The following is a 57286-nucleotide window of genomic DNA, read 5'->3' as shown; positions in this document are numbered from 1 at the left end:
TTTTATTCAAGAATCGAGCCAGCTTTCGTTTTATTCGGAGGTTATCTTACATTCGTTTCAGTTGGGGCTTACAGACAAAGCTTAAACAGCTTCTATACTCGTTGCTCTTCTTCAAAATAATGTGTTTTTATGCGCGGTTACTCTCTTATGGAATTGGTCGTGGCAATGGCTGTCAGTGCGGTGCTTGGTGCTTCTGCCCTGCCAATATTTACTCAGCAGACAGAGTCTTTGTTGCTTCAAAAAGAGGCTGGCCGCTGGCTGTCTTATTTGCAGCAGGTAAAAGCCAGGTCCATAGCAAATAAGGAATCTATCGAAGTTGACTTAGTTACATTTAGCCGTGACTCGCAAACCTCAGGTATTCAAACCGAATACACTTACAGTTCTTCCGCGTCGCTTACTTTTTATGGAGAGTCATCTGCCGCGACACCCGGACATATCAAACTAATAGGTAAAAGCCGACAGATAAAAGTCATCATCAGCAGTGTCGCTCGTATTCGTTTGTGCTTAAGTGAAGGTGACTCACTTCCGGGAATCCCCCCATGTTAATAGTTTCTGAGCGCGGCAGTAGTTTAGTAGAAGTTCTTATAGCTTCGGCTATTGGCGCGATAGTTGTTCTGGCAGCACAGCAGCAAATGCAATGGCAAACAGGAGTGCAACACCGTAAGCTAATGCAGGTCAATTTACTATTAAGTGCTCAGTCAGTCGCAAATCAGTTTTTTGAAACCTTAAAAAATACCGCCGCAACGCAAATTTCAAACCCTCAGAGCAATTGCTATTTGTTTCCTCAGCAAAATGGAGGCTCGCCCGGCTTCAGGGTCAGGAATGAACAGCTACAGCATAACTCAATGACTCTCGATTGCGCCGGGTATGGCTGGCAATCCCTAACCGATAAGTCTCAATTCAAAGTCACGCAATTTACTGCTGACTCTTACGCTCCGGAATCTGGTAGTGGGCTATCAAAACTCGTTGTAACTTTTACCGTTACTCACAATGCTCAGGCACATGTTTTCAAACGAACAATCACTCCTCTGGTTAACTAAATGGAGCTTACTATGAACGCGAAAGGATTCGCTCTGATACTCACCTTAGTAACACTTATAAGTTTGAGCTCGGCCAGTTTAGCTGCACTGCTTTTCTACGCGCAAATGACAGAGGCTCAGCAACATCATCAATGGCTACAACTTTCTCAACAACTTCAGCAAGATTTCGAAGCAGAGCGCAGGGCTTATGAACTGTCACAAGAATAAAGGCTTTTCTCTGGTTGAAGTGTTGGTCGGAGCTGCACTAGTAGCTCTTTGGTCCGTCAGTAGCCTGCGGCTTTTACAGGTTGGATTATCGGCGATTGACCATGCCCACACAAAAGCGAAGGCTGTGGAGGTTTTGATGACTTATTTAAGTGAGGCTCAACAAACGTGGACTCAAGGCAATAATCCAAAACTATCAAAGGAAACAGGGCAGCTTCATTTAACAGCAGAGTTAACCCCTATAGATCAGTTCAACGCGACCATCGAGGTAACCGTTTACTGGGGAAATGATAACGAGCTCGCCCAGACATTCTGGCTTTCCCGATAACCAGTTTAACCTACCGGGTGCGGCCTTAGCTCTGGTGGAATTGAAAAGGTAATATTCTCTTCGCGCCCGCTTAGTTCTACTGCGGTTTTACCGCCCCATTCCTGTAGCTTAGCAATCACTTCTTTGACCAGAACTTCAGGTGCAGAAGCGCCAGCGGTGACTGCGACCTTCTCATGCCCCTCTAACCAGGCTTTATCAATACAGCTGGCGTCATCAATTAGGTATGCCGGGGTTCCCATTTTCTCGGAAAGCTCGCGTAAGCGGTTTGAGTTTGAGCTGTTGCGCGCGCCCACCACCAACATGACATCAGCGTCGCTGGCTAATTCGCGTACCGCATCCTGACGGTTTTGAGTGGCATAGCATATATCGTCTTTGCGTGGCCCGTTTATCTCTGGGAACTTTTGACGCAAGGCATCTATTACGTCGGCCGTGTCATCAACCGATAAGGTGGTCTGGCTCATGTAATGCAGGTTACCGGGATCTTTCACTTCCAGCTTGGCAACATCTTCCGGCGACTCCACCAAATAAATGCCACCCTCAGAATTATTATATTGGCCCATAGTCCCTTCAACCTCAGGGTGTCCTGCGTGACCAATTAAAATGCATTCATGCCCTTTACGGCTAGCACGGGTAACTTCCATATGGACTTTCGTCACTAATGGACAGGTAGCATCAAATACTCGTAAACCGCGGTCCTTAGCTTCCTGCCGGACCGCTTGAGAAACGCCATGGGCGCTGAAAATCACAATTTGATCGTCCGGTACTTCATGCAACTCTTCAACAAAGACCGCACCGGCTTCGCGCAGTTTACTGACAACGTATTTGTTGTGAACCACTTCGTGACGCACGTAAATTGGCGGCTCAAATATCTCTAAAGCCCGCTCAACAATAGTTATAGCGCGATCAACTCCGGCACAAAAACCCCGAGGGTTCGCTAACAAAATTTGCATCAGTTCCTCCTGCGTTCAGCCCGGTTTATTAACCAATCATGGCTCAACGCTAATAATCTCTACTTCAAAAATCACCGTTTGTCCGGCCAACGGGTGATTAAAATCGATGGTGACTGTTGGACCTTCAACTTTACGAACAATTCCCGGTAAATCGGTACCATCCGGTTGCGTAAAAGCCAAAATGGCTCCAACTTCCGGTTTGGTTTCATCGTTAAATTTTGCCGAATCAACATAATAATAGTTGTCCGGGTTCGGTTCACCAAAGGCGTCTTTAGGCTCTAACGTGAACTCACGTTCCGCCCCTTCGCGCAGCCCCACCAGGCACGCTTCAAAGTTTTCGGTCAGATTACCATCGCCCATTCGAAATCTGGCAGGTTTACCTGACATTTTTGTGCTGTCTGCAACCGAGCCATCGGTCAGCTTAATGGTGAAGTGCATAACCACTTCCCGTCCGTGCTCTATAGGTAAACGACTCAAATGAAACTCCTTACTACCCTTGACCGTTCTCGACTTTGTCCCGACGGTTATCAAAAAAAGCTTCCAACAACATGAGTGCGGCACCAATAGTGATAGCCATATCGGCTACGTTAAAGGCAGGCCAATGCCAGCCCTGATAATGAACATCAAAAAAGTCGATGACATAACCATACATTAAACGGTCAGCTACGTTGCCAATAGCCCCAGCCATAATCAGAGAAAAGGCTAAATTTTGGCGCCATAAACCCACCGGGTTGCGGCGCATCCAAATCAGTAGCACTATACTAATAGCAATGGCAATGGCCGTGAAGAACCATCGTTGCCAACCACCGCCGTCGCTTAAAAAGCTAAAGGCAGCGCCGAAATTGTGCACATAAGTTAAGTTGAATAGCCCATCAATTAAAACTCGGCTTTCATAAAGCTCAAACTCACCCGCCACCCAAATTTTAGTCATTTGATCAATAACCACCAGCAACAACGTCAGCCACAAAAAACGCAGCCCAGTCGCACGGTTAGTCTGGTTAGAAAAATCAGGCAAAACGACGCTCCTCACCTTCACCTTCAATATTGGTTACGCAGCGCTGGCATAAATCGGAGTGGTTCTCTAAAGTTCCCACCTCTTCGCGATGATGCCAGCAACGCTCGCACTTCTTATATTCAGATTTTGTCACACTAACGGCCAAAGCCATTTTCTCCGCTTTAACGGCGTCAGCAGGTGCGTCATTAATAGATGCCACTTGCGCTTCCGATGTCAGCAGTGCAAAGCGTAACTCTTCGCCTAAACGATTCAGGGCTGTCGCCAGTTTATCATCAGCGTACAAGGTTACTTCTGCCTGTAACGAACCTCCGATAACATCATCGCGGCGTGACTGCTCCAGCGCCTGGTTAACGACATCACGAATTTCCAATAACTGCATCCAGAACTCGTTCTCAGCGTCTTTAACACCAGAAAATTCATCAAAGCCCTGATACCAGCTTTCAGTAAAGACATACTGGCTGCGTTCGTTCGGTAACAAGTCCCAAATTTCCTGAGCGGTAAAGCTGCAAATTGGAGCCATCCAGCGCACTAACGCCTCGGCAATATGATACAGCGCCGTCTGACATGAACGCCGCGCTAAACCTTCAGATTTCGCGGTGTACTGTCGGTCTTTAATAATATCCAGGTAAAAGCTGCCCAGTTCAATGGAACAGAAATGCATGAGTTTTTGCACCACACTGTGGAACTGGTAGTTATTGTAGGCTTCCAGCAACTCTTGTTGTAAATCCGCCGCACGCCCGACAATCCAGCGATCCAGTTCAACCATATCTTCTTTGGCAACCAAATCCTGTTTAGGGTCAAAACCGCTTAAGTTCGCCAGCAAAAAGCGCGAGGTATTACGAATACGACGATACGCATCCGCTGAACGCTTGAGGATTTCATCAGAAACCGTCATTTCGCCAGAGTAGTCTGCTGACGCGACCCATAAACGCAGAATGTCTCCGCCCAGCTTATTCATCACGTCCTGCGGAGCTACCACGTTACCAATAGACTTCGACATCTTTCGGCCCTGAGCATCCACAGTAAAACCATGGGTTAATACCTGGTGATACGGCGCTTCGTCATACATGGCGACACCGGTCACTAACGAGCTCTGGAACCAGCCGCGATGCTGATCTGAACCTTCCAGATACAAATCGGCAGGCCAGCGCAAGCCGTCGAACTCACGCAATACGCAATGGTGCGTAACACCAGAGTCAAACCAAACGTCTAAAGTGTCAGTGACTTTGCGATATTTGTCAGCTTCGTCGCCCAACAAAGTTTCCGGCTCTAAGTCGAACCAGGCTTGCACGCCGTCTTTTTCAATTAGTTGAGCTACTTTTTCCATCAGCTCAAGAGTGTCCGGGTGCAGCTCTTCCGTTTCACGGTTTACGAAAATGGCAATAGGGTTACCCCAAGTGCGCTGACGTGAAATACACCAGTCAGGGCGCCCTTCAACCATAGACTCAATACGACTTTGTCCCCACTCAGGGAACCAGTCGACTTTTTTAATTTGCTCTAAAGCTCCTGCGCGCAAACCTTTCTTGTCCATGCTAATAAACCACTGCGGCGTCGCACGGAAAATAATGGGCGTTTTATGGCGCCAGCAATGCGGGTACGAGTGACGGTAGCTCTCGGCATGCATCAAGTTGCCCACTTCGCGTAACTTATCAACAATAGGTTCGTTCGCTTTAAATACATGCTGTCCGGCGAAAAGCGGCGTGTCGTCTTTGTAGACACCGTTGTCACCTACCGGGTTGTAAACTTCAATGCCGTATTTCTGACCCACTAAGAAGTCATCAACACCATGACCCGGTGCCGTATGCACACAACCGGTACCGCTCTCGGTAGTCACGTGATCCCCCAAAATAACCGGAACCTGCAGTTCAAACAACGGATGCTGTAATTGCAGACCTTCTAAGTCTCTGCCTTTACAGAAACCCAGCTTGTGGTAATGCGCAATGTTCCAGCGCTCCATGCAATCGGTCACCAAGTCATCGGCTAAAATCACACGTTCTGCGGGCTGGTCGTCGCTGGCTTCAACCTGCACTAAGGTATATTCAAGCCCGTCGGCCAGAGTCACCGCACGGTTAGCCGGAATGGTCCACGGTGTGGTGGTCCAGATAACCATGCTGACATTGCCTTCACCCACATGCCCTTCCGGCGTGCTGAAGCGCTCAACCGTTTCAGCCGTAGCCGCAACCGGCATACGCACATCAATAGCCGGCGAGTTTTTATCTTGGTATTCTACTTCCGCTTCCGCCAGCGCGGAGCCACAGTCTGTACACCAGTGCACCGGCTTGAAGCCCTGGTGCAAATGGCCTTTATCAATAATTCTTGCCAGAGCACGAACACTGTCGGCTTCCTGCTTAAAGTTCATAGTCAGGTAGGGGTTATCCCAGTCGCCAAGCACGCCCAGACGTTTAAAGTCGGTACGTTGCTGGTCAATTTGGGTCATGGCGTATTCGCGGCACTTCTCGCGGAATTCGGCCAGATTCAATTTTTTACCCGGCTTGCCGTGTTTCTTCTCTACCTGCAGTTCAATTGGCAGACCATGACAGTCCCAGCCCGGTACGTAAGGCGCATCGAAGTCGCTTAAGGTTTTAGCCTTAACAATAACGTCCTTTAAAATTTTATTTACGGCGTGACCAATGTGAATTTGCCCATTCGCGTACGGAGGGCCGTCGTGCAGAATAAATTTTGGCTTGCCCGCTTTAGCTTTACGAATTTGACCGTACAGGTCAGTTTCATACCACTGCTCCAGCATCTTTGGCTCGCGCTGAGCCAGGTTACCGCGCATTGGAAATGCTGTTTCTGGCAAGTTTAAGGTGTGTTTGTAATCACTCATGGGTCACTGTTTCCATTTCCGCATAGTTACTGACTCCGGCACGCTAATGCTTCACGTGCGCGGGCGGCATCTTTTTCAATTTGTTCTTGTAAGTGCTGTAACGACGCAAAACGTTGCTCGTTACGCAATTTGGCCACCGGTGTGACCGTCATCTGCTGACCGTACAGATTGCCTGAAAACTCAAACAAATGCACCTCCAGCTGTACTTCGTCACCATTTAATGTTGGCCGGGTTCCCAGGTTGGCAACGCCGGAATGTATTTCTTCGTCTTTACCAAACTGAGCTGTTACTGCAAACACCCCATGTAACGGGCTTTTTAAACGTTTTAACGGCACATTTGCGGTAGGAAAACCAATAGTCCGGCCATTTTTGCGTCCGTGTACGACTTTTCCGCATATTCGATAAGGTCGCCCGAGCATTTGTTCCGCCAGATCAAAGTCGCCTTGCTCTAATGCCTGGCGTATGGCAGTACTGCTTACGCGCTGTTGCTGTTGGCGATAACTGCGGGTATCGACCACCTCAAACCCCAGTTCTTTACCGGCCTTTTGCAGCAACTCGAAGTCACCTTCTCGCTTGTAGCCAAAACGAAAGTCATCGCCCACGACCAAAAACTTAACGCCCAACTTACCCACCAGAGTCTGTTCAATAAACTCGCGGGCTGGCTGGCTGGCAAACTTCTTATTAAATTCAATAACAATATGCCGGTCGACATTTTGTGCCTGTAACGCGAGGTATTTCTCACGCCAGTTGGTTAACCGTGCAGGCGCTTTTTCAGGCTGGAAAAGCTCTTGCGGTTGCGGCTCAAAGGTCATAACCGCGGAAGGCACACCCAACTGCTGAGCTTTTTCTCGAACCTGACTAAGCACCGCCTGATGCCCCAGGTGAACACCATCGAAGTTACCTATGGTCAATACGCAACCACAATGTTCAGCTCTGAGATTATGAGTACCGCGAATCAGTTCCATGCCCGCACAATCTTAATGTTTTCCGGAAAAGACGCGATTATAACTGATACCGAGGCGATAATCAGTACTCGCGCGCACGGAAATGTCTCGGTCTCATGCCAGTGATAACCAACACGCCAATATAAATGGCAGCGCCGAATCCTATCACCTGAGCCAAAAGCCAGGGCCGCTCAACCAACGAGCTGGTACGCCAAGCGTCAATGTCCGGGCTTAACCACAGCACACCCGCTATCATCGCAGTTGTTGCGAGAAGTACCTGTAGAATAAAACGCCCGGTGCCGGGTTGTTTCTTCAGAACCCCTTCTCGCCATAAAGTAACACCCAATAACCCGGCGTTAATAGCCGCAGACGCCGCCGTTGCCAGTGCCAACCCGACATAGCTGAATGGAATAGCCAAAGCAATGTTAAATACCATATTGGCTGCCATAGCAATAATGCCGTACTTAACCGGGCGCTTAGTGTCCTGGCGGGAGTAAAAGCCCGTTGCCAGAACTTTTACCATCATAAAACTTAGCAACCCGGTGGAATAGGCCATAAGACTGTACGATGCCATACGCGCATCGTCCGGGCTGAAGGCGCCGTGCATAAACAACACCATAAGCATCGGCTCTGCTAATACAAAAAGCCCCGCCATGGCCGGTACACCCAGTAATAGCACCATGCGAATACCCCAATCCAGCGTAGCACTAAAGTTTTCAGTCGATTTATCCACATGACGTGATGAAAGCGCGGGCAAAATAACCGTAGCAATGGCAATGCCAAACAGGCCCAGCGGAAACTCCAGCAATCGGTCGGAGTAGTACAGCCAACTTATGGAACCGGTCATTAAAAAGCTGGCAATGAGGGTATCCAGCAGTAAGTTGATTTGGCTAACCGACACACCAAAAATAGCCGGCAGCATTAGTTTGCGAATTTTGGTAACGCCCGGGTCTTTCCAGCCCCACAGTGGTTTAACTAATAACCCCGCTTTTTTCAGAAACGGTAGCTGAAATAACAGCTGGATAAAACCACCGAAAAAGACGCCCCAGGCCAGTGCATATTCCGGTTGCTCAAGCTGCGGAGCCAACCAGATAGCCGCCGCAATAACGGCGACATTCAAAAATACCGGTGTAAAAGCGGCTACGGCAAACTTGCCCAGCGTATTGAGTATAGCTCCGGCCATAGCGGCAAAACTGATAAACCATAAATAAGGAAAAGTAATGCGGAGTAAGTCGCTGGCAAGGACAAACTTTTGTCCCTGCGGGCCGTCATTCCACCAGTCTAAAAACCACCCCATACCAAAAAGCGCAGCCACAACCGGGGAAGCTACCACACCGAAAATGGTGACCACCGTCACAATGGTGCCTAAGGTGCCCGAGACCCGGGCAATAAGTAATTGCTGATCGGGCAGTTCTTTGCCCTGCTTGTACTCCGTGAGCACCGGCACAAAAGCCTGGGCAAAAGCGCCCTCAGCAAATAGCCGACGTAAAAAGTTGGGAATTTTATTAGCAAAAAAGAACACATCTGCCGCAGCGCCGGCTCCCATCAGGTTAGCAATGACCACATCGCGCACTAAACCCAATACGCGCGAGATCAGGGTCATCGCGCTGACGATAAAACCTGAGCGGAGTAAAGCTTTTGACACGAGAGATCCTTTCGGCTGACAGCTAAGTTTCTGTTTTTGATTGTAACTGAGACCAATGACGGATGCTATTTTATCAAAACGTCAGTTAAAGCACTGAGTTTTTCCCTTTTCACTGTTGACTTTTACAGCAGAAAAGGCATAATCTGCGGCCTTTATAAGAGAAGCGTTCTGTTAATGAATTTAGGAGTTCACCTTGGCTAACATTAAGTCTGCTAAAAAGCGTGCGATCCAGGCCGAGAAAAATCGCCGCCACAATGCAAGCCGTCGTTCAATGATGCGTACTTACCTTAAACGTGTAAACGCAGCTATTGAGACAAAAGACAAAGAAGCAGCAAACACTGCAATGAAAGACGTAGCTCCAATGCTGGATCGCTACGCGACTAAAGGTCTTATCAGCAAAAACAAAGCGGCACGCCATAAGAGCCGTTTGAATGCTAAGATCAAAGCACTGTAAGAAGAATTACTCACCTGGGCTTAGGCGCAGGGAACGAAAAAACCGGCTCATATGCCGGTTTTTTTATATCTGTAATAACAGTAAAGTTGCGCTATTTAGCTTAATTTTACTTCGTGTAAGCCTTAACGCCCTTTTTACTTTTGGTGATTTTGCTCATAGCTGCTCGGGCTTTTTCCTGTTCAGCTTCCAGTGTTGGCTGAATGTCCGTAAGGTATTTATCTGCTTCAGCAACGACAGTTACCCACTGCTCGGATTTTTGCCAATTGTCAGGAAGATGGTTGAGGCTTTTAATCAGTTCAGCCAGCGTTACATTAGCAGATTCAAATTCTGAATCTGCTATCTCTTGCTTCAGCTGGTCGCTTAGCTCTGTTAACTTTTCAGGCTGCATCATCTCTTTCGCACTTACGCGCCTGAAGCCTGTTGCATCTGGCTCATAGCAACATCACGTTGCTCCATGGGTATTTGATCCCAGGCACCTTTTATATCAATCATTAACCGTGCTACTTCATCAATAATCTCAATATCCAGTTCAATCGATGCGTCAGCAATACGCGTGCTCATATACATATAAAGCTCACGTAAATTACCGGCAGCATCAGAGCCTGCGGTGTCATCCAGGCTATAGCGCAAAGAGTCGACAATAGCCTGAGCCTTACTTAGATAATGACTTTTCTTTTCCAAGTCTTTTCGCTGAATAGCACCTTTGGCGTAATTCAGATTCTCTAACACACCCGCCATCAACATCTGTACCAGTTGATAAGGGTCTGCCCCTGCTACGCGAGTTTGCAGAGAACCTTTAGTGTAGCCTTTCAATTTGGCATTCATACGATATTACCTCTAATTAATCATTGTCTCTAGTGAAGCCTGGAAGGTTAGCAAGTTGAGCACTCACCGAGTTTCCGCGGCTTTGTAACTGGCCTACTAAAGAATCCAGTGCCTGATATTTCGCGCGCAACGTTTCTTCCATGGATTCCATACGAAGCTTGAGATCTTCACGGCTTTCAGCTACGCGATCCAGGCTTTGGTTAATAGTATCCTTGCGCAGTTCTAACGAACCACCACCACCAACGTAACCATCTAAAAAGCTATCCATACGGGAAGCCAAACCATTTTCACCGCCAAATACAGACTCTAAAGCTGCCGGATTGTTTTTCAACACTTCGCTAAAGCTCGTGACTGGATTTTCCGCTTCTAGCTTTCCTTCTTTATCCAGACCAAAACCCAAATCAAACAACGTTTGGCCTCCCTCGCCAAATGTTGAGGTCAACACATTGTTTAACTGGCCCTTTAAATTACGAACCGTTGCATCGCCCTGAAGCATGCTATTCTCGCCACCAATCTCATTTAAAGAGGCAACAGCACCGTTATAAGCTTTAACAAACGCATCAATTGATTTTTTAACGCCATCTTCGTCACGTGCAATAGAAAGTTTAGCCGTTTCTGCATCTTCGCTTTCTTTAACCGCGGTTATGGTTGAGCCCTGAATAACATCTTCAAATATATTGGTATCGTTTTTTGCCTGTATACCATCAATTTCAATAATCGCATCCGTTGCTTTATCTGCTGCAGCGATACTCATACCGCCGGCGCCACCGCCATTAGCCTGCGTAGAAATCGCATCGAACTCAGCGTTATCATTCGTAACAGTTAAGTCGTTGCCTTCGCCACTCACATTTGAGCGAAAAATCAATTTAGCTTCGGTTCCGGTATTAATAATATCAGCCGTTACACCAAAGTTATCCTGAGAAGAATTGACAGCCTTACGAATATCTTCCAGGCTTGAACCTGCTTCTATATTAAGCGTGAAGCTTTCGTCACCAGCACCAAAAGTCAATGAGCCTGCGTTGGTGTTTACTTCATCTTCCGAATTTGCAAACGCGCCATCCGCAGATACTGCTCGGCTTCCCTTTGCTAACTGAGTCACAGAAATATCAAAATTACCTACACCGGCATCTTCTGTACTCTCAACGGTTATAACATCGCCTGACTCAGGTTGTTTAACGGAAGCTTTCATGGCGCTGAATAATTCGCCACTCGACAATTTCTCTGCGGCTTCCTGAAGCTTTGATAATACCGATTTCATTTCACCAACTGCAGACAATTCTACCTGCAACCGTCCTTCTTGTTGGTCAAGCCGGTTTTGTTTTGGAACTCGTTCTGCGTTAAGTGTCGCACTAACGATACCTTCCAGGTCTAAACCTGAACGAGCACCTAATGATGAAACTAATGGCATATCGTCACCTCTTTAAATTTCGTTATCGAACAATAATCCTGCCCGACTTTCTTGGTTATCGGCCATATCTTCTATAGCTTTAGCTAACTTAACCGCAAGCTCGGAAGGTATTTGCCGAATTTTCTCACCGCTTTCGGTGTCCATAACCTCGACAACCGGCGGATCGCCTTTTTCGTCAAAGACAAACTGCAGACTGGTGTTACGAATCGTCGGAGATTTATTTATCTCTGCAACCATCTCTCCAACATTCGGTTCTTCCGACTGCGGGTTTAACTGAGCTTTATCTGTACGTTCAGCTACCTTGTCCTGTACCTCACTGACGGCATCGATCACATCTTGCTTTTGAGGCTGTTGTGTCTGAACCGATCCTTTCCCTGTTGAGAGGAGGCTGAAATCGCGGGTATCCATTGATATATCCGCCATAATAATCACCTGTTCCCTATCAAAACATCAATTAAGTTGTTAACGGACCATGAAAACATCTGTCCTTGTATGTTATCGGTATAGACTACTATAAACTTTAGTTTTTATTTGAAGTTTTTTTAACCAATACTTTTTTCGGGCAAAAATTTTCTTTCACGCATAAAAAAACGGAGCCGAAGCTCCGTTTTTATACACTATTGAGTTAACTCGGGGATTAGCCCAGTAACTGCAGTGCTGCCTGTGGACGCTGGTTTGCCTGCGCCAGGATAGTCTGTGATGCCTGCTGTAGAATCTGAGCCTGAGTCAGTTTAGCTGTTTCAGCAGCAAAGTCCGCGTCTTTGATTCGAGACTTCGCGCCTTCCAGGTTTTCAGCAATGTTCGATTGGTTACGAATCGTTGACTGGAAACGGTTCTGAACCGCACCTAAATCTGCACGTTGCGCATCAATCTGAGCAATCGCCGCATCAATCGTACCTAAAGCGTCTTGAGAGCCGTCATAAGTACTGATGTCGATTTGGCCAACTTGACTTAAAGTTGAAGCACTAGCACCAAATATCTCAGCTTCATCAGCTGTTCCATCGTTAGTGATAGAAAACGCGTCACGTGACTCTAGTTGTAACTCAGCATCTACAACTACACTTGTGTTAGTACCATCGACCGCAACTCCAGCGCCAGTAGCTCCAGCTAAAGTAACTGTGTTACCGGCTACGCCACCCGTAATTTGAACACCGTTAACATCTTCGGCATTGATGGTTAACTCACCATTGTCAACGGTTGCGTCAATACCGGCTTTACCCAGATCTTCTGACAACTTAGTCAGTGAGCCGTTGTATTTAGCCAGATCAAAGCTCTCATCACCAATGCTTAATGTACCAACGTCGGTGCTCTGGAAGTTAGTGATTTTAGCTTCAACTTCTGTCGAAGCAGTAACACCTGTGCCTGCACCATTAACTTTACTAACAATATCCATTGCTTTGTCAGTAGCAGTTACGCCGATAACTGCGTTACCGTCTGGGCCACCTAAAGTGATATCACCGGCAGTCAAACCCACGGTGAAGTCAGCTTGAGCTGCTGCTGTTTGTGTTCCCAAAGTAGTACCCGCACCAGTAACTTTGTTGTTACCGATAGCGTTTGACGCAACGTCACGAAGGCTAACAGAGATAGTTTCGTTTGCATTCGCGCCTACTTGGTATTTTTCAGTACCGAAGCTACCGTCAAGCAAGTTTTTACCACCAAAGCTGGTTGTTTCTGCAATACGAGTTAACTCTTGTTGCAGGTTACCAATTTCTTTTTGCAGTGCGCCGCGGTCAACATCAGAGTTAGAACCGTTAGCTGACTGAATAGACAGTGTACGCATACGTTGCAGGATAGTCGTTGACTCATCCAGTGCACCTTCTGCAGTTTGCGCCATAGAGATAGCGTCGTTTGCGTTACGGTTACCCTGGTTCAAGCCGTTAACTTGTGAGCTCAAACGGTTTGAAATCTGTAAGCCCGCAGCATCATCTGCAGCGCTGTTGATACGGAAGCCTGACGACAAACGTTGAAATGCTTGGTCAAGCGAGTTACCTGAGCTGATCAGCTGACGCTGTGCGTTCAATGAGCTGACGTTAGTGTTTACATATAAAGGCATAATAATGCTCCTCAGTTTCTGGCCTAAGCTTGGATTCAATCGTTGTTGCCAAGCTGGAGGAAGTGTTCGGCTTCGTGTTTCGCCTGGTTAAAGTTTCCTCTCACAAAGGGTATCGGCCGGGGTTTGGGGAGCTTTAGGATTTTTTTGAAAAATTTTGAATTTTTTATGTGGGCTAGATATTTGTTGTGTAGCCTGACATGAATGTCAGGCTACACAACATTGGTCAGATATAATCGAACAGGCTCAAGCGGCTGATACGAGTAAACACCTGTTGAGCGGCTGAGTAGATCGTTTCATTTTTCACTAAGTCGGTCATCGCTTCGGAGTAATCTACGTCAGAAATATCCGACCGCGCCTTTTTATTCACTATTTCGATATCAGCGTTACTGAGTTTAGCATTGTCCATAACATTCAAACGTGCGCCCACCGATGCTTGCGTATCGGTCAGGTCACCAATGACTGTATTAAAGTCATCAAGGGCAAAGGCTATTTCGCTTTCATGGAAACCTTTACTTTCAGGCCCTGACTCTTCCAGAACGTCGGCTAAATCACCCAACTGAGTCAATAAATTACGGGAAACCGGCTCGCCTATACTGTAACTAAAAGAGTCTCCGGCTGCTGGCATATTATCTTTATCCAGCTCCAGACTCATACCGTTATATTCAACTTTACCATCAGTAATCGTTCCCGCTACCACTGGATTCACACCGTCATCAATCTCATAGGTATCCGGACCCGTAAAATTAACAGTAAAGTTCGTGGGATCACCGGCTGCAATACGCGCTTCAGTATCGGCAATTAACGTATTACGATCGGTTACCTCTACTTTTTCAATATAGTCATTGCCACCTGTCAGTTCAAAATCGACTCGCTTAGACACATTTGAAAACGCCTTATTCCCTGGGTCATTAGCTGGCAGATAAAGGGTTGGAGACAATTGAATAGTGCGCTGCCCCTGGTCACCAACATATTGGTACGACTGCGTCGCATCATCAAACTCCATCGGCTTGGTTCGGTTCTGGTAACCCGCAAAAATATATTCACCCGATTCATCCTGCGCATTAGTTAAGTCGAAAATTGAGCTCTCAATATCGCGCAATTCAGCAGCTATGGCTTTTCGGTTCGTCTGGTCGTAGCTACCATTACCCGCTTGTACCGCCAGCGTACGGGCTTTCTGAATAGCATCCGTAATGCTGTTTAATACACTTTCTTCACGGCGCAAATTGTTTTCCAAAGTTACGGAGTTACGTTCAAACTGTTCGTTCTGACCAATTTTTTCATTCAGCGCCAACACTTGCGAGTTACCAATAGGGTCGTCTGCAGGACTTAATATCTTAGTCTGCTTAGTCAGCATCAGTTGAATTCTATCTAGCTGACTTTGTGAGGTTTGTAAGCTGTCCAGACCGCGCTGAAAAAATAAATTTGTACTTAATCGCATAGTAATTACCTCAAGGACGTCAGCAACGTCTCAAAAATAGCCTGTGACGTTGTAATGATTCGGGCAGACGCAGTATAAGCTTGCTGATACTGAATAAGATTAGCCGCTTCTTCTTCTAAATTCACACCCGCTTGCGATTCATAAAGCGCCTCAGTTTGTGACCTAATTGCTTCGGCTGAATCACGCAACACTCGATTTTGGCTGACTCGACTTCCCACATCCGATACCAAACGACCGTAACTTTCATTGAAAGTCATAGTGGGCTCGGCTTCTTCACCACCAGAACGACGAACCAGCTGCTGACGCTGCAAGTCGGCCATAGACTGCCCGTTGCTGTTGTCATCAAAGCCGTTGGTGTTGTACTCAATGATGTACTCATCACCTACCGCTGGCTCGCCATTAATATCGACTTCATAGTCAGGGTCGGCTAAACCGGCTTGACTTAAAATACCGTTAAGATCGGTCGTTCCAGTAACAGTACCTATACTATTACCATCTTTATCGAAAACTTCCAGGTCATAAGCATTACCTGTCTGGCCGGTTATTTCTATACGAGCCGGAGCACTGCCAAGTAAGGTGTTATTAGCGGTATCGTAATAATCGTCCGGGGTGTTAATTGAGTTAATTTCAATACTCGCAGCACCTTGATTATCCAGCCCGTCTTTCACCCGAATAGGGTTAGCCAGAGCAATGTCTTCGGGTCTTCTTATTGCCAGGCTAATTTCAGACGCCGCACCTTCAGCCGGCTTTGCCAGGAACTGGTCGCCAGCGTTCGCAGCCCCGGAAAGATCTAAAGAAACTCCCAGCTCAACAATATCCACTGTGCCGGGCGATGCCTGAGTGACAGTAATCGTATCGGCACCACTGACGACGGTGCCGTCGCTGTTCACCGGAACTATTTCATATTCGTCCGGGTTACCTGTTTTGGTAATACGTAAATTTTCTGACGGAAAAGATTTGCTGTTTCCTTCCAACACGCTGACGCTAATTTCGCCAGTACCGCCATTATCAGAATAAGGCAGCGCTTGTGACTCCGTTTTAGCTAGATCAAAAATTTTACTGCCTAACTGATTATCCAGGTCCATGCCTTTCTGGTTTTGAGTATTCATTGAGTCGGCAATACGAATTGCCAACTGCCCCAAACGTTTTTGGGTGGGCATTAACACTTCATCGCGATATTCCAGATAACCACCGACAGAGCCACCGACTTCATCGGTTGGCACGTAAAACTCACTGATACTGCCGCCGCTGTGCTCTTTTCTTAGCACCATCTCTAAGCGTTCAGTATCTGGGTTACTTTTCACTGCAACGGCATTAAAGCGACCATCTTCTAAAACCAGTGGCTGTCCATTTTTTAAATTAACAGCAATAGCACCGTTCTTTTGCTCAACCGTGCTGAACTGCACTAACTCGGCAAGCTCTCGCAATTGCTCGTCACGCTTGTTCAACAGGGCGTTGATATTGCCATTAGCGGAGTTTTCGCCACCTGACGACTGAATTTTCGAGTTTAGCTCGGCTAAGTTTTCTGATATCGAGTTAATACGGTCAGTCGATAGCTTTAGTCTGTCGTTGATAATGCTTTTTTGATCATTTAGATAGCTGGAAAAGTCATTAAACTTAGTTACCATAGCGTCAGCTTCGGCAAGAACTAACTGCCGGGCAGTAACTGAGCCAGGGTCATTATTTGCGTCCTGTAAAGTGTTAAAAAAGCTCTCTACAGAAGATGCTACGTTAGTGGTACTGTCACCCAGTAAGGTGTCCAGCTGCTCAGCCTGTTGAAGGTTAGCTTCGTAGTAACTGACCCTGGAGATATCGGTGCGTAACTGGCGATTAGCAAACTGATCAATCATCCGCTCCACGCGCACACGCTCAAGTCCACCGTATGAAGACTCGAAGTATTCAGTGCGCTCGCGAACATAACTGTCCGTGTTCGTATTATTAATGTTTTTACCGGTGGTTTGCAGGCTTTGCTGATGCGCTAATATGCCGTTCTTACCGATATTTAATAAGTCAAAACTCATTAATGACTCTCCAGTTACTCTGTGACCGTTATCGGCACCTAGCAAATATTATTTAGTATAGGCGGCAATTTTTTGCCGCCTGCGGCACCACTAAATTTCTTTATCTACAAAAGCCGGGTTGTTTAACACCGACTGAATCTTCTGTGCATATTGAGGGTCGGTTGCGTAACCCGCACTTTGTAAAGCCTCCGCATACTGAGCCGGATCATCAGCTACTTGTAGGGCCTGCTGGTAACGCGGATGCTCCTTTATAAAGTCAACGTAGTCCTGCAAGCTCTGTTCCACATTAGCGTATGAACGAAACGCTGCGCGCTCTTTGCGGGCGACTTCACCATCGAACTCCAGGGTGCTGACATGAGACTTGTCACCGTCCCAGCGCGTATCCGCTTTAATGTTGAACAGGTTGTTACTGGAACCGCCGTGACGCCCTGGTACCAAACGCTTGCCCCAGCCGGTTTCCAGTGCCGCCTGTGCCATCAGAACATCCGGATTTAAACCGGCTTCTTTGGCGATTTTCTCGGCATGAGGCTTTAGCGCAGCAATAAAGCTTTGCGGGGAATTAAAAGTCGCATCGCCATCGCTCAGCTTGGCGGTATTCACTCGCTGATTCCCGTAATACAGACCCGCATCAATGCCGCCCTGGTCACTGACTTTCTGCGAGGCGCTGTTCATGTCGGCGCGGTTTTTCATGCGCGGGTCGTCGAGGTTCGCGCCATTGCGATTCATTGACGCCGGAACATAACTGTCGTCACCGCCTAACTGCTTTACCATCAACTCAGCCAAGCCCAGGGTTCCCTGGCTGGACAGTTCTGAAGTCAGCTGCTGGTCATACATATCGCGGTACATATTGGTGTAACGACTGTCCAATAAATTGTCTTTCTCAAACACCGCATTGGCCTTACGCATACTGCCCATGACCATGTTCAGAAATATGGCTTCAAACTGCTGCGCGGCTTCCATCAGCGCTTCTTTATCACCTGGTTTAAACGCACGCTGACGCAGCCCGTCCAGGCTGTGCGTATCCATAGCGTGTTGCGCTTGTTTTAGATGAGAATCTGAAACCGTCATAATATTAACTGCCGTTAAATAACGATGAGTTCACCGGATAATGCACCGGCCTGCTTTAATGCTTCCAGCACGGCAATCATGTCGCCCGGGGCGGCACCAATTTGATTCACCGCTCGCACTAAATCATTCAATGTTGTACCCGGCTGGAATACAAACATGCGTGCATCTTCCTGATTTACGTCAATAATGCTCTGAGGAGTAATCGCTGTTTCGCCATCGGCGAATGGATTCGGCTGATCGACGTTCACATTCTCAGCAATGGTAACCTGCATGTTACCGTGAGCCACGGCTGCCGGTCTCAACTCGACGTTCTGACCCACGACAATGGTGCCGGTACGCGCGTTCACAATGATTTTCGCTGACGCAGATGCCTGCTGAACTTCCAGATTTTCAAGCGTCGACATATAGCTTACGCGTTGGCTTAAATCTCGGGGAGCTCGCACCCGAACCGAAGTCGCATCAACGGCCTGGGCTGTACCATCGCCAACTAAATTGTTAATGGTTTCAGCCATGCGCTTCGCGGTCGTGAAATCGGACTGATGCAAATTAAAGGTAAGATAATCGGAAGAGCCAAAGCCAGAGCGCACTTCACGCTCAACAACGCCACCATTAGGAATACGACCGACAGTCGGCGTATTAATAACTATACGAGAGCCGTCGTTACCTTCAGCCCCCAGGCCACCTACAATAAGACTGCCCTGCGCTACCGCATAAACTTCCCCATTGGCGCCTTTTAAAAAAGTCTGCATCAAAGTGCCGCCGGTCAGACCATCGGCGCTGCCGACAGAAGACACCGTCACATCAATTTTTTGTCCGGGTTTAGCAAAGGCCGGTAACTCCGCATGCACGGCAACTGCCGCGACATTATCAATTTTTGGACGTTCATTTGCCGGAATATTAATACCGAAGTTGCCCAGCATGGTACGGAAAGTCTGATCGGTGAAAGGCGTTTGTTCTCCGGTACCAGGCAGACCGACTACTAAACCATAACCAATTAGTTGGTTAGAACGAACTCCCTGAACCGAAGCAATGTCTTTTATACGCGAAGCCTGTACCGGTGCCGCAAGCATTGACAATAAACTTACCGCCAGCGCAAAAATTTTAAGCGTTCTCATACCTTACTCCTTAGAATGGCCATATCGGGCTGTTAAAGAAGCGAGTTAACCACCCCTGCTCCTGAACCTGAGCCAGACTACCGGTACCCGAGTATTCAATGCGCGCATTGGCGACACGGGTTGACGGGATTTGGTTTGCTGCTGTTATATCCTGGGGACGGATCATGCCGGTTAAACGAATGTACTCGTCACCCGTATTAATGCGCATCCACTTTTCACCACGAACAATTAAGTTACCGTTTGGCAGCACTTTTATAACTGTTACGGTAATTTCACCATTCAACTGATTACTTTGGTCTGAGCTGCCGTCACCACTGAATTCTCGAGTGCCATTAATACCGGCAGACAGCGGATTACCGCCGACGGTAATATTACGTCCAAACGCCGTGGGTGCAGCTAATTCAGCTGTACTCTCTTTTGATGTTTCCGTTGTAGCCGTTTTGCTGGCTGTCGTTTGTTCCCGCAAAGTGACCGTAATAATGTCACCTAACCGGCGAGCTTTAATATCGGAATACAAATTATCCGCGTAAGCATCCTGAAACAGAGAACCCGTTGGCACCACAGGCTGAGCACGCTCTTCCGGCAATACGGGTGCGTAATATGGGTCATCCGGCATGGGTTTATGCGGCGTTTGCACACAACCGGCTAAAACCAATGCGGTTAAAGAGAAAAGTAAAGAACGCATAAAGTCACCCGCTATTATTTAATGACGACAACAATTAAAGCTGCTGGTTAATGTAACTCAGCATCTGATCCACAGACGAAATCACTTTAGAATTCATCTCGTAGCCGCGCTGGCTCTCAATTAAGTTCACCAACTCTTCAGTCACATTCACATTCGAAGTTTCCAGCGCGCCCTGAATGGTGTTACCCATTCCGTCAACACCCGGAACCGCCTCTAAAGGAGCACCACTTACTGCGGTTTCTTTATAAAGGTTCTGTCCCATAGGTTGTAAACCGGCCGGGTTAATAAAGTTAACCAGGTTAATCTGACCAACCACTACGTTATCCGGGTTACCAGGCTGCGTAACAGTAACCTCACCTTCTTGTGAAATACTGACCGACATAGCGTCTTCCGGTATCTGAATAGCAGGCTCAATGGTATAACCATTACCCGAAGTCACAATTTCCCCTTCTTCATTTAAAGAAAATTGACCATTACGGGTATAGGAAATATTGCCATCCGGCATTAGCACCTGAAAGAAACCTTTTCCGTCAATCATCACATCAAGCGAATTGTCGGTGGTCTGCACGTTGCCCTGGGTATGAGACTTTTGCGTTGCAACAACTTTGGTACCGGCGCCCAGCATTAAACCATTAGGTAATTCGGTGTCCTGTGCAGACTGACCGCCCGGCTGGTTAATATTCTGGTACAGCAAGTCTTCAAACACTGCCCGACTCTTTTTAAAGCCAATAGTGCTGGAGTTCGCCAGGTTGTTGGAAATAACTGAAATATCGCGCTGCTGCGCGTCCAATCCGGTTTTACTTATCCATAATGCTGGGTTCATGGTCTTTCTCCTGGGCTAAACTTAGCTCATTCTCATCAGCGACTCAGAACGCTGAGCATTCTCGTCGGCCGTTTTCATTAATTTGACGTTCATTTCATACTGGCGCTGCAAGGCAATCATGTGCGTCATTTCTTCGACACTATTTACATTACTGCCTTCCAGAGCGCCAATTTGCAGTTTTACGTTGGCATCGGCGAAAGCTTGTTGGTCGTCTTTTAACTTAAACAGGCCATCGTTGCCTTTTTCCATATTACCGTTCGGCGGGTTTACTAATTTAATGCGGTCAATCACTTCCATCGCGTTCGCCGGAGCTCCCATCGGACGTATAGAGACATTCCCGTTCGCTCCAATAACCAGATTATCTATCGGCATAGGAACAAATATGGGGCCGTTATTGCCGAGCACTGTCTGCCCTGTTGAGTTTTTCAACAAGCCATCAGTGCCGACTTCAAGGCTACCATTGCGGGTATAACGTTCATTACCGCTGCCATCGTCGACTGCAATCCAGCCCTGATCTTTAATGGCAACATCCATGTTCCGGCCGGTTGTTTGTATTGCTCCACTGGCAAAATTTTGCCCGGGGCTTTCCGTCATAGAAAATACCCGAGTTGGCAAACCTTCACCAAAGGCCTGCATGGCCCGCGCCTGTTGCAAGTCGCCTTTAAACGCCGTGGTATTGGCGTTAGCTAAGTTGTTGGCACGAACAGCGACGGCGTTCATATTTTCCTTCGCGCCGCTCATTGCTACCCATAGCATCTTGTCCATAGCTGACCTCCAGCCAAAATTTTGTCATCTGCGGTTTATTATTAAGACAATGCAGATTTCGTGCCAAAAACAAAAAAGACGCCCGAAGGCGTCTTTTTAAGCTAATAACCGAGAAGTTATTATCGAATCTGAAGAATCGTCTGGTTAATGGTGTTGTTAACTTCTAACGAACGCGAGTTCGCCTGGAAGTTACGCTGGGCGGTAATCAAATCAACCAGTTCTTTGGTCAGATTAACGTTAGAGTTTTCCAGCGCTGAAGCTTCAATACCACCGAAAGTTCCGGTATTTGCTTCACCAGAAAGCGGCTCGCCAGAGTCAATACTTTCACGCCACTTGGTACCGCCAATTTGCGTTAAGCCCTGCTCATTGGCAAAGCGAACAATAGCAACCTGGCCTAAGTATTGAACATCACCATTTGAGTAGGTTGCCGCAATAAGACCTGACTTGTCGATATCAACGTTAGTCAGACGGCCTACGGTGCTACCGTCCTGATCCAAAGCAGTTACTTCAAAATCTGACGCAAACTGAGTCGGCGTTGTGGTTCCTGTTAAATCCTGAAAGTTAAACTGGATAGTTTGCGCATCAGCACCATTATTCAGGTACGGGTCGCCATCAACGTTGTTGCCTGACAAGTCGATTGAGCCTGGGTCAAAAGTATTCTGGCCTGCCGCGACATCCGGATCACCACTGCCTAAAAACTCTACTCGTAAACCGGCATAACCATTGACCGACGCATCCGGCGAGGCTGTTGCTGTGCCTGTAGGAGTCATGTCAATTTCGTCACCATCAAAAGTCGCGTAGACATCCCACTGGTTATTATCGCGCTTCACATAATAAGTAGACAACGTATGCGATTCACCTAATGAATCATAAACGGTAGCCGATGTAGAACTTTGGTAAGTACTTGGTGTTTCCGGATCAAACGGATTCGCTGCGCCATCAATTGGCGAACGACGCGCATCGACGTTAAATGCGGTAAATACATTATCAGTGCTTTGCGGCGCACCGGCGACATCAGGAATACGAATTGGCTGAGTGGTTGCCAAAGCAACTGAGGAGTTAGTGCCGCTATTACGGTCAACCTGATACCCTTGCAAATAGTTACCCTGGTTATCCACAATAAACTTATCGTCGTTCAGTTTGAACGCTCCTGAGCGCGTGTAAGTCATATCGCGAGAGCCTAAACCGTCTGTAGTGGCAAAAAAGCCGTTGCCTGAAATCGCCATATCCAGCGAGTTTTCCGTGAACTCTAATGTGCCCTGACTAAACTGCTGAGCCACTGATGACGTCAAAACACCGTCACCCACTTTCGTATTACCGGCGTTGAAAATACTGGTCGCATAAACGTCAGCGAATTCCGCACGCGACTGTTTAAAGCCGGACGTTTTTACGTTTGAAATATTATTAGCGGTTACATCTAGATCTTTCTGAGATGCGTTGATACCGCTGAGTGCAATTTTAAATGACATAAGTCACCTCTCTTGTTAGCTAATTTCAGTTACATCAGAAAGCTTGATGCCACCTAATCCTTTAAGATTCAAAACCACACCGCGGTCACCGCCGGTGCTGACACTTTGTACACGAGCGTGCATCTGTATAGGCAATTCTTCAGTTTTGCCACCAACTTGAGCATTCACCGAGAACGAATAATTACCAGCAGGCGCTTCGTCGCCGTTAGCCATTTTTCCATCCCACTCAAACTCTTTCGTGCCCTGGGGCATATCGCCAATCTCAATGGTCTTGACCGTAGCACCGGTTGAGTCCTTGATATTAATCTTCACGTTTTGTGCAGACTGGGGGGTTGCAATCATGCCTGTTACGCCGGCTCCGGTTTCCAGGTTAGCCTGGTCAGTCGGTACCAACACTTTACGCCCGACCATAGTTGACGCTTGCAACGCCTGATTTGACGTCATATCACTGGCGAACTGGTCAAAACGCTCTGAAAGCCCGGTTATTCCCTCTGCCATAGTAAAGTTGGTCATCTGAGCAATCATCTGGTCATTTTCGACCGGCTTAGACGGGTCCTGCATGCTAAGCTGCTCGGTTAACAGCCTGAAAAAATCTTCCTGCTCAAGCTTGCTCCGCTCATCTGGATCAGCATATCTGGCATCGTCTTCCTTCTTCCATTTCATATCATCTATATAGGAATTACTGCTTACGCCTTCCATTTGTTATCTCCTGCTTATCCTTGACCCAGACGTAATAAACGCTGTGTCATTGTTTTGGCAGTGTCCGCTACCTGCACGTTGGTCTGGTAGGAACGCGAAGCCGAAATCATATTGGCCATCTCTTCCATGGTGTTGACGTTGGGGCGGTAGATATAACCGCTTTCGTCCGCCATGGGATGGTTTGGTGCATATTCAATTTGCAGTGGGTCCTGGCTTTCCACTATTCCCATAACTTTAACACCCGCTTCCTGACCCGCCTGAGTCTGGTTCGTCAGGCTGTTGCCCTTGTAATTGCCGCTGGCATCGGCTAACGCGGTCGCAAAAACTGGGTTTCTGGCTCTGTAAGTTTCATCAATACTGCTGCTAATTGAGTTAGCGTTTGCCAGGTTACTGGCCGTTGTATTCAGCCGTACAGACTGCGCACTCATGGCAGAACCGGTCACATTAAAAATATTAAACAGACTCATGACTTATTATCTCCCTTGTCCGCCCAGGGCTTTCTTCACACCGCTGATGCGGCCGTCAAGAAAGTTCATGGTCATTTCATACTCCAATGCATTTTGGGCATACAAGTTTTGTTCCAACTGCACATCAACGGTGTTGCCGTCGCCGGTATCCGGTTGAGATGGAGTGCGGAACTTCTCGGTTCCCTGGGGTTTTACTTCAACGCTGAAATGCTGTTCGTGAGTACGCGCCATTTTGTGGTTTTCCATACCGCGTTGCGCTTGCTGCAACGCTTGCTGGAAGTCCAGGCCTTTGGCTTTATAGCCGGGGGTATCGGCATTGGCAATATTGTTGGCAATAAGCTCCGCCCGCTGAGTGCGTACACCCAGCGTGTGTTGCTGTATTCCCATAAGCTTGTCCATGGAAAGTGCCATATTTTTGTCTCCACAGTGTTCGATAGTGAAGACAATGCAGGAAGTGTGCCAATTTAAAGAGGGGTTATTACTTTTTCAGGCGGATATTTCCTGTAGGAAACTATTTTCTTCGGTAAATGATACCTGGCTGGCAGCGGATCATCTCAAAATCCTCAGTAAGTCCGGAAATAGACTCAGAAGCACCAAGGAAAAGATAACCGCCGGGGTTCAGCGATTGCCGGAATTGGGCAATAATTTTCCGCTTTACTTCAGGGGCAAAGTAAATAAGGACATTGCGGCAAAAAATAACATCAAATTTGCCCAGCAGAGAATAGCTGTCCAGCAAGTTCAAATGACGGAAATGAATAAACTGTTTAAGCTCGTCTTTTACTCTCATGGAGCCGGCTTTCGTTTCGGCGTCCGTAAAAAACTTCTTTCGCCGTTCAGCCGACAAACCACGCGCAAGTGCCAGGCTATCGTACTCGCCAATGGCACACTGCTCGAGTACCTTATTGGAAATATCGGTTGCTGTTACTTTTATGCCAGCTCTTAGCCCACCCGGGTTCTTCGCCTTATACTCTAAGTACGTCATGGCAATAGAATAAGGCTCCTGCCCCGAGGAACAGGCGGCAGACCAAATCTTTAAAGGCCCGGCGTGATTTTTATATTCAGGGAGAATACGGTCATTCAAAATTTCAAACGGGTAAGTGTCACGAAACCATAAGGTTTCGTTGGTTGTCATGGCATCAATAACAGCCGCCCGCAAAGCCCGTTCACTTAGCTTCATTGAACGTTTTACAAGCTCCGCCAGCGAATCGATATTAAACCGGCCCATTAAAGGGCCTAACCGACTCTTCACCAGATACAGTTTACTCTCACCCAACACGATACCGCATTGATGCTCAAGGAACTGACGAAATTCCTGATACTCCGATAAACTTAATTCGCGATTTATCACGTTATATAAACAACTTCCGTTTCAGTTTCATTCGTTTCGTAGCCTGACGTTTAACGTCAGGTTCAATATTCTTACCCGGCACCTAAGTTTGCTACGAGACCGTAGCCTGACGTTCACGTCAGGTCGAATATCGCACCTGATGCAATAGCATCAGGCTACGCAATAACTTCTGTATTAAGCCATTTTTGTACGGCGGTCGCCAGTTCATCGGGATGAAACTTAGCAATAAAGTCATCGGCGCCCACTTTCTTCACCATAGCCTGATTGAATACACCACTCAATGATGTATGCAAAATAACATGGATATCACGTAAATCTGGGTCAGCTTTTAACTCGGCGGTAAGCGTATAACCGTCCATAACCGGCATTTCTACATCGGAGACCAAAACGGGCACATGAGGATGCACTAAGCCCCCCACTTCCTTGGCTTTATCTTTTAAGTAATCTAAAGCTTCTTTACCGTTCTTTTTGACTTCGAGCGTAATACCCAAAGACTGCAATGCACGTTTTATCTGGTTGCGGGCAACCGAAGAGTCATCCGTAATCAAAATGGTTAAATCTTCTTTTGCAACATTGATAGGTGCATTCGCGACTTCTTCGCTGACATCCATATTAGCCGGCATAATATCAGCTAATATGCGTTCCACATCAATAATTTCAATTAATTCATCTTCCACTTTGGTCACCGCGGTAAGATACGCATCTCTTCCGGTACCTTTGGGCGGCGGCATCACATCTTCCCAGTTGATGTTAATGATGCGATCAACCCCTTCAACCAAAAAGCCCTGAATGGTTCGGTTGTACTCAGCAATAATGACGAAACGATTCTGAATATCGGTTAGCGCCCGACCACCGGTCGCCATACTCAAGTCAATAATGGATATAGCCTGACCACGGATATGCGCAACGCCACGAACCAGAGGGTTACGATTAGGCATTGCGGTAAGTTTAGGGCATGGCAATACTTCGCGTACTTTAAATACGTTGATGCCGAAGCGCTGCCTACCGTTTAGATGAAACATTAATAGTTCCAGTCGGTTTTGACCGACCATTTGTGTGCGTTGATTCACTGAATCGAGAATGCTAGCCATTGTTCACTCCTGTTATGTGGCAGGCTACTTCTACTTCGGCACGGTATTTGCTTGTATCTACATTAACCATACTGAAACCATCGAACTGCCGATCTTTTGACGTTATACCGTTTTTTTCGGCACTCGACCAGATAACCTTAACGGATAACATCAGGAATTTTTATGATAGTACGTAAATCGCTGCTGATCAGTTCGATTTTTTTTATAGCTTGTAGCTTTAATTCCGTTAACGCAGAAACCAGAGGCTCGGAAGACAGTCAGCGTTTTAATTACAAAGCGTTACAGGAGCTGGCTCATAATTATGTAGAACAGCGGGTTTCAGCGCCGGATAATGGTCGTGTGGAAGTGGTTGCCAATAACCTCGACCCACGCATGGCTCCCAAAATTTGCTCGCAGCCACCAAAAGTTGGCCTGGCCACTAACGCCAACCTCGACAGCTACACCACCATTGAAATTGAGTGTGTGGCCTCAGCCAACTGGCGAACTTATGTACCCGTACGCATCTACCGCTACAAAAATGTTGTTACCGCGGCCTCACCTATGGCTCCGGGGCAAATGATAAGCGAAAGTGATTTAGTTTTTTCCGAAGTCGACCTTAACCGGGTTCGCTCCAATGTATTTACTGACATGACGGCTTTGGTTGGAGCGCGTATTAAAAAGCGCGTTGCCGCAGGTCAGGCAATAAGTGCCAGCGAGACATGTCTTGTATGTGAGGGGCAAAGCGTTACAATAGTTGCGCAAGATAAAACTTTGCGAATTACTGCAGCCGGAAGAGCCCTGGCTGATGGTCTCAAAGGTGAATCGGTTGTTGTTGAGAACGCGCGTTCGAACAAATCAATACAAGCGGTTGTCACAGGACTAAATGAAGTGACTGTTAATTTATAAAATGCTTAACAAGAACCTGACGTGAACGTCAGGCTACGTGCTAAAATTTTTATTAAAGTATTTTTAAGTGTGGTCGATAAGTAACCGAGACATATTATCTAGCGAGGCTAAAAACCATGTCAATTAACATTAACAATGCCGGGCTGAAAAATGCCAACATTGATAGCAAATCCAGCAGTCGTCAAGTACAGAGCGATGCTCCGGCGAAGCCTGCTGCGGTTTCGCAAAAAGGTGGTGAGGCCGTTTCGTTAACCAGCGAAGCGCAGCAACTGAATGGCTTACAGGAAAAAGCAATGAACAGCAGCGGCATTGACCAGGCCAAAGTTGATAAAATTAAAGCCGACATTGAAAGCGGCTCATACAAAATTAACGTTGAACAGCTGGCCAATAAACTGGCTCAGTTTGAGTCTGACCTGTTCAGTAACGGCAGCAACGAATAATGACCGTGTTGGCGCCTGTTAACGAGATATTACAGGATATGGCAGACTCGCTGGAAAACCTTGCGTTGTTACAACAACGTGAGCTTAATGCCATTGTCGAGCGCCAACACGCTGATGTTAATGCTATTGCCGACGCCAAAGAAAAAACGCTTATCCATATTAGCGAACTCGACCAGCAATTGGCTCAACACCCTGACAACGAACAGTTAAAAGACGACGCGGACTTAGCTGAAGCGGTTGCTGCTATTAAGGCCACCCTCTCTGACGTTCAGCATCAAAGTCAGGTTAATGAACGCGTGGTGCAGTCAACGCTAAACAGTATTGAGCAGTTAAAACAGTCCATTTTACAGTCCGCACGAAAAGATACCCTTACCTACAATAGTAAAGGTAAAATCCGTTAAAGATTTTGCCAGTCCAGCCGTTATAACCATAAGTACTTTGTTCAATCAGAGGTCGTTATGGCTAAGCATTTACTCTCTTTAGCTCTACTTGCATCTGCGCTGTTATTAAGCGGCTGTAGTGCTTACAACAAAATTGTGTACGATCAAAAGCACGTTGAATGGGAAACCCAAACCCCAAGTGAATTTCCAGTGCTGAATGCGGTTGGCTACGCCCCTATTGAAACTCAGCAAGGCGAAAATGCACAGCTAAAAGACTTAAACGCCATGCGCGCCTCTAAGTTAGCCGCTTACCGCGAGCTTGCTGAACAAGTCTATGGCCAACGCATCGCCGGTAGTAGCTCGGTGGAAGACTGGGCCTTAAACCGCGACAGTTTTCAGGCCTCTGTAGACGGAGTGATTCGTGGTGCAGAAGTGGTTAAGACCTATACTGTTGGAGACTACTACGCGACTGAGTTGCGTCTTGATTTCGAAAAGGTTCACCGCCTGTATCAAAGCACCAACCGTCAGCAGAAAGTGAAACGCGTTGTCTATTATTAAGCGCCACTTTTATTGAGTTAAACATGGCAGGGTTTTTGCAGTTAATTCCGATAGTAAAGTAACGACTAAAAACTGACACTTGGGATGCATTAACACCATGAACTGGAAAACCCTGCTACTTATCATCTCTGTTTTCTTTATTGCTATGCCAAGCGAAGCGCGTTGGGTGGAAGCTCAGGGCACTGCCCGCATTATTAATGGTGACACCAATGCCGCACGCGAAAAAGCCATCGAAAACGCCCTTCAGCAGGCATTGTTAACCTCTGGTGGTAACATCTCCAGTATTCAGCAAGTGGTTGACGGCGTTTTACAAAACACCGAAACCCAGTGGAATAGCCAAGGCAATGTTGACCAGGTGACCATAGTTCGCGAAGAAGTTCGCGACGACCGCGTTATTGTTCTGCTTCGTGCGGACATCTGGAACCGCGAAGGCGACTGCACCCGCAGCAGCTACAAAAACTCCGTGACCGTTGTTCCTTTTGAACTACGCGACCGCGCCCATGGTACCTGGGGACAAATTTGGGAAATAGGCAAAGTAGCGGCCGAGCGTTTAGCCCGTGAATTAGGCGGTGTTGGCAGCCAGTTGCAGATTGCCCACACCCTGCACCGTCACGCCGGTTTAGACCGGGCTCTCAGCGGCCTGAACCTGGAAGAATTAGGTCGTATGTCCCGCAGCATTGGTTTAGCCAACGACAGTCAGTTTGTTATTTTCGGCATGTTCGACGACCTGGCCATGATGGATACTAAATCTAGCTGGTTTTGGTCCAGCGACCCCGATCGCCATTACGCATTAACACTTTACCTTCTCGATGCCACCACCGGGCAGCTAGTAACCCGTGCACGAGTTGAGAACACCCAACCCTGGACCTTTGATCGCACCACCAATGTGGATGTTGCTACTGCACAATTCTGGAATGAACCTTTTGGTGCAGCACTGGATAGCGGCCTGCGCGACTTAGCTTCCGGCGTAAAAGAACAGGTGGTTTGTAAGCCGGTGCGCGCCAGAATTATTGCCGTTGATGAAAACACCGTTCAATTCAACTTAGGTGAAAAGCACGGCGTACACACCGGCGATAAGCTAAAAATTGTGCAACCCAGCCATTTTACCGATGATCAGGGACGTTATCGTCAGAAGTGGCAGGTGAGTGAATTTGAAGTTGAGGTGTCCCAGGTGCAGCAGTCCACCGCCGTCGCTAAGTTGACGAAAGGGAACATGCTGCACAACGTTCAGGTGAACGACTGGGTGGTGCCGGTTAACTGAGGGTGAAACCCGCGACAGCTTCTGGCATAATTCGCGGCACGTCCCCGTAGCTCAGCAGGATAGAGCAGCCGCCTCCTAAGCGGCAGGTCGCAGGTTCGACTCCTGCCGGGGACGCCATGTCTATTAATTCCGGGTAAAGGGGATCTTCAATAACCCCCAAAGTTTAGTGGTGAGTTTTGCGTCGCGGTATTCTTGCAGACCAATATCTACATTGTCGGAACCGGCCTTTGGCTTTGCGGTGAAGCTGCGAAAGAGGTGATCCCACCAACTGACACTAAAGCCGTAGTTACTGTTGGTTTCTTCTTTTTCCGTACTGTGGTGGATGCGGTGCAGCTCCTGGGTGATGAGCACTTTGCGTACCAGTTTTTCCATAGGTTTTGGCAGAGCCACATTGCCGTGGTTAAACAAGGAGCAGGCGTTAAGAATAATCTCAAATACAATAACGGCTAGCGCAGGTGCGCCCAGAGCAAGAATGGCGGCTGCTTTTATGAAAAAACTCAGCACAATTTCGGCCGGGTGAAAGCGCAACCCGGTCGTGACGTCAAAGTCCGGGTCGGCATGGTGCACCCGGTGCATTCGCCATAAAAGAGGAATGCGGTGGAACAATCGGTGCTGCCAGTAAATAACGATATCCAGTACGACAATGCTGACTACCATAACCAACCAAAAGGGTATTTCCGTACCCGCCTTGCTTAAGTAATTAAGAAGCCCCCAGCCATTTTCTGATGCAACAAGCGCCACTCCGGTCAGGCCAACGGGCGCAATAATTCTCAGCAATACCGTATCGACGGCAACCAGGGTCAGGTTTGCCGGCCAGCGCTGTTTACGTCTATAGCGGGGCTTGCGCTTAGGCGAGGCAACTTCCCACAACACCATAATAAGCAATACGCCAAGAAAAATGCTTAAGCGCCAGGCAGTTTCAGACATCGGTGCCCTCCGGCTTTGCCCCTGGCTGTTTCAGTGTGCGGTAACCGGCAACAATGCGGGTTATTGCGGTAAGCCAGCAGGCAGCGGCGAATATATAGGCCAGTACCGGAAAGTGCTGTGGCCACAAGCAAAACGCCACAAAAGCTACAATGGTTTCAAAGCCTTCGGTTAGACCGCCCATATAATGCAGTGACTTATTCGGATATTCCGGGTTTTCAATACCACGCTTTCCGGCAACGCTGGCAAAGGCCAGAAAAGTAGAGCCAGTACCCATAAAAGTGACTAACAACAAGCCTGCGGCAATGGCGTTCTGTTCGGCCGACGCCAATAAAAAACCAAATACCACAGCACTGTAAAAAATGAAGTCCAGCACAATATCAAGAAAGCCACCGGCGTCGGTTAGTTGAGTGCGCCTTGCTACTGCCCCGTCCAGACCGTCGCACAGGCGGTTGAGTAGAATTGCCACTAACGCGAATTCATAAAGCTCAAAGGCTAAAAATGGCACAGCCAGCAAACCGATAATAAAACCTGTTATGGTGACCTGATCAGCACTGACACCAACACGGACGAGTAAGCGCGCAGGGAGGTCGAGAATTTTTCGGGTTGCCGGAAGTAGCTTAGGGTCAAACATTAGCGACGTCTCCTTTTACCTCAGTTCCTTGTATTTCAAGCACACGGCCACAGGCATCTGCGCTGTCATGAGTAACTAATAAGGTCGGCATTTGTTTGTCTTTGAGTTGTGCAAAAGTCCACTGTCTGACCTCTTCACGCAGGCTGGCGTCTAATGCCGAAAACGGTTCGTCCAGTAACATGGCCTGCGGCTCTGCTAATAACGAACAGATTAAAGCGATGCGAGCGTATTGCCCGCCGCTTAAGCTGTCAGGGTAAACCGTCCGTTTATCCGTTAGCCCCAGATTATTCAGCATGGCCAGAGCTTTGTCTTTTTGCTGCTGGTGGGTTAGTGCTGAACGAGGCTTTTGCGCAAAATAGCAGTTTTCTTCAACCGTTAGGTGTGGAAACAGGCCGCCTTTTTGAAACATCATGCCGAGTTGGCGCGCGGCAATTGAGCGCTCGCCGATATCTTCGCGGTTTAACCTTAACTCGCCCTGAATATGAAAGTTAGGCAAGGGCTCACCAAGAACCCAGCGCAGCAAGGTCGACTTACCTACGCCACTCGGGCCCATCAGCGTGACAATCTCACCTTTTTCAACCGTCAGCTCACTCAGGCTGAATAAAGGCTCAGTACCATTTTTTGTGCGCTTTTTTATTTCGAGGTTACGAATGTTCAGCATAACTTTTTGTCCTGATGAGTCCGACAATAATAAACACCACAAGTGGCAGTAGCATTTGTAGCAGCGCATAAAGGCTGCCAATACGCCAGTCGCCGCCGCTGGCAACGCTAACGGCTTCGGTGGTTAAAGTGGGCGTTAAGCCCTGCCCCAACCATTGAGTTGGCAGGTACTGAGCAATACTAACCGAAAAGGCGACCGCAAAAGCTACTGCTATGGGCTGCTTTAACATGGGTAACATAATTCGCCACCAGGCGGCCCGGTAGCTATAACCCAGACTTTGAGCCCGGGTTAGCCATTGCTCGTTAAAGCGGGTATAAGCCCCATGCAAAACCAGATAGGCGTAAGGCAGAGTATATACGGCATGAGACCAGAACACCCACCAGGCTTGCCAGCCACTACTCAGTTGTCCGCCAACTAGCCGTTGCCAACCAAGCACCAAAGGCACCTGCGGAATAAACAACGCTACAAGTACAGGCCAGTAAAACGAAGCGGCGGCTTTCTGTCGTTGCCGTTGTAGCAGAGCAATTGCGGCTAGCGTGCCAAATAACGTACTGAGCAGCGCCAGCCAAAAACTGTTTACTGCTGGCTCAGTCAAATAGTCCCATTCGGTTTGCCAGCGTTCGAGGGTCAGTTCTGCCGGCCATAAGTTTGGATAAAACCAATGTGTCGCTAAGCTTTGTATGGCTAAAACAACAATACCCCCCAACGACAGTACCCCCAGAAAAATCCAGGTATAACGGCTGGCTTTATGTGTGTTGGGTTTTACGGGTTGGGTTACTTTTTTACCGAGCACGAAGCGGCGATAGAAAGCATAATGCCGGGCATTTATTAATAGCAGTACTAAAGCTATAGCCAGTAAAACCCATGCACCGGTTATTGCCTTAATCTGACTACCGGCAGAGAACTGAAAGCTCCATTCATACACACGCTGCGCCAGCACGCCCGGCGTGTTACTGCCCACTAACAGCGGAATATCAACAACGGACAATGAGTAAATAATAACAGCCGCCATTGGTAGCGTTAAACGTCGCAATAACTCCGGCGTAACAATGCGCCACCAGGCTTGTCGTTCGCTGTAACCATAGCTTTGCGCCTGCGCCACCCACGAATTAACAGGCAGCTGTTTTAATTGGGCCGATATCATTAGTAGTAAAAATGGCAGCTCTTTTAAAATTAGAACCACCATAACGGTTAGTAGCGACTTTTCCGGTAATGGCCAGCCTGCCGATGGTGCCGGGAACATGCCGCTGACGCTTTCCACTAAACGTATCAGCCAGCCGGACGGGCTCATTAACAACATAAGGCCAACTGCAAAAGCCACATGCGGAATGGATAAAAGTGGTGACAGGAGCTGCAGCAGGCGAGCGTTTTTTAATAATACAGGCGCCATCCATAACGCCAGATAACAGGCAATTAATGGTGCGGCTACGGCGAGTATAAGGCTTGAAGCTATTGAATCGTAATCTGCCAGCAGCTCAGTTAAAGCTACTAAGTTGACGCCGGTTTCAGGGTCAAAAGACGTAACCAGCAGAAAAAGCACACCACTGCCAACCGGCAGAATAATGAGCAATAACCAGACAACTATTGATAACGTGCGGACCATTCCCGCTCCAGATACTCCTGCCAACTGGCATGAAAGTCGTCGGTGGGTTCCAGCAGCGAAGAGCCTTGCGCACTTTTAAGAACGGAAGGATCACCCCAGCGATTGATATCGGCTTTTCGTTGCTGTGCTTTTTCAGACAATAAAAATTCGATAACCTCTTTCGCAGCTTCGGAGTTATTGGAACTGCTCGGCACCGCCAAATAATGATTATTGGTTATGGCTTTGTCTGACAACGTATGATGCTTAACGCCCGCAGGCAACCGCCCCTGATTCACCAGGGTTTTATAATCATTGGGATTAAAGCTGACCGCCATCAGTAACTGCCCATTTGCCAGGTATGAAATCTGCTCACCAGCCGAGGAAGGGAAATTTTTGCCCTGCTGCCATAACAGCGGGTGCAGTTTGTCTAAATAGCGCCATAAAGGCACGGTTAGTTCTTGTGCATTAACGCTATCCACCGGTTGCTGAAACACACTGCGCTGCTGCGGATGCATAGACAACAGCAACGACTTTAATAAGGTAGTGCCATGAAAGTCCGGTGGTTTAGGGTAACTAATGCGGCCTTTATTTTTCCGGGCGGCGTTAAATAGGCTTTCTGCAGTCACGGTTTTCTGGGAGAAAAGCCCGGGTCGGCTAATAAGGTTAAATTGCCCAACGCCCCAGGGCACTTCCAGCCCATCCACCGATTCACCGAAATCGGTTTGCCAGTTAAGGTCCTGGTTAATGTTGTTCATTGCCTTAATTTCATCGGCAATGGAACGCAGAGCACCAGCCTCTTTCAGTGCATGGAAGTTTTCACCGTTTATCCAGATAATATCCGCATTGGAATGACCGTCTATAATTTGCTTAACCACCTCGGAGGCATCCGCCACTTTATTATGGCGAAACTGAATGCCCTGCCCTTGCAGTTCCTTTTGCGCCCAGCGTAAGTAACTGTTTACTTCCGGCGAACCACCCCAGGCATAAAAGTTAACCACCTCCGCCTTTAACGGTACGGCGGCAAAAAGTGTCACGAGCAATAAACTGATGGCAGCAGTAAAGCGCATTTTAACTCCGGCGCCAGCGATGAAATTTCTCAACCCATGTTAGCAGCTTCTGCGGCGCATTGGCGCGCTTCCACTCGCCGGCCACGTATTTATTCGCCTCTGCCAGGGTCGGATAGCTGTGTATGGTGCCCAGTATTTTATTCAGGCCAATGCCGTGTTTCATCGCCAGCACATATTCCGCCAGCAACTCACCGGCCTGCGGACCAACAATATTCACACCCAGCAATTCGTCTTTACCCGGTTTGGTCAGCACTTTCACCCTCCCATAGGCGCTGTCATCGGCAATGGCACGATCCAGTTCACCAATGTCGTACTCGGTTACTTCGTACGGTTTATCGGCTTTTTTCGCCTGCTGCTCGGTTAAACCCACATTTGCTACCTGCGGCGAGGTATAAGTGACCCAGGGAATAACAGAGTAGTCCGCCCGGAAGGTTTTGAAAGGATCAAACAAGGCATTCACCGAGGCATACCAGGCCTGATGCGAGGCCACATGAGTCAACTGATAAGGCCCGGCAACATCACCACAGGCGTAAATGTTCGGAAAGTTGGTTTGCAAAAACTCATTGGTACTGACTGTTTTATTGGTTCGCACGCCAAGCTCTTCCAGACCAAAGCCCGATATATTGGGTTGCCGCCCCAGCGCAATTAACACCTTGTCGAAGGGTATCTCAACTTCTTTGCTTTGGTCGACATTCTGGTTATCAACACTTTCGTTATCAACCGTCTGCTCAGCAATAAGCACGGACTCGCCATTGTATTGTTCAAAACGCAACGCTTTGTGGCTTAGCTTAATATCAATGCCTTCTGCCGTTAAACGCCGAGTTAGCAGCTCCACTGTGTCGGCGTCTTCCGGCCCCATAAGCCGCTCGGTCATTTCCACCTGAGTAACCTGTGAACCTAAACGCTGAAACGCCTGCGATAACTCACAACCAATAGGTCCGCCCCCCAGAACTAACAAGCGCTTGGGCAATTCTTCCAATTCCCAGAGCGTGTCTGAGGTTAAATAGTCGACCTTATACAGCCCTTCAAAGTTGGGTACTAAGGGCTTAGCGCCAGTCGCGATAATAATACTGCGAGTGGTTATGCGTTTGGTTTCACTCTTACCTTCGACATCGCTGGTCACTTCAACTTCCCAGGGTGAAACAATGCGCGCATCGCCTTGCTCTACATTCACACCCAATTTGGTGTAACGTTCAACCGAGTCGTGCGGTTCTATCTCTTTTATAACCGACTTCACCTGCTGCATAACCTGTTTGAAATCAACCGACACTTTGCCAACATGAACACCCGCACTTGAGGCGTTACGCGCATTATGAGCAAGTTCGGCCACATGAAGTAAAGCTTTTGAAGGCACGCACCCGGTGTTAAGGCAGTCGCCGCCCATTTTGTGCTTTTCAATTAAGGTAACCTTTGCTTTTACTGTGGCCGCTATGTAAGCACTGACTAACCCCGCTGAACCGGCGCCAATAACCACCAGATTATTGTCAAAAGACTTAGGCTTTTTATAGCCTTTAAAGGCTTTACGGCGTTTCACAAAGGCCAGTACCGCTTTGGCAATTAACGGGAATATGCCCAATAGTACGAAAGCACCAATTAAATCCGCTGAGACCACATCACCTAAGCTGGATATCTGTGCTAACTGGGTTCCTGCGTTAACGTATACAGCGGTGCCCAGCAGCATGCCCACCTGGCTTACCCAATAAAAGGTCCTGGCTTTTATTTTAGTGAGGCCCATAACCAGGTTAATAACAAAGAACGGGAACAGCGGAACCAGCCGCAGGCTGAGTAAGTAAAACGCGCCATCTCGCTTCATTCCTCTGTTGATAGCGGTTAGCCGCTCACCGAATTTTTCCTGCACCCAGTCGTGCAGAATAAAGCGGGCACTTAAAAAAGCGAGGAATGCGCCAAATGAGCTGGCAAAACTGGCCAGTAAAAGACCCCACCCCAGACCAAATATGGCACCAGAACCCAGAGTTAGAATAGTTGCGCCGGGTAGCGATAACGCTGTGGCCGCCACATAAATAACAAAGTAGACCGCAAAGACAGTAAAAGGATAATCAACAAAAAGCTGATTAAGCTGCTGTTGCTTTTCTTTCAAAACATCAAGAGATAAGTACTGCGTCAGGTCGAACGCAAACGCACTGATAAACAGCACAATAATAACTAACAGCAACAACAGCTTTTTCAATGACATGAGCTTTCCTTAAAATTTGTAATCAACGCTCAAACGCGCGTGTCTTGGCTGCGACGGAAAGGCCAGGGTTGCACCAAAGTAACCGCCTTCAAATACCGGTGACCAGTTATCCTGATCGGTAACATTGAACACATCAATACGGGCGCTTAACTGTTCGTTAAAGCGGTAACGCGCGTTTAGGTTCAGTGTATGCTGGTCACGTATAAATACTGTTTGCAGATAATCTAGCGGGTAGTGCTTGGTATAACTTAAATCACCACCGACCGACCATTCAGGGGTTATCTGCCAACCAGCAACCGCTGACGCCTGTACTTCGGGAATGCCCTGTAATTGTTGGTTTGACGCAGGAAATGCAGTGAAATTAGGCGAGCCAACACCAGTACCTTCTATTATATCGGGGCGTGAATCATCAAACGCATCGGCCACCTGACCTGTACCCTGCGACGCTGTAGAGTTGTCATAGTGCGCATCAATATAGCTAGCTGCAAGAGTTAACCAGTAACCGGTTTCGTGCGCTCCTGTGGCTGAAGAGAAATGCCATTGAGTCTCGAAACCCTCGGTGCGAATACCGCTGTTAGAGCCATCACGGTTGCGTAAGCTGCGCTTCTGGTCAAAGACCACAGCGTCTGCGTACCAGCGAGCATCACTTGGCGCGTATTTCACACCCAGTTCATAAAGCGAGTTCTCTGTGGCAAAGTTTTGCGAATCAATTTCACCGGCGGCGTTTAATACCGTACCACCGGCCATCGCGTTAGACGTAGAGTCACTCTCGTAGGCGGTTGCGTAGAATGTCAGATCCGGTGTCCAGTTATACTGCGTTGATAAACTCATCGCCGTTAGCCAGTCACTGTAGGTATCGCTGGCCGCTTCAACGCCCTGCGGTGGAATTGGGTCTTTTGCGTCCACGTCGTAATAATCGGCTCTGACGCCACCGGTAACGCGCCATTTGTCCGTAATATCCAGTTCATGCTGTGCAAAAATGCCCCATTGGTAGCTTTTTGAGTCGGTGGTATCTGACGTAATAAAATCGCCCGCGCCATCGCCGTCAATATCGTACTGGCTACCCGGTGATACCCAGAGAGCCGGACGCAGCTCAATTAAACGCGCCTTTTGTTCATTGGTTAACGGAATACGCCGATTGCTGAGCGGGCCCGTCAAGTCAATAGGGTTATCCGCTTCGGTTGAAAACTGGCTGTAACCCAGTACATCGTTAATTCGTAAGTTAACGCCTACTACCGTTTTCTTGTTTATGTGCAGCTCGGTGCGGTTTTCAAAGGTGTGAGCGCCATCAATAATTTCAACAAAGCTATTTTGGTTAATGCCTTCGCGGGTTAAATACTGATAATACGTGCGGTTAACCAACACCATGTCATCGTTCAGCCAATGCTGAAGTTTTGCGTGCAACAAAGTGGTTTCAGCGGTATTGGTGTCAAGCGGGTCAGTTAACGTGGTACTGCGGTCAATTCGAACCTCTCCGGTTGGGCTGACAACAGCCCCAGCTCCGGGAACCCTCGAGCCATTCGGCTGAACACCCTGCCCGGAAATGTACAAATTATGATCTATAAGGTTTTGCGTCGGCCGGTTAATGCCTGCGTTGTCGGTCCAGTCAACATCGTAATACTCTAAGGATATATCCAACAGCGTGTCGTCGTTAGGCGCAAACTTATACGCCAGCAAAAGGTCATTACTGCTATGCTGGTGAAAGTCGTAAAAACTGTCTTCATCCACATATTCGGCGCTTACTCGCAGGCCTTGCTCGCCCTCTTTTAACACCCAATTATGGTCTAGCTGTAACCGGTACTGCTCCCACTCGCCAAGTTGGGCTTTCAAGGTTGAGTCCGACTCAGTCAGACGAGCGGTTTTGGGCTGCAAATTGACAAACCCACCCACACGTTGCGTAGTACCCAGCATGACCGGCGGCGCGCCTTTAACAACGGCGATACCCTCAATAGCATTAAATGACATGGGAATACCAAGCCCATTGTTACCGGCCTGACGGCGCATGCCCGCTTCAAATAACTCGCCCAGTTGGCCGCGAATGGTCGGCAGCGATGGATTACCAAAACCTGCCGCAGCAAAACTGTTAGGCGCAAAGCGCGCAATATCGTGTAAGTCATTAATGGCAGCTTCTTCCATTAACGACTCACTAATAGCCGTGGCAGCACGGGGGATTTCCTGCAGGCTCTCCGCTAAGCCGAACAAACCTTCGGTTGTTTCTTCCGATGGCAGCACGACACTTCCGTCATCGCGACCAATAACCTCAATAACTTCCATTGGTTTTTCTTGTGCCACCGCCGTTAACGGCAAGAACCCTAGCCACCACCACTTTTTCATTTTTGTATTCCCTTATTTTTTATTGACTGTGGTTATACGCAGTTTTTGTATTTTTCGATTACGCAGAATCGCTTCAAGATTGATGATCTGTTTTTAAATTAATGCCCTACAATCAAAGAGTAGAAAACATAGTAATCCGAAGACAGGAACATGTAATGCGAGCGATACTCTTTATTTTAGGCTTAGTTTTTCAGATGCCAGCAGCTGCGCAGTCATTTGACCCGTCTCATACCGCTTTTACTGATGTTCTGAATGATCATGTTAAGGTGTACGATGACGGTTTAAAGTCTGCGGTTAATTATCGCGATTTGGCTAAAAACCGTCAGCCTCTGGACAATTATCTCGCATCGCTGTCAGCAGTTGAGCCCGGACAGTATGAAAGTTGGACGCAGGACCAGCGACTGGCTTTTTTAATCAATGCATACAACGGTTTTACCCTGCAGCTTATTATCGACAATATCGATAAATTTGGGGCCGGCAAAGCGGATTCTATTCGCGATCTAGGCGGGCTATTTTCCAGCCCATGGGAGAAATCGTTTTTTACGCTACTAGGTGAAAAACGTACTTTGGATTGGGTTGAGCACGAAAAAATTCGTGTCGACTTTGACGAGCCCCGCATACATGCCGCTTTAGTCTGCTGACAGGAGCTCAAAGTTCACCGGTGACTGAGAACAAACACTTTGTTTTGCCTTTGTATTTTACAAAGCTTTTATAATTCTGTAATGGCCTGATTAAAAATGTTTTTTAGAAGAGTAAGATCCAGATTAACCCCCGCTATATTAGCCTCAATCCATTCCTGTCGAGAGATAAGGGGCCAAGTCACGTCATATCCCAATGCAAACAACATTTCTTCAAAAAAGAATCTCTGTACGCGACCATTTCCTTCTCTAAAGGGGTGCAAGAGATTTATCTCACAAAATAAATCCGCAATTTGCTCGATAAATAATTCGTGGCTTTGGGAATTTTCTAATTGAGAAATATTTTTGAATAGCTTTTTAGCCTCAGGTTCTATGCGCGTACAAGTGCAAAATAGTGTTTCACCTTTGGATATATCAACATCTCTAACTTCACCCGCCCATTCGTATACATCCTGAAATAAATGGTAGTGGAGCGTTTTTAAGTGTTCAAACGTGAACTGTTGAATAGTCGCTTTAGGGGATTGATAGAGCCGGTAACGCTCTGCAGTAAACTCAATTTCGGCTTCGGCCAGTTTATCCGCATTCCGGATATCCAGCAGATTAATGAGAACATCCGTTCCAGGGTAGCAGTACTTATCTTGTGCTACCCCGTATTTATCGCGCATACTTGCGTTTTAGTGCCGCAATAGACTGATTTTCGCCTATATTTTTCAACGTTAGCCCTTCGTACATTAGGCTGGTTCTAAAGTTTTCCATTTTGGGGATGAACTTTGCTTTCTTTTTTTCTGCCGTAGCCGTAGAAGAAATTGTATTAGTCATAATGCCTCCTATATAAGCCAAATTATACCGTAAAAGCGGTTATATGTCATGGCGCCGTTTGACCAAATAATCCACATAAAACACGGTTAAAGCATTCAAACTTCACAGCTAATATTATGAATTGCCGGAAATATAACGACACCACAAACCTGACGCTTTAAATTTCAAATCCATGATGCTGGCCGTCTGGTAGCTCAATATCCAAACGCACTTTACCGCCGCCAGCTTCAATATAACGCTTTAGACTTGAGAGCTTTACGTCACGGCCCGACTTTTCCATCTTAGCTATAGTGGGCTGTTTAACGCCCAGCGCTTTAGCCATATCATTTTGCGTTTTTTTCATAAGCATACGAACTTCAGCTAAATGGATATCAAGCAGCATAGCCTCTGCTTTAGCTTCTGCATTGGCTATAATATCCTTATTTTCTGTTTCAAGTATTTGCTCTAATGTTCTCGCCATTTCAATTACCTCTCACTTAAACCTCCATGTTTATAGCTTTAAAGGTATATAGCATTTAGGCTATCGTCAAGTTTCTACGTTATTCTTCTCTAATGTAAGAGTTGATAATAAAATTATCGTTGACCCAAACCCAATGTAGTGACGTAATAGCAGGCAACATTACTTTAAGGGTGTCTTTATGAAAGCGTTACACGGTTTATTTATTCTTCTGGGTTTATTATCTGTCGTGCTGCTGGCTATATCAGGGCCTTTATACAAAAGCGGAACAGCCGAGCTAGGCACGGCATTCTTATTACTCCGCTGGGCTGCTTATATTGGTGCGGCAACCTTCGTGCTTAACATTATCTGGTACTTTATTCGTCGCCCACAAGGGCTGGTTGCCGGGCTTAGTGGTTTAGCCATTATTGCCGGAGGCTTTGCTTTTTATATGCCTTTCAGTCAGTACCTGAAAGCACAGAATGTGCCTGCTATTCACGATATAACAACCGACACACAAAACCCGCCTGAGTTTGTGGCCATTGCGCCGCTGCGTGCAGATGCCCCCAACCCGGTTGAATATGCCGGAGAAGAGACCGCGAAACAACAGCGCCAGGCTTACCCTGAATTGAGCACATATCAGTCACTAGAGTCACCCAATGAACTTTTTTCGGCTGCATTATTGGCCGTAGATAAAATGGGCTGGGAGTTAGTGGAAAGCTCTGAAGCAGAAGGCAGAATTGAGGCTACGGCAACCACTACTTGGTTTGGTTTTAAAGACGACGTAGTGATAAGAGTTCGCAGTACAGCAGATAGTAGCCAGTTAGATATTCGCAGTAAGTCACGCGTGGGCCGCAGCGATGTGGGCAAAAATGCTGAGCGCATTCGTGAGTTTATGTCTTTATTGAAGCCAGAATTACGTTAGTAAAAGTTACGATAGAAAGTATTACGTTGGAAAGTAATGGGCCTGACACAAACAAAGCGTCAGGCCCTTTCTATTATGGAGCCTTGCGAAGTACCGGTTGCCCATAGTTTTCGTCCAGCTGTCTAACCGCCGACTCCGGAATAAATACCTGAGCCACACTGGCCACTTCTTTGGTATTGATATTCACTAGCCGTGCGTTTGCCATAACGCCATCCCGGTGATGAGACAAAGTACCGACCAATACATGAGTAATTGGCATGATCTCATCCAGTTCCAGATAGTCTCGAGTTAACGCAAAATCACCTTTTGGAGTAACTCGGATAAAATTAGTCGCTTTAAAATCAAGAACACTTAGCTCACGACTGTGCAGTTCCTGCACCAATTGCTCTGACAGCACCATACTTAACGGCGAGCTTTGATCATATTGACCAGTTACCCCAACTAAATTGGTTATACCCACCTTTGCGCTATTCAACCGAATACTAGCATTCTCGACCAATTGTTCGGCAAGCTCAGCGCTGTACCTGGCACTGTATGGCTGAGTATAAATTTCCTCTGCTGCCGCTTTCTCTTCGTCGCTTACTTCAGTCTGCGCCACTTCCTGCTTAGTCGGCGACATGGTGCAGGCTCCCAGAAACAACGCAGTAAAACTTACAAAAATGGATAACTTCATGGCTGTGCCTCTTTTTAATGACGTTGTAAACGACCGTTAACTAGCTCAGTTTGTTTATTTGGCCAATACAAATGCTTAGGAACATAACGATTAGCCGCAGCCAAAACTTCCTGATTACGACGGTCGACAATACGCAAATTAACCATAGTCCCCGCGTCTTTTCGAGACAGAGTTCCCACCAGAATCCAATCAATTTCAGGGTGTTGTTCAAGCTCATCTACGTCACGGGAAAGCAGCGTAGCGCCCTCTTCCGCGACAGAGATGTAAGATTGGGCACGAAACTCAACCAGGCTTAAATTGCGCTCCTTAAGATGCGCATAAATGCTTTCGCTCAACTGATGGCTTAATTCGTTTAACGAGTCACCCGCTTGCGGCTGCTCAAGCGTTTCCGCCAGCACCCAGCGAGTTACTCCAATGTTAGACCCATAGTGAGAATGGTTGTCGTGAGTGAGCTGACTCGCGAGCTGCTCGGCTAAGTCATCGCCGATAGCTTCGTGGGGGGTGTTAGCCTGCGCAGCTACTAAACCTGAAATAAGCAAAAGCGGAGGGAAAAAACAAAGAAAAAGCATCCGAGAAAACATAGCCTGACCTTTAATGATAGAGCTTATGTGTTGTTATCGGCAGATTTTTCCGGAAGTTTAATAGGATATCACCGGGGAGCTTGACCAGACCTATAAATAGCAGAGCAAGATCAGCAGTGCAGTGGGACTTTGAACCGTCCGTATAAACAGAGTAGAGCTCTCTGTTGATTTTAGTTCTTAGTCAATACCAAAGCCCACCCTGCATTTTGGTGCTCTACTAGAAAATCTTCTGAGTAATCAACTTTGAAATTTAACTTTACTGCATTTTTTATAAACAGCTCTTTTTCGTCTTTAGTAAAAGACGCTTTAACCTGATCTTTTAATCGAAGGTTATGAAAAGATAAGTTCTCCTCCAGATTATTAATCCATTCAATGGCTGTTTCAGGTGAGTAATCCCCTGACTTCTTCATAATATCCGCAAATGCAGAAACAACATCTTCTACCCAGACTTTCTCTAATTTTGAGTTAAATCGTTTTAGAAAACTTTCTACGATTAAACGAAGTCCTTTGTTGAAAGTTAGAAATATCTCTGACTTAAACCACTCCCCCCTGCTTGGGTTATCATTATTTAGAAACTCCTGCTCTTCTGTAAATAACTGCCTGGCAAGTGAAAATAGAGCGGACGAAAGTATGGTTTCATTAATTTTCATCCCAGTCTTTGACTCTATAACTATCTCACTATCATCGGTATGCATTACTAGACACAATTTTCCTTTAGGCCTAAGGCTTTTATGCACTTTATTTAGGCTTTTCTCCGTTTCGCTATACTCAAACCCGAATTGAGAAATAAAAGCTGAAATACTATCGTCAGGAAACTCCATAGACTCGATAAATGTAGAGCCTACAAACTCAATCTTTTTAAATGACTTTTGCTTCTCTTCATTTAACGTTTTAATTCCAAAGGGATCTATTTTTGCGGCATCGATTCCGACAACAGTCCAATCAAAACTTTTCTTATCTGAATAGAGTTGAGCTAACAACGCAAGTGCACCATTCCCAGTGCCGAGATCAACGATGCGGCTGTCCTCGGGCAACTGAGAAAATAATTTAAACCAAAATTCTTTTACATCTCCGGAGTATCCAACTGCCGAACTGCCCTCGGCAAAACTATTCAATGCACCACTTGTTTGCCAATAATTTGTCCAATGCTTCATTTATTAAATCCATAAAAAAAACGCTAGGCGTAATTGCCTAGCGTTTTAAGTTAACCTAAAGAGACTTAGAATGTCTGTGTAACGCGGAAGTAAGCAATACGACCGTATGCGTCATATAAGTTAAAGTTATAATTCCGGCCACCATAACCAATTAGTTGCGGCTCTTTCTCGAATACATTACGAGCGCCGATAACAAATTTGGTACCGAAGTCGGTAGTATAACCGGCTTGTACATCATGAGTTGTCCAGCTTGCTACCAAGCCGTCTTCTCCTGATGGGCCGTCAACACCGGCAATGTGGTTTATGTTCCAAGCAAAATCAAAGTTATCAATGCTATAAGTGTTAGTTAAGTTTGCACGATACTCTGGTAGATCTTGGTCACCCACAAAGTTACGGCCGTCGTCAAAGCGGTACTCATTAACCCAGCTTGCCTGGAAGTTCTGTACAAGAGCACCAGCTGAACCGAAGTCAAAGTTAGTACGCACATTAAAGTCAAGACCATTAGTGGTTAATGTACCTTCGTTGACACTACCGCGAACAATACCTGTGATACCATTAGTAGCGGGGTCTCGAGTAACAGAGAAGGCTGCTGGAATTGGGTCACCTGTCTCAGTTCTGTTAATCAAAGTTTGGGCACCTAACGTTGAAATACGATCTTCAATTTCGATATCGTAGTAATCAACTGTTAAATCCAAATAATCTGTTGCTTGATAAGCAAGACCAAATGCCATCTGCGTAGATTGTTCAGACTCCAAATCTGGGTTCGAAATAACCGTAGACTGAACCTGAACCTGGCAATCAGCTTCTTGCCCGAACGCAATACAAGTATCTTCATCACTGATTGAATCAGCAGAGAGTGATGGTTGCGCAGTTAGTATGTCTAGTGATGGAGCACGGAAACCTTCGCCCCAAGAACCACGTAATACCAGGTCTTCATTTACTGACCAACGAGCAGATACTTTTGGAGAAAAGTCACTACCATAATCAGAGTAACTGTCGTAACGACCTGCAACTGTCACTTCAAAGTCTAAAGTGATAGGGAACAATGTTTCGAAATAACCAGCACGAACATAACGTTCGCCTGCAGCACTTGAACCAGAAGAACCACCGACAGAACCTGATTCCGACAGCGAGTCATACTTATCTCCGTAAATTTCTTTACGATAATCAGCACCAACAACCATCTGAATCATGCCACCATTAATTTCATAAACATCAAAGCCGGCAGATATATATGCTTCTTCTTGATCAAACTTACCGCGACGAGATGTAGTTACATTAATGCCGCGTAACGTGTCTTCATAAGTACGACCATAAGTATCAACATACTCGTCTAAAAGCTCTGGATTGTCTTCGAAACGTGTACCTAGAGGATCACGAAGGTCGTAAGAACCATCATTAACATAGTTTCTAGCTTGCGAACTTAGTAGGTAGTTATCGCCAATTTCGGTTGTACGAGTTGTATTACGGCGCACACCAAAATCGATGTCAAACATACCAATCATAGCTTGAGCACCTACTAACAAATCGTTTACTTTCATTTCAACGTTGTTATCACGGTTGCCAAGGGCAGCAAAACGGTGCCAATAATCAACTTCACGAGCCTGTGGATTACCATCGGCGTCAGCTGTGCGCGGATCGTAAACATTACCATCAGGGTTCGTAGGGTTATTAGGGCTGTCTGCAGAGATAGTACGATTAGTATCGTTTAGAGATGGAGCGTAACGACCAAACGACTTAGTTTGTGCATTAGAGCTTGAGAAATACAAGTTCCAATCATCATTTATTTGATAATCACCACGTAAGAAAATTGATTTGTTACCAGTAGAAGCTTCATTAGCGTTTGTGGCGTTAAAGTTATAACCACAAGCTTGTCCAGCATCACCATCAATACTCTGTCCGTTACCACCTAAGTTGTAATTAGGAATATCGCAACCACCAGGGATTGCATTAAATCCTGGCATGTAGCCTGGAATCAGGCCTCTAATTGGAGTATCTTCGTCACCCGCTTCACGCGCAGCAGCAACGATATCAGACTGCTCATCACTTAGGATGTCGGTAAAGTTATTGCCGTAAACTGAAAAGCCAGCCTCATTCCATGGATAAGCATTTTCGTAAATAATGTCACGGTTATTCCAAGACACACCACCGATCAATTGAATTTTGTCACTTGATGAGCCAAATACAATAGAACCTTCTTCACGGTCACCACCGTCCGACGGAAGGCTTACATTTGCAGTACCTAATTTAAGCTCGACGCCATTAAAGTCATCACGTAAAACAACGTTAACAACACCACCGATTGCATCTGAACCATAAACAGCTGACGCGCCATCAGATAAAATTTCGATACGTTCAACCGCGGCCAAAGGAATCGAGTTCAAATCTTGAGTACTACCTGTCGCTGGTGACTTAGGTAAACGACGTCCATCAACTAAGACCAAAGTTCTGTTAGCACCTAAACCACGCATATCAACGCTTGATACGCCCTGAGCTGAAGAGCCTGATTGAGGACGGAACGAACCTGCAGTATTAAACGTAGTACCACGGATAACATCTGCAACAGAAATATCACCAGATAATTCTAGTGACTCTCGGTCGATAACCGTTACCGGAAGATCCCCTTCGAGATCCGTACGTTTGATACGAGAGCCCGTAACTTGAATGCGCTCTACTTCTTCTTCCATATTCACATCAGCTGCGTCTTGCGCAATTGCTAATGCAGGAAAACCTAAAGACGCAGCAACTGCTGCAGCCGTTAAGCTTTTACGAAATGTCATATTTTTCATGAGTAAAAACTCCCTGGAACGTTTTTATTATATCGCTTCATTTTTTTGAAGCTGATATGAATCTATCAGGAAGTTAAAACGTTGTAAACTTTTAGTGTTAATTTTGTTGTTATTGTTTAGTCGGTGTTAAGCAAGGCTCAAAATGAACCTTGCTGTTTTTTCATTTAGAGGCCTGAACGCAACTACCAACAACACCCGTTTCAGGGAAAGCCACGGTCTGTACCGTTACATTTTTGAAACCAGCGTCTTCAAATAGCGCTTTAGTATCATTTTCATCGCCTAACTGCTCTGTTGCTTTTAGCAGGCTAACCAGTCGAGCTTTGTGTTCATTTATCGCGTTAATGTAACCTGACAGCACTCGGTGTGACTCATCAGAATTCCCCTGTGCCGCGGCCTGCAATGCATGCTTTGTTGCCGGAACAAAGTTCATGGCCTGGAAAGCGCCATATCGCTCATACTTTCTGGCAAACTGGTTTAGATTGTGCTGTTCCTGTAGCGCGGATTTTGGCAAATTATTGGAGCCATGTTTTAACAAAGCTTCCTGAAGCGGAGTTACCGATTTTTTCAGTTGTTTAAGCACAGAAGGGATAAACTCAAACAACGCTTTGCTGTTTTTATAAATGTTTGAATCGGTCGAATGCACTAAGGCAATAACATTTCCGCCACGCTTAAGTTGCAGGTGCAAATTTTTAAGCCCAGTTTGCATATCACCGTATTCAAGGCCGAAATGAGAAACAAAAGTGCCCACTTTCTTATTCGATGGCAACTTAAAAGTTTCATAGGGAGTTTCGGCGTGTAGCTTCAGTGTGTCATTAAAAGGCTTGATCTCGGCTGAATCTATTCCCAGCACATCGAGCTTTTTACCTTTTTCTTGCGAGTATTCCGTTAACCAATGCACAACAATACCGTTTCCGGTACCTACATCTACCATTGGTTGTTTCAGCTCATTTTCATCCATGCGTTCAAACCAGAACTTGCGCATTTGGTAGGCTTGCAAGCGGGCTTTATCATCTAAAAAGCTGGCTTTTGCGCCTTTTTGCCAATAGTCACTCCACGGATTTTTTGTTGTTTTCATGGATACTCCAATTGTTATCAGCATAAAACTGTAGCTGAGCATACTATGCTCTAAATACAATGTCAGCTTAGATGTAATCAATCGCAGACAATAAAAAAGCCAGCCGGGAAGTCCCGACTGGCTTTGCTAACTATCAACTTTTACTAAAACGTTTTTAGAAGCTCATTGTTACGCCGGCAAAGTAATAACGGCCTGTAACATCGTAAGCTTGTGACGCAGTATTAATACCTGTCGCGCCTGTATTACTTCCTTGCGGAAGAATTGGAGGCTGCTTATCGAACGCGTTACGAATACCGACATTAAATTCGAAATTATCGTTCAGGTAATAACGTGCTGAAATATCGTGGTACGTTACTGAACCAACGTTATTGTAGGCACCATAGGCAGAACCTGTCGTATAGTTGTAGTTCTCACCGTTAAGTGAATCTACAGAGCTATCCCAGTGGCGAATTCTCCAAGAAACACTAACATCATCCAAAGAGTAAGCCAGGTTGAGGTTTGCACGATGCTCAGGTGTAGTTATTTCGCCTGCGTAGTAAGTCGTGCTGCCATCGTAAATAGACTCAATTGAATACTCGTCAGTATAGTTCCAGATGAAATCAGCAGAGAACATACCGTCTGCAATTTGGGTACGGTAGTTCATTTCGAAATCAACACCGGATGTACGAATAATGTTTTCATTAGACGAACTGCTGTTTACATCGACCAACACGCCGTTAGAGCTACGAAGAACCTGATCACTACAAGTCGGATCAAAGCTACCAGGAGATACATCGTAGCAACGCTCAAGCACTAAGTTACGTGAAGTAACAGAGATTGCGTCTTCAACCTTGATTTTGTAGTAATCCACAGTTGCAGACAACTCATCATTAATTTGCCAGATAGCACCGACGCTATAAGTATCAGCAGTTTCTTCCTGAACGTCAGGATTACCACCAACTAAACCGCCTGTTCCTTGAGTTTCCGCAGAGGTCAGCTCAAATTCACCAGCAGACTGGATACGTCCATTAACTGAGTCAATTGAACGACAGTTTTCAGCTATATTTCCTTCACTAGTTGCAGTTACACCTACACAAGGATCGTTCACACGGGCAAATGTTTCACCATTACCTGAATATAAGTCGGAAATATTTGGAGTACGAATAGCAGTTGCGGCTGACGCACGCAGCTTGACACTATCTATTGGCTCATATTCTGTACCTACGTTCCAGGTAACAGCGCCGCCAGTGGCGGAATGCTCAGAGTAACGTGCCGCAAGATCAATAGACCAGTTCATTAATACCGGTAAACGCGTTTCTACAAACACGTCACTCGTGTTAAAGCTGCCGTCTGTCGGTTGGGCTTTGTTTGTGCTTGAAGCACCAGTTTGAGCTAAATCACCCGGGCTATAAGTACCCTTTTCTTCGCGATACTCGAGACCACCAGCTAAACCGACAAAACCACCTGCCAGCTCTAGTGGTAAGTCACCTGAAATAACACTCTGTACTACAAACTGTTCAGCTGTACCTGTTGCTTTCGCTGGAGTCGAAACATAATCAACTGCAGCTTGTGAAACAGTTCCTTCGCCAAATAGGTTTAACGGAACACAACCTTGCATAGCTGCGATATCGCTCGCGCACACCAGGTTACCATTAGCGTCTTCAGTAACATCCAACGCAAGACGCGCGCGGTCTGTATTGATTTGACCACCGTTTAGCTGTTCCTGGTTTGTACGACCCCAAGTGAAGTAGTTGTCCCAGGTCCAGTTATAATCAATTGCATAACTAAAACCTGATGCAATACGCAAAGTATCACGAGTAACGTCAGTAGAACGGTTTCCGAATTCAGCCATACGACGCACAAAATCTACGCGCTGAGAACCTAGGTCATCAATACCGTAAGATAGTAAGTTGTCACGTAGCTCCTGAGGCACCAATGGAGAGTATACACTTAACCCTGCGACAGGATCTTCAACACGGTTATTCATCCACAAGTCTTCACCGACATTAAATGGTGTTGGCTCAATAGTTGAACCTTTCGTTTCAGCCGAGTTCCAGTGAACCGAACCAAATACGTTCAAGTCACTTGACAAGTCCTGACGAATTTCAGCAGATACATAACGACGCTCTAATGGTGTTACTAACTGACGTACAGAAGCACGATTGAATCCGCCTGAATACTCTGTTCCGTCAGCGTCAAAACTCTCTAGTGTGTTCCCGTCAGCATCTTTAACTGATACACGACCCTGTTTAGGGAAAGATGACAGTAAATCTCCTACATACTCATTGCCGTTCTCATCAGAGTAAACTGCACTGTCGACAGCAGAGAATGAGCGAGCGCTTGATTTAAGGCCTTCGTCGTTATCAATACCGAAAGAGAACCAAGCGTTACCGCCGTCCCAATTTTTACCTGTTGTTAGGTTAAAAGTCTGAGTTTGACGGTCGTGTTCGCCTGAAGTACCAGCTTGAGTACTAATCTCGATACCTTCAAAGTCTTTGCGGGTAATGATGTTTACTACACCAGCGACAGCATCGGAACCGTAAACTGCTGAAGAAGCACTTTTCAGAATTTCGATACGTTCAACCATTGAAGCTGGGATAGCGTTTAAATCAACAGCGTAACCTGAAGAAGGCGCGATACCAGATACAAATCGCTGGCCGTTAACTAATACCAACGTACGTTCAGCACCCATATTGCGTAATTCTGTTGTGTTCAAACCAACAGATACCGTATCAAACGCAGAGTTCGATTGATCTGAGCCGGCGATAGCGACAGGCGACATATTCAATACTTGAGCAACGTTAATAGCCCCTGTTTGAACAATATCTTCACGGCCGATGGTAGTTACCGGTACCGGAGTTTCCATACTGGTACGGCTCAAACGAGAACCGGTTACTTCAATTTTTTCGATATTATTTTGATCTGCAGTATTGTCCTGAGCTAGTGCTGGAAATGACAGCGTGGACGCAACTGCAACCGCAGTAATGCTGCGGTGAAACAGTTTATTATTCATTGATATTACTCCCTGGAACATTATTTTTGAGTTGCTTGATTGGCGAAAGCAACCTGAAACCGATGGCAGTCTGACTAGTTATTGTTCGACCACCCGTTTTCGGTAACAACCTTTTAACGCTGTAAGGATTTCATTTCAATAGGCACTTAAGTCTTTTCTTATACCTTCTGAACTGAACGCCTAATATTTGAACTTATCGTCTGTTTAATCGACTTTTTTATTAATTAAATTAACGTATGTATCAATATGAAAAACATATGTATTTTAGTTGCAACCCCCCTGATTCAAGTGAATTAGGCATAACTTTTTAATAACAAATTTAAAGGAGATTTAGACACGCTAACCCCGTAACACTGCCCCAAAAAAAGTTCAGCGCAGGCAACGGTATCGGTCAGGGCATGGTGGGCATTATAGTCAGGTAAGTTGTAACGCTTACGACAAGCACTAAGAGTCAGCTGACCGCCGTGAATAGGTTGATGAGGGTTGCGTTCAAGCTTATGTTTTTCGAATGCTAAGGTGTCGAAAATTGCCAAAGGTTTAAAAGGTATACCGTGTTGTGCTTCTACGTGTTTCAGAAAACGCCAGTCCATACCTTTGTGGTGACAAACTAACACGGCATCATTCAAAGCTCGGCTTAACATAGCAAAGGTTTGTTTAGGTTCCGAACTGTGCAGAAAGTCTTGCCTAGTTAAACCATGAATGGTCGGGCTTTGGCCGAGTTCAAGCTCTTGTCCGTGAGCGAAAACATGGTACTGAGCATTACCCAGGTGCATCACCGGCGGATGAATGCTCATCCAGGCAATCGATAAAATCTGATGCTTTTTCGGATCCAGTCCGGTGCTCTCAATGTCGAGCGCGACATATCGTAAACTTTGCCACGGTTGTTTTAGTTTTTGTCGCCTATCATACCAATTAGCTAGTTTTTGCAGCCATTGAGACATAATTAGTACCCTTGCCGGCTAAACTTCAGACCAACGCCTTGTTGCGCTTCTTTTATAATTTTAAAAGCGGTTTTTAACTGACGTCTTGAAAGTGTGCTCAGCTCGTCCGGGTCTATGGCATTCTTTGGTTTGTCGCTGCCCCATACTTTTAACTGATGGTTCAACCTGAGCTGCGTCAAGAACTCCCAGGCTTCCAATAGTGACTGGTTATCGCGACGATTTAACAAACAGCTACCTTTTAACGCGTTTAAACGTGCAGCAGTGCCTGGTGACGTAATTCCAGCCTGCAATGAGTAAATACGTGCTATGTCATTAATTAAAGCAATGCCGTAACGTTTAATATCTATGGTATCGCCGTCATCTGTGTCCTCTGTGCGTAAGCGGTTAAACAAGCCCAAAGGTACGGCTATCCGATTAACCAGAATAGCTAAATTTCCCAGGAACATCTCGTTCTTCGCTAAGCTCGCAATCTGCTCGCGGTATTCTTGATAAAACTTACCCGGACCAACAACCGGCCTGCTGTCAAAAAATATCTGACAATACATGAGTGCCTTCGGTGTCGGGCTTTCAATCCAGCGCCGGAACCGCTCCTTCCATTGGTCTATAGTCCCCCGACACTCCGGATTGGATGCCATAATATTTCCCGGGCAAGATGGGATACCACACTCATTTAGCCCTTCACAGACGTAATCTCCTAAACCGGCAAACCAGTCTTTTTGCTTATCGGACAAATCATTACTGAGTAAAAGACCGTTGTCCTGGTCTGAACTTAAGGTTTGATCTTCCCTGCCCTGCGAGCCAAATGCTAACCAGCTATAAGCGGCTGGTGCGGCGCCGTTTTCCTGCTCATACAGCTGTATAAGCTGACGTGTCATGCCGTCAGTAACCGATGCCATAAGCCGACCTAAAACAGATGTTTGCTTTACGCGGCTGGCAAAGGTCTGTAGATACTCCGGAAGCTTCTGCGCTTCTTCTATTAATTGAGACTTACTACTTGCCTTACGAATAGCGCTAATAAGAAAGACAGGATCGCTACGTTGCTGACGAATCAAGTCGGTTGCCGTTACCATCCCTACTGGTTGGTTCTGATCATTCACCACCGGTAAGTGATGAATATTACTGGAGGTCATGGTGGTTAACGCATCCATTAACGAGCGATTTTCGTAAACCGATTCCGGCAGTTGTGTCATTACCGCCGAAACGCGCACATCCAGCGGTAAGCCTTCAGCCACTACCCGGTTTCTTAAGTCTCTATCCGTTAAAATACCGACCAATTGGGTGTCATCAACGACCAAAACAGACGATATACCATGGCTAGCCATTAACTTAGCCGCTTCTTGCACTGACGTGCTGCTGGATAAACTAACCGGAGGCATGGACACAACACTGCCAACTGTCTGCTCACTCCAGTCACTATCAGTGCCGTCATCACTTTTTTGTTCTGTTAATAAACGTTGGCCATGAGCCCTTATAAAGTACTGCTCGAAAGATTTTGACACATTGCGAAGCCGATCAAACGCCGACTGTGGCAAAACATAAACAATACCGTCTTCTATCGCCTGTAATTTATTAACCACTTCACGGCCTGATAGCAAAGACGGATAGCCAAACAAATCGCCGCTTTCCAAACGCTCTATCAGTCGCCCGTCTGCCCCTCTTAAATCAAAAACACCTGAGCGCACGATGAACAGAGCTGGCTTCATATCTTTTAATATATCGTTGCAGTTCTGATCATTCATATAAACCGACTGCAACTGCGATACAGCCCAGCTTCTTTGCTCTTCCGCTAATGTATCAAAAGGAGGGCAGTCTTGTAGAAATGAATTAACTTCCATGGCTAATCCTAATTTATAGAGAAGCAAATTTCAGTTTTGTGTATTAACTTGAGTTAGTCAATAAAAAGCCCAGCACTAGGCTGGGCTTCAATTAGGGTACATCTCGTTAGTGAGACTTAGCTTCACCGGACCCTTTTGGATACCGTATAGACTCAACCAGTTCCTGAATTTCTTCCGGGGCGTCACCAGTAAACTTATGCACGACAACTGCTACAACAAAGTTGATAATCATGCCTAAGGTACCAATACCCTCAGGTGAAATTCCGAACAACCAATTGTCCTGGTTATTCAGTTCCGGAGCGACAAACTTGAAGTATACGATATAACTGAAGGTAAATAGTATACCCACAACCATACCAGCTATCGCACCTGTGCTGTTCATACGTTTATGGAATACACCCATGATTATCGCAGGGAAGAAGCTTGCAGCGGCTAAGCCGAAGGCAAAAGCTACCACCTGCGCCACGAAGCCGGGCGGGTATATACCAAAGTAGACTGAGATGATTATTGCTGTCGCAGCTGCAATCCTGGCGTATAACAACTCCTGTCTATCCGTTATATTCGGTGCCAAATTTCGTTTCAGTAAGTCGTGCGAAACGGAGGTTGATATAACCAGTAACAGACCTGCTGAAGTGGAAAGTGCTGCGGCAACACCACCTGCGGCAACCAAAGCGACAACCCAGGCCGGCAATTCACCAATTTCTGGATTCGCCAATACCATGATGTCACGGTCAATGGTCATTTCATTGCGTTCATCACCTGAGTAGAACATCTTGCCGTCGTTGTTGTTGTCTTCCCACGTGATAAGACCGGTTTTTTCCCAGTTTTTAATCCAGCTTGGCGCATTATCGTATTCAACACCTTGTAGATCCGGGCCATTGATGGTGTTGAAAATATTTACTTTAGCAAACGAAGCAATAGTTGGAGCTGTTAAGTAAACTACTGAAATGAAAGTCAGAGCCCAGAAAGCTGAACGGCGTGCATCACGTACTTTCGGTACTGTAAAGAAACGCACGATAACGTGAGGCAGACCAGCGGTACCTACCATCAATGCTGCAGTAATGAAAAACACATCAACTTTACTACGCACACCTTCAGTGTATTCGGCAAAACCGAGTTCTGTCGAGAGCCCATCCAGTCGTTCAAGTAAGAACTGTCCGGAACCGGGAACACCATCGGCTATAGTGCCACCAAAACCCGTTTGAGGCAGTACGTGACCTGTCATCATTAACGACAAGAATACCGCAGGCACAATGTACGCGAACATCAACACAATGTACTGTGCTACCTGAGTGTAGGTTATCCCTTTCATGCCACCCAGTACGGTATAAAAGAAAACAATTATGGCACCAATGATAACACCAGTTGCAATGTCGACTTCCAGGAAACGGGAGAATACGACACCGACACCTCGCATCTGCCCTGCAATGTAGGTAAAACAGATCAGGATCGCGCAGATAACAGCAATGGTACGTGCCGTTTGAGAATAGTAGCGGTCCCCAATGAAATCAGGCACGGTGAATTTGCCAAACTTACGTAAGTAAGGAGCAAGACACATAGCCAGCAGTACATAGCCACCAGTCCACCCCATTAGGTAAACAGAGCCATCATAACCAGCAAAGGCTACGATACCCGCCATTGAAATAAAAGAAGCAGCTGACATCCAGTCAGCGGCCGTTGCCATACCATTGGCAATAGGATTAACCCCGCCGCTTGCTACATAAAAGTCATTAGTTGAGCCGGCACGTGACCAAATCGCAATACCTATGTATAGCGCAAAAGTCAGGCCGACGATTATAAAGGTGAGCGTTTGAATATCCATAGCGCCTTAGTCCTCGTGTACATTGTATTTGTTATCTAACGCGGCCATGCCTCTCACATAAATGAAGATAAGCACGATGAAAGTCAGAATGGAGCCTTGCTGTGCGAACCAGAATCCCAGCTTGAAGCCGAAGAAAGTGATTTCGTTAAGCACGTCCACCAATATAATTCCAAAGCCATAGGAAACGACAAACCATACAATTAGCAGCTTGAGCATCAAGCTGAGGTTTTCTTTCCAATACGCTTTGGCATGGGATTCGCTTTCGAATGCCATAACGTCCCCTCCAGTTGTTCAACATTATTGTTTTAGGTCGATAACAAATGTAAATGCAATTGTTAACAAGGGGAATAGGACTTTGGTCGTAGCTGATTGAAAGGAGAATTCAGACATAAAAAAAGCCCCCAGCGTGAGCTGAGGGCTTCTTAGAATAAAAGTCTGGCGGTGACCTACTCTCGCATGGGGAGACCCCACACTACCATCGGCGCTGGTGTGTTTCACTTCTGAGTTCGGAATGGATTCAGGTGGTGCCACACCGCTATGGCCGCCAGACATAAACTGTCACAACATGTAAAAACTGACTGCTTTTTTAAGTAAAAGCCACTCTGTTGAATTCACTATCTCACCTGACATCAATGTCAGGCTACATAATCTGATTCGGTAAAGTCGTTCGCTTGTGCGTAACGTCCCAAACACCTTGGGTGTTGTATGGTTAAGTCTCACGGGCAATTAGTACGGGTTAGCTCAACGCATTACTACGCTTCCACACCCCGCCTATCAACGTTGTAGTCTCCAACAACCCTTCAGAGCACTCTAAGTGCTAGTGACAGCTTATCTTGAGGCTCGCTTCCCGCTTAGATGCTTTCAGCGGTTATCGATTCCGAACGTAGCTACCGGGCAATGCCACTGGCGTGACAACCCGAACACCAGAGGTTCGTCCACTCCGGTCCTCTCGTACTAGGAGCAGCTCCTCTCAACTCTCAAACGCCCACGGCAGATAGGGACCG

56 protein-coding genes, 1 tRNA gene, 2 rRNA genes and 1 pseudogene are annotated in these 57286 nt (G+C 46.7%); 13 read left to right on the top strand and 47 right to left on the bottom strand.

The window, feature by feature from the left end:
* Positions 1–129: 129 nt before the first annotated feature.
* From DEU30_RS00290 to DEU30_RS00275, 4 genes are read left to right on the top strand one after another with little or no spacing between them, the layout of a single operon-like run.
* The gene (locus tag DEU30_RS00290; protein ID WP_227016313.1) at positions 130–546 is read left to right on the top strand and encodes a prepilin-type N-terminal cleavage/methylation domain-containing protein; all 417 of its coding nucleotides are present in this window, start codon (positions 130–132) and stop codon (positions 544–546) included.
* Entirely contained in the window at positions 540–1040 is a 501-nt protein-coding gene (locus DEU30_RS00285; protein WP_114981607.1) for a prepilin-type N-terminal cleavage/methylation domain-containing protein, read from the top strand. Before DEU30_RS00290 ends, DEU30_RS00285 begins: the two co-directional genes overlap by 7 nt.
* A 12-nt stretch (positions 1041–1052) precedes the next feature.
* Positions 1053–1247, top strand: coding sequence for a hypothetical protein (locus DEU30_RS00280; RefSeq protein ID WP_034819768.1), 195 nt, complete (start codon positions 1053–1055; stop codon positions 1245–1247).
* Positions 1228–1572, top strand: a complete 345-nt coding sequence (locus DEU30_RS00275; protein WP_034819765.1) for a prepilin-type N-terminal cleavage/methylation domain-containing protein — start codon at positions 1228–1230, stop codon at positions 1570–1572. The genes DEU30_RS00280 and DEU30_RS00275 overlap by 20 nt, the downstream gene beginning before the upstream one ends.
* A 5-nt stretch (positions 1573–1577) precedes the next feature.
* Here DEU30_RS00275 and ispH read toward each other — a convergent pair whose 3' ends face one another.
* The 6 genes from ispH to murJ all read right to left on the bottom strand — a co-directional run bounded on the left by ispH (position 1578) and on the right by murJ (position 8953).
* Positions 1578–2522 (bottom strand): 4-hydroxy-3-methylbut-2-enyl diphosphate reductase, encoded by a 945-nt coding sequence (ispH, locus tag DEU30_RS00270; protein ID WP_114981608.1) that lies wholly within the window; start codon positions 2520–2522, stop codon positions 1578–1580.
* A 36-nt stretch (positions 2523–2558) separates the two neighbouring features.
* On the bottom strand, positions 2559–2999 hold the full coding sequence (gene fkpB / locus DEU30_RS00265; protein ID WP_011234377.1) for an FKBP-type peptidyl-prolyl cis-trans isomerase: 441 nt from the start codon (positions 2997–2999) through the stop codon (positions 2559–2561).
* Between the two features lie 13 nt (positions 3000–3012).
* Positions 3013–3537, bottom strand: coding sequence for a signal peptidase II (gene lspA / locus DEU30_RS00260; RefSeq protein WP_114981609.1), 525 nt, complete (start codon positions 3535–3537; stop codon positions 3013–3015).
* Complete coding sequence (gene ileS, locus DEU30_RS00255; RefSeq protein WP_114981610.1) at positions 3530–6364, bottom strand: isoleucine--tRNA ligase; 2835 nt, start codon at positions 6362–6364, stop codon at positions 3530–3532. The genes lspA and ileS overlap by 8 nt, the downstream gene beginning before the upstream one ends.
* Before the next feature lie 26 nt (positions 6365–6390).
* Entirely contained in the window at positions 6391–7329 is a 939-nt protein-coding gene (ribF, locus tag DEU30_RS00250) for a bifunctional riboflavin kinase/FAD synthetase (RefSeq protein ID WP_114981611.1), read from the bottom strand.
* A gap of 61 nt (positions 7330–7390) precedes the next feature.
* Positions 7391–8953 carry a murein biosynthesis integral membrane protein MurJ gene (murJ, locus tag DEU30_RS00245; RefSeq protein WP_114981612.1) on the bottom strand — a complete coding sequence of 521 codons (1563 nt, stop codon included), beginning with the start codon at positions 8951–8953 and terminating at the stop codon, positions 7391–7393.
* 193 nt (positions 8954–9146) lie between these two features.
* Between murJ and rpsT the strand changes: the two genes are divergently transcribed.
* Positions 9147–9407 carry a 30S ribosomal protein S20 gene (gene rpsT, locus DEU30_RS00240; protein ID WP_011234382.1) on the top strand — a complete coding sequence of 87 codons (261 nt, stop codon included), beginning with the start codon at positions 9147–9149 and terminating at the stop codon, positions 9405–9407.
* Positions 9408–9513: 106 nt separating this feature from the next.
* On the opposite strand, the gene DEU30_RS00235 is transcribed toward rpsT, so the two are convergent.
* From DEU30_RS00235 to DEU30_RS00150, 19 genes and pseudogenes are all read right to left on the bottom strand, one after another.
* Positions 9514–9798, bottom strand: a complete 285-nt coding sequence (locus DEU30_RS00235; RefSeq protein ID WP_011234383.1) for a hypothetical protein — start codon at positions 9796–9798, stop codon at positions 9514–9516.
* A gap of 11 nt (positions 9799–9809) precedes the next feature.
* A complete protein-coding gene (fliS, locus tag DEU30_RS00230; RefSeq protein WP_011234384.1) occupies positions 9810–10232 on the bottom strand; it encodes a flagellar export chaperone FliS in 423 nt (140 codons plus the stop codon).
* A gap of 16 nt (positions 10233–10248) precedes the next feature.
* A complete protein-coding gene (fliD, locus tag DEU30_RS00225) occupies positions 10249–11640 on the bottom strand; it encodes a flagellar filament capping protein FliD (protein ID WP_114981613.1) in 1392 nt (463 codons plus the stop codon).
* 12 nt (positions 11641–11652) lie between these two features.
* The gene (locus DEU30_RS00220) at positions 11653–12063 is read right to left on the bottom strand and encodes a flagellar protein FlaG (RefSeq protein ID WP_011234386.1); all 411 of its coding nucleotides are present in this window, start codon (positions 12061–12063) and stop codon (positions 11653–11655) included.
* 214 nt (positions 12064–12277) lie between these two features.
* Complete coding sequence (locus DEU30_RS13705) at positions 12278–13033, bottom strand: flagellin (RefSeq protein WP_272940784.1); 756 nt, start codon at positions 13031–13033, stop codon at positions 12278–12280.
* A 249-nt stretch (positions 13034–13282) separates the two neighbouring features.
* Positions 13283–13693: pseudogene (locus tag DEU30_RS13615) on the bottom strand (flagellin); the annotation flags it as partial.
* 223 nt (positions 13694–13916) lie between these two features.
* A complete protein-coding gene (gene flgL / locus DEU30_RS00210; RefSeq protein WP_011234388.1) occupies positions 13917–15131 on the bottom strand; it encodes a flagellar hook-associated protein FlgL in 1215 nt (404 codons plus the stop codon).
* A gap of 5 nt (positions 15132–15136) precedes the next feature.
* On the bottom strand, positions 15137–17152 hold the full coding sequence (gene flgK, locus DEU30_RS00205; protein WP_011234389.1) for a flagellar hook-associated protein FlgK: 2016 nt from the start codon (positions 17150–17152) through the stop codon (positions 15137–15139).
* 90 nt (positions 17153–17242) lie between these two features.
* Entirely contained in the window at positions 17243–18220 is a 978-nt protein-coding gene (gene flgJ, locus DEU30_RS00200; protein ID WP_011234390.1) for a flagellar assembly peptidoglycan hydrolase FlgJ, read from the bottom strand.
* A gap of 14 nt (positions 18221–18234) precedes the next feature.
* Positions 18235–19335, bottom strand: a complete 1101-nt coding sequence (locus DEU30_RS00195; RefSeq protein ID WP_011234391.1) for a flagellar basal body P-ring protein FlgI — start codon at positions 19333–19335, stop codon at positions 18235–18237.
* A 10-nt stretch (positions 19336–19345) separates the two neighbouring features.
* The gene (gene flgH / locus DEU30_RS00190) at positions 19346–20020 is read right to left on the bottom strand and encodes a flagellar basal body L-ring protein FlgH (protein ID WP_011234392.1); all 675 of its coding nucleotides are present in this window, start codon (positions 20018–20020) and stop codon (positions 19346–19348) included.
* A 34-nt stretch (positions 20021–20054) separates the two neighbouring features.
* Complete coding sequence (gene flgG, locus DEU30_RS00185; protein WP_011234393.1) at positions 20055–20843, bottom strand: flagellar basal-body rod protein FlgG; 789 nt, start codon at positions 20841–20843, stop codon at positions 20055–20057.
* A gap of 21 nt (positions 20844–20864) precedes the next feature.
* On the bottom strand, positions 20865–21608 hold the full coding sequence (locus DEU30_RS00180; protein WP_011234394.1) for a flagellar basal body rod protein FlgF: 744 nt from the start codon (positions 21606–21608) through the stop codon (positions 20865–20867).
* A 119-nt stretch (positions 21609–21727) separates the two neighbouring features.
* Positions 21728–23077: a flagellar hook protein FlgE gene (flgE, locus tag DEU30_RS00175; protein WP_011234395.1), complete on the bottom strand. Its 1350-nt coding sequence runs from the start codon at positions 23075–23077 to the stop codon at positions 21728–21730.
* A 15-nt stretch (positions 23078–23092) separates the two neighbouring features.
* Positions 23093–23776: a flagellar hook assembly protein FlgD gene (gene flgD, locus DEU30_RS00170; RefSeq protein WP_011234396.1), complete on the bottom strand. Its 684-nt coding sequence runs from the start codon at positions 23774–23776 to the stop codon at positions 23093–23095.
* Positions 23777–23790: 14 nt separating this feature from the next.
* The gene (flgC, locus tag DEU30_RS00165; protein WP_011234397.1) at positions 23791–24243 is read right to left on the bottom strand and encodes a flagellar basal body rod protein FlgC; all 453 of its coding nucleotides are present in this window, start codon (positions 24241–24243) and stop codon (positions 23791–23793) included.
* A 6-nt stretch (positions 24244–24249) separates the two neighbouring features.
* Positions 24250–24654: a flagellar basal body rod protein FlgB gene (gene flgB, locus DEU30_RS00160; protein WP_011234398.1), complete on the bottom strand. Its 405-nt coding sequence runs from the start codon at positions 24652–24654 to the stop codon at positions 24250–24252.
* A gap of 100 nt (positions 24655–24754) precedes the next feature.
* Positions 24755–25591 carry a protein-glutamate O-methyltransferase CheR gene (locus tag DEU30_RS00155; RefSeq protein WP_011234399.1) on the bottom strand — a complete coding sequence of 279 codons (837 nt, stop codon included), beginning with the start codon at positions 25589–25591 and terminating at the stop codon, positions 24755–24757.
* Positions 25592–25746: 155 nt separating this feature from the next.
* On the bottom strand, positions 25747–26682 hold the full coding sequence (locus DEU30_RS00150; protein ID WP_114981614.1) for a chemotaxis protein CheV: 936 nt from the start codon (positions 26680–26682) through the stop codon (positions 25747–25749).
* Between the two features lie 162 nt (positions 26683–26844).
* Here DEU30_RS00150 and flgA point away from each other — a divergent pair, with 162 nt between their 5' ends.
* The 6 genes from flgA (at position 26845) to DEU30_RS00120 (ending at position 30323) form a co-directional block, all read left to right on the top strand.
* Positions 26845–27567 carry a flagellar basal body P-ring formation chaperone FlgA gene (gene flgA / locus DEU30_RS00145; protein WP_034819608.1) on the top strand — a complete coding sequence of 241 codons (723 nt, stop codon included), beginning with the start codon at positions 26845–26847 and terminating at the stop codon, positions 27565–27567.
* 116 nt (positions 27568–27683) lie between these two features.
* Positions 27684–28007, top strand: coding sequence for a flagellar biosynthesis anti-sigma factor FlgM (flgM, locus tag DEU30_RS00140; protein ID WP_110012777.1), 324 nt, complete (start codon positions 27684–27686; stop codon positions 28005–28007).
* The gene (gene flgN / locus DEU30_RS00135; RefSeq protein ID WP_034819602.1) at positions 28007–28408 is read left to right on the top strand and encodes a flagellar export chaperone FlgN; all 402 of its coding nucleotides are present in this window, start codon (positions 28007–28009) and stop codon (positions 28406–28408) included. Before flgM ends, flgN begins: the two co-directional genes overlap by 1 nt.
* 57 nt (positions 28409–28465) lie before the next feature.
* Complete coding sequence (locus DEU30_RS00130; RefSeq protein ID WP_011234404.1) at positions 28466–28945, top strand: LPP20 family lipoprotein; 480 nt, start codon at positions 28466–28468, stop codon at positions 28943–28945.
* A 97-nt stretch (positions 28946–29042) separates the two neighbouring features.
* A complete protein-coding gene (locus DEU30_RS00125; RefSeq protein ID WP_011234405.1) occupies positions 29043–30206 on the top strand; it encodes a flagellar assembly protein FlgT in 1164 nt (387 codons plus the stop codon).
* A gap of 40 nt (positions 30207–30246) precedes the next feature.
* Positions 30247–30323 (top strand) — tRNA-Arg (locus DEU30_RS00120).
* Positions 30324–30329: 6 nt separating this feature from the next.
* Here the strand turns inward: DEU30_RS00120 and DEU30_RS00115 are convergent.
* Genes DEU30_RS00115 through DEU30_RS00085 form a run of 7 tightly spaced genes read right to left on the bottom strand, consistent with a single transcriptional unit; the run spans position 30330 to position 39602 of the window.
* Positions 30330–31133 carry a sterol desaturase family protein gene (locus tag DEU30_RS00115; protein ID WP_114981615.1) on the bottom strand — a complete coding sequence of 268 codons (804 nt, stop codon included), beginning with the start codon at positions 31131–31133 and terminating at the stop codon, positions 30330–30332.
* On the bottom strand, positions 31126–31764 hold the full coding sequence (locus tag DEU30_RS00110; protein ID WP_114981616.1) for a CDP-alcohol phosphatidyltransferase family protein: 639 nt from the start codon (positions 31762–31764) through the stop codon (positions 31126–31128). The genes DEU30_RS00115 and DEU30_RS00110 overlap by 8 nt, the downstream gene beginning before the upstream one ends.
* Complete coding sequence (locus tag DEU30_RS00105) at positions 31757–32425, bottom strand: ATP-binding cassette domain-containing protein (RefSeq protein ID WP_114981617.1); 669 nt, start codon at positions 32423–32425, stop codon at positions 31757–31759. The genes DEU30_RS00110 and DEU30_RS00105 overlap by 8 nt, the downstream gene beginning before the upstream one ends.
* On the bottom strand, positions 32409–34028 hold the full coding sequence (locus tag DEU30_RS00100) for an ABC transporter permease subunit (protein ID WP_114981618.1): 1620 nt from the start codon (positions 34026–34028) through the stop codon (positions 32409–32411). Before DEU30_RS00100 ends, DEU30_RS00105 begins: the two co-directional genes overlap by 17 nt.
* A complete protein-coding gene (locus tag DEU30_RS00095) occupies positions 34007–35074 on the bottom strand; it encodes an ABC transporter substrate-binding protein (protein WP_114981619.1) in 1068 nt (355 codons plus the stop codon). Before DEU30_RS00095 ends, DEU30_RS00100 begins: the two co-directional genes overlap by 22 nt.
* A gap of 1 nt (position 35075) precedes the next feature.
* Positions 35076–37268: an FAD-dependent oxidoreductase gene (locus DEU30_RS00090; protein ID WP_114981620.1), complete on the bottom strand. Its 2193-nt coding sequence runs from the start codon at positions 37266–37268 to the stop codon at positions 35076–35078.
* 9 nt (positions 37269–37277) lie between these two features.
* The gene (locus tag DEU30_RS00085; protein WP_114981621.1) at positions 37278–39602 is read right to left on the bottom strand and encodes a TonB-dependent receptor; all 2325 of its coding nucleotides are present in this window, start codon (positions 39600–39602) and stop codon (positions 37278–37280) included.
* A 155-nt stretch (positions 39603–39757) separates the two neighbouring features.
* Here DEU30_RS00085 and DEU30_RS00080 point away from each other — a divergent pair, with 155 nt between their 5' ends.
* Entirely contained in the window at positions 39758–40243 is a 486-nt protein-coding gene (locus DEU30_RS00080) for a DUF547 domain-containing protein (protein WP_227016314.1), read from the top strand.
* Positions 40244–40311: 68 nt separating this feature from the next.
* Here DEU30_RS00080 and DEU30_RS00075 read toward each other — a convergent pair whose 3' ends face one another.
* From DEU30_RS00075 to DEU30_RS00070, 3 genes are all read right to left on the bottom strand, one after another.
* Positions 40312–40905, bottom strand: coding sequence for a Fic family protein (locus DEU30_RS00075; protein ID WP_114981622.1), 594 nt, complete (start codon positions 40903–40905; stop codon positions 40312–40314).
* Positions 40895–41059: a hypothetical protein gene (locus DEU30_RS13570; protein ID WP_166635812.1), complete on the bottom strand. Its 165-nt coding sequence runs from the start codon at positions 41057–41059 to the stop codon at positions 40895–40897. The genes DEU30_RS00075 and DEU30_RS13570 overlap by 11 nt, the downstream gene beginning before the upstream one ends.
* A gap of 157 nt (positions 41060–41216) precedes the next feature.
* Complete coding sequence (locus DEU30_RS00070; protein WP_110012788.1) at positions 41217–41519, bottom strand: helix-turn-helix transcriptional regulator; 303 nt, start codon at positions 41517–41519, stop codon at positions 41217–41219.
* Between the two features lie 178 nt (positions 41520–41697).
* Here DEU30_RS00070 and DEU30_RS00065 point away from each other — a divergent pair, with 178 nt between their 5' ends.
* Positions 41698–42420 (top strand): DUF1499 domain-containing protein, encoded by a 723-nt coding sequence (locus DEU30_RS00065; protein WP_114981623.1) that lies wholly within the window; start codon positions 41698–41700, stop codon positions 42418–42420.
* Between the two features lie 73 nt (positions 42421–42493).
* On the opposite strand, the gene DEU30_RS00060 is transcribed toward DEU30_RS00065, so the two are convergent.
* The 12 genes from DEU30_RS00060 to DEU30_RS00005 all read right to left on the bottom strand — a co-directional run.
* Positions 42494–43093, bottom strand: coding sequence for a FlgO family outer membrane protein (locus tag DEU30_RS00060; RefSeq protein ID WP_114981624.1), 600 nt, complete (start codon positions 43091–43093; stop codon positions 42494–42496).
* A 14-nt stretch (positions 43094–43107) separates the two neighbouring features.
* The gene (locus DEU30_RS00055) at positions 43108–43674 is read right to left on the bottom strand and encodes a FlgO family outer membrane protein (protein ID WP_114981625.1); all 567 of its coding nucleotides are present in this window, start codon (positions 43672–43674) and stop codon (positions 43108–43110) included.
* A 170-nt stretch (positions 43675–43844) separates the two neighbouring features.
* The gene (locus DEU30_RS00050; protein WP_114981626.1) at positions 43845–44828 is read right to left on the bottom strand and encodes a class I SAM-dependent methyltransferase; all 984 of its coding nucleotides are present in this window, start codon (positions 44826–44828) and stop codon (positions 43845–43847) included.
* Positions 44829–44893: 65 nt separating this feature from the next.
* Positions 44894–47617, bottom strand: coding sequence for a TonB-dependent receptor (locus DEU30_RS00045; RefSeq protein WP_208107273.1), 2724 nt, complete (start codon positions 47615–47617; stop codon positions 44894–44896).
* Positions 47618–47777: 160 nt separating this feature from the next.
* A complete protein-coding gene (locus DEU30_RS00040; protein ID WP_114981627.1) occupies positions 47778–48692 on the bottom strand; it encodes an SAM-dependent methyltransferase in 915 nt (304 codons plus the stop codon).
* A gap of 154 nt (positions 48693–48846) precedes the next feature.
* A complete protein-coding gene (locus tag DEU30_RS00035) occupies positions 48847–51684 on the bottom strand; it encodes a TonB-dependent receptor (protein ID WP_114981628.1) in 2838 nt (945 codons plus the stop codon).
* Between the two features lie 293 nt (positions 51685–51977).
* Complete coding sequence (locus tag DEU30_RS00030) at positions 51978–52625, bottom strand: 3'-5' exonuclease (RefSeq protein ID WP_114981629.1); 648 nt, start codon at positions 52623–52625, stop codon at positions 51978–51980.
* A gap of 2 nt (positions 52626–52627) precedes the next feature.
* On the bottom strand, positions 52628–54460 hold the full coding sequence (locus tag DEU30_RS00025; RefSeq protein WP_114981630.1) for a DUF294 nucleotidyltransferase-like domain-containing protein: 1833 nt from the start codon (positions 54458–54460) through the stop codon (positions 52628–52630).
* 106 nt (positions 54461–54566) lie between these two features.
* A complete protein-coding gene (locus DEU30_RS00020; protein ID WP_114981631.1) occupies positions 54567–56282 on the bottom strand; it encodes a sodium:solute symporter family protein in 1716 nt (571 codons plus the stop codon).
* A 6-nt stretch (positions 56283–56288) separates the two neighbouring features.
* Positions 56289–56555, bottom strand: a complete 267-nt coding sequence (locus tag DEU30_RS00015; RefSeq protein ID WP_011234430.1) for a DUF4212 domain-containing protein — start codon at positions 56553–56555, stop codon at positions 56289–56291.
* 160 nt (positions 56556–56715) lie between these two features.
* Positions 56716–56831, bottom strand: a 5S ribosomal RNA gene (gene rrf / locus DEU30_RS00010).
* Positions 56832–56987: 156 nt separating this feature from the next.
* Positions 56988–57286 (bottom strand): 23S ribosomal RNA (locus DEU30_RS00005); the annotation flags it as partial.

The organism is Idiomarina sp. 017G, assembly GCF_004362265.1.
GTDB lineage: Bacteria > Pseudomonadota > Gammaproteobacteria > Enterobacterales > Alteromonadaceae > Idiomarina > Idiomarina loihiensis.
The sequence above is the reverse complement of the archived record's forward strand: the minus strand, read 5'-3'. Positions and strand labels throughout refer to the sequence as shown.

What these genes read in the sequence shown, in the direction of transcription:
- DEU30_RS00290 (WP_227016313.1), top strand. Translation starts at nt 130, where the DNA reads ATGCGCGGTTACTCTCTTATGGAATTGGTCGTGGCAATGGCTGTCAGT.
- DEU30_RS00285 (WP_114981607.1), top strand. Translation starts at nt 540, where the DNA reads ATGTTAATAGTTTCTGAGCGCGGCAGTAGTTTAGTAGAAGTTCTTATA.
- DEU30_RS00280 (WP_034819768.1), top strand. Translation starts at nt 1,053, where the DNA reads ATGAACGCGAAAGGATTCGCTCTGATACTCACCTTAGTAACACTTATA.
- DEU30_RS00275 (WP_034819765.1), top strand. Translation starts at nt 1,228, where the DNA reads ATGAACTGTCACAAGAATAAAGGCTTTTCTCTGGTTGAAGTGTTGGTC.
- ispH (WP_114981608.1), bottom strand. Translation starts at nt 2,522, where the DNA reads ATGCAAATTTTGTTAGCGAACCCTCGGGGTTTTTGTGCCGGAGTTGAT.
- ileS (WP_114981610.1), bottom strand. Translation starts at nt 6,364, where the DNA reads ATGAGTGATTACAAACACACCTTAAACTTGCCAGAAACAGCATTTCCA.
- ribF (WP_114981611.1), bottom strand. Translation starts at nt 7,329, where the DNA reads ATGGAACTGATTCGCGGTACTCATAATCTCAGAGCTGAACATTGTGGT.
- DEU30_RS00235 (WP_011234383.1), bottom strand. Translation starts at nt 9,798, where the DNA reads ATGATGCAGCCTGAAAAGTTAACAGAGCTAAGCGACCAGCTGAAGCAA.
- fliS (WP_011234384.1), bottom strand. Translation starts at nt 10,232, where the DNA reads ATGAATGCCAAATTGAAAGGCTACACTAAAGGTTCTCTGCAAACTCGC.
- fliD (WP_114981613.1), bottom strand. Translation starts at nt 11,640, where the DNA reads ATGCCATTAGTTTCATCATTAGGTGCTCGTTCAGGTTTAGACCTGGAA.
- DEU30_RS00220 (WP_011234386.1), bottom strand. Translation starts at nt 12,063, where the DNA reads ATGGCGGATATATCAATGGATACCCGCGATTTCAGCCTCCTCTCAACA.
- DEU30_RS13705 (WP_272940784.1), bottom strand. Translation starts at nt 13,033, where the DNA reads ATGGATATTGTTAGTAAAGTTAATGGTGCAGGCACAGGTGTTACTGCT.
- flgL (WP_011234388.1), bottom strand. Translation starts at nt 15,131, where the DNA reads ATGCGATTAAGTACAAATTTATTTTTTCAGCGCGGTCTGGACAGCTTA.
- flgK (WP_011234389.1), bottom strand. Translation starts at nt 17,152, where the DNA reads ATGAGTTTTGACTTATTAAATATCGGTAAGAACGGCATATTAGCGCAT.
- flgJ (WP_011234390.1), bottom strand. Translation starts at nt 18,220, where the DNA reads ATGACGGTTTCAGATTCTCATCTAAAACAAGCGCAACACGCTATGGAT.
- DEU30_RS00195 (WP_011234391.1), bottom strand. Translation starts at nt 19,335, where the DNA reads ATGAGAACGCTTAAAATTTTTGCGCTGGCGGTAAGTTTATTGTCAATG.
- flgH (WP_011234392.1), bottom strand. Translation starts at nt 20,020, where the DNA reads ATGCGTTCTTTACTTTTCTCTTTAACCGCATTGGTTTTAGCCGGTTGT.
- flgG (WP_011234393.1), bottom strand. Translation starts at nt 20,843, where the DNA reads ATGAACCCAGCATTATGGATAAGTAAAACCGGATTGGACGCGCAGCAG.
- DEU30_RS00180 (WP_011234394.1), bottom strand. Translation starts at nt 21,608, where the DNA reads ATGGACAAGATGCTATGGGTAGCAATGAGCGGCGCGAAGGAAAATATG.
- flgE (WP_011234395.1), bottom strand. Translation starts at nt 23,077, where the DNA reads ATGTCATTTAAAATTGCACTCAGCGGTATCAACGCATCTCAGAAAGAT.
- flgD (WP_011234396.1), bottom strand. Translation starts at nt 23,776, where the DNA reads ATGGAAGGCGTAAGCAGTAATTCCTATATAGATGATATGAAATGGAAG.
- flgC (WP_011234397.1), bottom strand. Translation starts at nt 24,243, where the DNA reads ATGAGTCTGTTTAATATTTTTAATGTGACCGGTTCTGCCATGAGTGCG.
- flgB (WP_011234398.1), bottom strand. Translation starts at nt 24,654, where the DNA reads ATGGCACTTTCCATGGACAAGCTTATGGGAATACAGCAACACACGCTG.
- DEU30_RS00150 (WP_114981614.1), bottom strand. Translation starts at nt 26,682, where the DNA reads ATGGCTAGCATTCTCGATTCAGTGAATCAACGCACACAAATGGTCGGT.
- flgA (WP_034819608.1), top strand. Translation starts at nt 26,845, where the DNA reads ATGATAGTACGTAAATCGCTGCTGATCAGTTCGATTTTTTTTATAGCT.
- flgM (WP_110012777.1), top strand. Translation starts at nt 27,684, where the DNA reads ATGTCAATTAACATTAACAATGCCGGGCTGAAAAATGCCAACATTGAT.
- flgN (WP_034819602.1), top strand. Translation starts at nt 28,007, where the DNA reads ATGACCGTGTTGGCGCCTGTTAACGAGATATTACAGGATATGGCAGAC.
- DEU30_RS00130 (WP_011234404.1), top strand. Translation starts at nt 28,466, where the DNA reads ATGGCTAAGCATTTACTCTCTTTAGCTCTACTTGCATCTGCGCTGTTA.
- DEU30_RS00125 (WP_011234405.1), top strand. Translation starts at nt 29,043, where the DNA reads ATGAACTGGAAAACCCTGCTACTTATCATCTCTGTTTTCTTTATTGCT.
- DEU30_RS00115 (WP_114981615.1), bottom strand. Translation starts at nt 31,133, where the DNA reads ATGTCTGAAACTGCCTGGCGCTTAAGCATTTTTCTTGGCGTATTGCTT.
- DEU30_RS00110 (WP_114981616.1), bottom strand. Translation starts at nt 31,764, where the DNA reads ATGTTTGACCCTAAGCTACTTCCGGCAACCCGAAAAATTCTCGACCTC.
- DEU30_RS00105 (WP_114981617.1), bottom strand. Translation starts at nt 32,425, where the DNA reads ATGCTGAACATTCGTAACCTCGAAATAAAAAAGCGCACAAAAAATGGT.
- DEU30_RS00100 (WP_114981618.1), bottom strand. Translation starts at nt 34,028, where the DNA reads ATGGTCCGCACGTTATCAATAGTTGTCTGGTTATTGCTCATTATTCTG.
- DEU30_RS00095 (WP_114981619.1), bottom strand. Translation starts at nt 35,074, where the DNA reads ATGCGCTTTACTGCTGCCATCAGTTTATTGCTCGTGACACTTTTTGCC.
- DEU30_RS00090 (WP_114981620.1), bottom strand. Translation starts at nt 37,268, where the DNA reads ATGTCATTGAAAAAGCTGTTGTTGCTGTTAGTTATTATTGTGCTGTTT.
- DEU30_RS00085 (WP_114981621.1), bottom strand. Translation starts at nt 39,602, where the DNA reads ATGAAAAAGTGGTGGTGGCTAGGGTTCTTGCCGTTAACGGCGGTGGCA.
- DEU30_RS00080 (WP_227016314.1), top strand. Translation starts at nt 39,758, where the DNA reads ATGCGAGCGATACTCTTTATTTTAGGCTTAGTTTTTCAGATGCCAGCA.
- DEU30_RS00075 (WP_114981622.1), bottom strand. Translation starts at nt 40,905, where the DNA reads ATGCGCGATAAATACGGGGTAGCACAAGATAAGTACTGCTACCCTGGA.
- DEU30_RS13570 (WP_166635812.1), bottom strand. Translation starts at nt 41,059, where the DNA reads ATGACTAATACAATTTCTTCTACGGCTACGGCAGAAAAAAAGAAAGCA.
- DEU30_RS00070 (WP_110012788.1), bottom strand. Translation starts at nt 41,519, where the DNA reads ATGGCGAGAACATTAGAGCAAATACTTGAAACAGAAAATAAGGATATT.
- DEU30_RS00065 (WP_114981623.1), top strand. Translation starts at nt 41,698, where the DNA reads ATGAAAGCGTTACACGGTTTATTTATTCTTCTGGGTTTATTATCTGTC.
- DEU30_RS00060 (WP_114981624.1), bottom strand. Translation starts at nt 43,093, where the DNA reads ATGAAGTTATCCATTTTTGTAAGTTTTACTGCGTTGTTTCTGGGAGCC.
- DEU30_RS00055 (WP_114981625.1), bottom strand. Translation starts at nt 43,674, where the DNA reads ATGTTTTCTCGGATGCTTTTTCTTTGTTTTTTCCCTCCGCTTTTGCTT.
- DEU30_RS00050 (WP_114981626.1), bottom strand. Translation starts at nt 44,828, where the DNA reads ATGAAGCATTGGACAAATTATTGGCAAACAAGTGGTGCATTGAATAGT.
- DEU30_RS00045 (WP_208107273.1), bottom strand. Translation starts at nt 47,617, where the DNA reads ATGAAAAATATGACATTTCGTAAAAGCTTAACGGCTGCAGCAGTTGCT.
- DEU30_RS00040 (WP_114981627.1), bottom strand. Translation starts at nt 48,692, where the DNA reads ATGAAAACAACAAAAAATCCGTGGAGTGACTATTGGCAAAAAGGCGCA.
- DEU30_RS00035 (WP_114981628.1), bottom strand. Translation starts at nt 51,684, where the DNA reads ATGAATAATAAACTGTTTCACCGCAGCATTACTGCGGTTGCAGTTGCG.
- DEU30_RS00030 (WP_114981629.1), bottom strand. Translation starts at nt 52,625, where the DNA reads ATGTCTCAATGGCTGCAAAAACTAGCTAATTGGTATGATAGGCGACAA.
- DEU30_RS00025 (WP_114981630.1), bottom strand. Translation starts at nt 54,460, where the DNA reads ATGGAAGTTAATTCATTTCTACAAGACTGCCCTCCTTTTGATACATTA.
- DEU30_RS00020 (WP_114981631.1), bottom strand. Translation starts at nt 56,282, where the DNA reads ATGGATATTCAAACGCTCACCTTTATAATCGTCGGCCTGACTTTTGCG.
- DEU30_RS00015 (WP_011234430.1), bottom strand. Translation starts at nt 56,555, where the DNA reads ATGGCATTCGAAAGCGAATCCCATGCCAAAGCGTATTGGAAAGAAAAC.